Source organism: Streptosporangium fragile (assembly GCF_039534445.1).
Lineage (GTDB): Bacteria > Actinomycetota > Actinomycetes > Streptosporangiales > Streptosporangiaceae > Streptosporangium > Streptosporangium fragile.
Map to the genome: position 1 here is coordinate 240,192 of NZ_BAAAVI010000001.1, position 55,563 is coordinate 295,754.

Below are 55,563 nucleotides of genomic sequence, written 5' to 3' on the forward strand. Positions count from 1 at the left end.
GTCACGGCCGGCTGACGGGCCGCCGCTCCGGGCCGGCGAGCCGGGCGGCCCGGAGCGGCTCCCGCCCGCTACGGGTGCGGGCCGGCCGCGCCGGCCGCGCCGCCCGGGCCCGGACCGCCCGTGGTTCCCGTGCCGCCCCCGTCCGGCCCCAGCACCGTGATGGCGCCCGAGGGGCACAGCCGCTCGGCCTGGCGGACCGCGGCGTGCAGTTCCGGGGGCGGCGTCTCGTCGAGGAGGACGACCGTGCCGTCCTCCTCGCTCTGGTCGAATACCGCGGGCGCGGTGAGCGCGCACATGCCCGCCCCGATGCACACCGAGGTGTCCGTGGTCACCTTCATCGCTTCTCCTACCAGCTGACCGGCAGCGCCCGTACGCCGTAGACGGACATGGTGTCGCGCGTGCGCACCTCCTCGGCCGGTACGGCGAGCCGCAGCCCCGGGAACCGGTCGAAGAGCATCGGGAAGGCGATGCGCATCTCGACGCGGGCGAGCTGCTGCCCGAGGCACTGGTGCACCCCGTGTCCGAAGGTCACATGCCCCGTCGCGGGCCTGGTGATGTCCAGCCGCTCGGGGTCGGCGAAGCGCGAGGGGTCGCGGTTGGCGGCCGGGACGGAGACCGTCACCACCTCGCCGGCCCTGATGAGCTGCCCCTCCAGCTCGACGTCCGCGAGGGCCGCCCGCACCGGGCCGATGTGGATGATGCTGAGGTAGCGCAGCAGCTCCTCGACCGCGTTGTCGATCAGCGAGGGGTCCGCGCGCAGCGCGGCGAGTTGCTCGGGGTGCCGGAGCAGGGCGAACGTGCCGAGCCCGAGCATGTTCGCGGTCGTCTCGTGTCCGGCGGCGAGCAGCAGGAACCCGATGTTGCTCAGCTCCTCGTCGGTCAGCTCGCCGCTCTCGACCAGCCCGCTGAGCAGGTCGTCGGCCGGTTCGGCCCGCTTGCGCGCGATGAGGTCGGCGAAGAAGGCGCCGACGCGGACGATCGCCGCCTGGATGTCCTCGGGGGCGGACTCCAGGTTCACGAGCACCGCCGTGGCCCCCTGGAACTCCGCGCGATCGGCGTAGGAGACGCCCAGCAGCTCACAGATCACCAGCGAGGGGATGGGCAGGGCGAACTCCCGGACCAGGTCCTGCGGCGGCCCGGCCTTCTCCATCGCGGTCAGGCGCTCCTCGGCGATCTCCTGGACCCTCGGTTCGAGCTGTTTCATCCGGCGCACCGTGAACTGGGCGGTGAGCAGCCTGCGGTAACGGGTGTGGTCCGGCGGGTCCATCCGGATGAACATGCCCGGGTCGGCCGGGCGGCGCATCTCCCGCATCATCGGGAAGGGGACCGGGACGTTCAGCAGTTCGCGCCGGGCGCTGAAGCGGGGGTCGGCCAGCACGGACCGGACGGCCGAGTAGCCGGTCACCAGCCAGCCCATCCGGCCGTCCGGGTAGACCATCGGCGCGACGGGCCGCTCTTCGCGCAGCGCGCCCAGGGAAGCGGGCGGGTCGAAGGGCCCGGGACGTCCGGAGGGAAAGGTGACCGCCTCCGGGTGGGACTCTGCCATCTCATGCTCCTATGCATCGAGGCAATCCGTCCCCACCAGAAAACTACATCAAATGCAAAATTACAATAGATGCAGAGTATGGTGTGATGCATTAAGCTACGCGCATGAGCGAGGTTCTGGGCTTGCGTGAACGCAAGAAACTCCGCACCCGGCACGCCCTCATCGCCGCGGCACTGCAGCTCTTCCTGGAGAAGGGCTACGAGGAGACGACCGTCTCGGAGATCGCCACCGCGGCCGACGTCTCGACGCGCACCTTCTTCAGCTACTTCGCCAGCAAGGAGGACGTGGTCTTCCACAACTCGCGCGAGGGTCTCGACCGCGGGCTGGAGGTGATCGCCGGCCGCCGGCCCGGCGAGCGGGCGATCGACCTGTTGGGCCGCGCCGTCACCGCCAGTTTCGCCACGCTCGCCGCCGACGACGAGTTCAGGCACGAGATGGCCCCGATCAACCATCTCGTCATGACCGTCCCCTCACTGCGGGCGCGCGGCCTGCTGCTCCTGTTCGACAGCCAGCAGGAGCTCGCCGAGGCCCTGCACCGGGCGTGCCCCGACGAGCTGACCCTCGTCGAGGCGTCGGCGGCCGTCGGCGCGGTGATCGGCGGGGCCAAGCTCGCCGCCTTCGTCAGCCTGAACGGCGGTGCCTCGCCCGACGAGATACTGGAGGCCAGCCGCCAGGCCACCGAGTTCGTCCTGGCCGGTCTCCGGGCCGCCTCCCCGGCGTCCCCCTGAATCTCCTTCCCGGGCCTGCGGGTTCGCGTTTCCCGGACCATCGCGGGTTCACGTTCCCCGGACCTGCGGGTTCGCGTTCTCCGGGCCCGCGCGGGCGATCAGCTCTCGAAGACCGTCGGCAGGCGGGCCGGGCCACGCATGATCAAAGACGGTTTGAACACGACCTCGTCGCGACGGACGGCCAGTGTCATCTTCGGGAAGCGTTCCAGCGCCCTGCCGATCGCGATCTTCGCCTCCAGGCGGGCCAACTGCGCCCCGACGCAGCGGTGAATCCCGTGCCCGAACGCCAGATGGCGCTTGTCCTCCCGCAACACGTCGAAACTGTCGGGGGACGGGTACTGGGCGGGGTCCCGATGTGCCGATCCGACCAGGAACAGGATCGGCTCACGTGCCGGTACCCTGACCCCCGCGATCTCCGCGTCCGCGGTGGGGAACCGCCACATGGTCGCCGTCGTGGGGCCGTCGTACCTGAGCACCTCCTCGACCGCGGCGTCGACGAGCGTGACGTCCCGGCGTAGCAGCGCCTGCTGTCCGGGGTGGTCCAGCAGGGCCAGGAAAGCGCCTCCGATCAGGCGGATGGACGTTTCGTACCCGGCCACGATGATCCCGAAGACAGTGGTGAGAAGCTCGTCCTCGGTGAGCATGCCGGGGGTCCGGCTCGCCCGTATCAGTTCCGACAGGAGGTCGTTGCTCAGATCGTTCTTCTTCCGGACGATGAGGTCACCCATGTACGCGAGCATGGACTCTATGGCTCCGTGCGACAGGTGACGCTCGGCCGGGTCGGCCGTGAACATCAGGTCCCCCCACTCCCGGAGGTCGGCGCGGTCGCCCGGGGGAGCGCCCACGATGTCGCAGATCATCTCCACCGCGAGCGGAGTGGCGATGCTCTCCATGACGTCCACGGGCTCGTTCACGGGCACGGTGTCGAGAACGGAATCTGTTATCGCCTGAATGGTCGTCCCCCACTGCGCGACCCGTCGCCCGGTGAAGGCCGCGGCGGCCAGTTTCCGCAGCCGCGTATGGTCCGGCGGGTCCAGGTTGACCATGGAGCGTTCGGCCGGCGTTCCGGCACCGAACGCCAGCGAGGCTTCGGTGAAATCAGGGGAGGCGGTTCTGTAGTCGTTGCTGAGGCGGGCGTCCAGAAACCCGTCCCGGACATCCTCGTATCTGCTCACCAGCCACACACCGACATCGGTGGACGGAATGGTCGTCCGGTAGACGGGATGATTCTCCCGGAGCCACTCGTAGGTGGGGTACGGGTTCTGGAAGAATTCCGGAGTGAAAACGGGGCGTATGTTCATCGTGCCGGGCCTCGCTGCGTGATCGCGTGACGTGGAACGTGCGGGAGAGTGAACGCACGGTTGAGAACCGGGCCACCGTGCCGGTCCGCCCGGCATGGTCGGCGGCGTCCTGAGTGGATGCGAAACGCCTCGGCCGGTCGGCCGGAAGGTGTGCTTCCGGTCCTATCCGGCGGCTGCCTCGAAGGTCGGCGACGGGTCCGCGTCGAGAACGGAGGACCACGTCTTCCGGGGGGTTTTGTCGCTACGGCCGGAACGCGGGTGGACACCGCCGGCGATCGTGTTCGTATCCGGTGAACGCTTCTTGCGCGGACGGAGTCGTGTCGCCTTTTCGCTGATTCGATCCCGGGGTCATGCCTCGGTTCGGCATATGTGCCGAATGCCCTCCCCTGTTTCACCGAAATTTCGGGATAAATATCCCTTCTTCCTGGTCCAGCCTACTTCCCGGTGCCTTTTCGGCACCCTTCTTGGAAGGGGGGGAGATCCTGCACGGCAGCAATTCTCGGCGGGGTCGTCGACATCTGTCTCTTCTCCGCAGCCGGGCGCCCGGCGTCGACAGGAGCGGATCCGCGTCCGGCCCACGTTTCCGCCGGGAGCCGCGGACGTCGGGTGTTCCGGGCCGGGCGCTCTGGTGCTCCCCGGCGCCCCCGATGCTCCCCGGCGCCCCGGGAACTGCTTCCGGTGGTTCCCCGGCGGTCGTGGCGTGCGGCCCGGAAGGGCCGGGGTCAGGTCAGGGCCGTGAGGATCTCCCGGGCGTGCGTCCACAGCACCGAGCCCCCGGCCTCGGGCAGCAGGTGGCGGCGCGCGGTGGGGATGCGCCGGGCGAGGGTGGCGCCGTGGTCGGGCGAGTGGACCGTGCTGGTGTCGTGCGCCCCGTACCACAGGTCGACCGGGACCGTGATGCCCGCGACGTCGAAGGGCCAGGGGGACATGGCGAGGACCAGGTCGCGGGTGTAGCCCGCGGCGCCCTGGGAGAAGCCCTCGGCCAGTGCCCGCCGGTAGTGCCCCTCGAACGCCGGGTCGGTGTAGACCGCCCGGTCCAGGTCGGAGCTCATCGACACGATGAGCTGCCACATCCCCTCGGCGTCGGCGTTCTCCGCGAAGGACGCCGCGAACCCCTCGGGGTCGGCGCCGATCGCCTTCAGCATGCCCTCCAGGTGCGGGTCGAGCCGGCCGGAGAAGGCGGGGTCGGTCAGCTCGTCCTGCCCGGCGACCACCGCGGCCGCCCGGACGACCCCGGCCGCCGCGCAGGCCAGGGCGAACGGCGCCCCCTGGGAGAAGCCCACCACCGGCACCTCTCCCAGCCCTCCGGCCCGCAGGAACGCCTCGACGTCGGCCGCCCAGCCGTCCAGGGTCCGTCCCGGGGCGGGGTCGGAGGCGCCGATGCCCGGACGCTCCAGGGAGATCAACCGGATGCCCGGCTCGGTGACCACGTCACCGCCGAACCCCAGCCACCGGCTCATCGCGGCGCCGGAGAAGAACAGCACCGGGACGCCGTCCTCCGGCCCCCACTCGGCCCAGCCCAGCCTTCGCCCGGAGGGCAGCTCCGTCCGCCCGGACCGGTCCGCTTCGACAATTCCGTACTTCATCCTCGCAAAGTACCGACGGGCCCCGGTAACGGACCATTGATTAAACCGGCCCGCGGTCAGTCCTGGCCGAGCCAGAGGTCGGGGCCGAAAACCTCGTAGTGGACGTCGCGGGCGGGCACGCCGCGGCGGAGCAGCTCGGTGCGGACGCCCCGCATGAACGGCAGCGGGCCGCACAGGTAGGCCACCAGGCCCGCGGGCAGGTCGGTCTCCGACAGGTCGGCCCGCCCGATCCGGTGCGCCAGGTCGGCGAAGGACGCGTCCGCCTCCTCGTACCACAGGTGGAGGGACGCGCCGGGCAGCGCGGCGACCAGGCTCGCGAGCTCCTCGCGATGCGCGTGGTCGGCGGGGCTCCGGTCGGCGTGGACGACGACCACCCGGCGGGTGGAGCCGGTGGCCGCGAGGTGGGCGAGCATCGACAGCATCGGGGTGCCCCCGATCCCCGCGGAGGCGAGCAGCAGCGGGGCGTCGCCCTCGGTGAGGGTCATGTCGCCGTACGGCCGCGACACCGTCAGCTCGTCCCCGGCCTCGACGTTGGCGTGCAGCCACCCCGACACCTCGCCCTCGGGCCCGGAGCCGTGGACCCGCTTGACGGTGATCCGCCAGTCACCGCGCCCGGGGGCGCACGACAGGCTGTACTGCCGGATCTGCCGGGCCCCGTCGGGCAGCGGGACCTGGACGCTGATGTACTGCCCGGGGGCGAAGGTCAGCGGGTTCCGCGGCCGGAGGGTCAGGGAGATGGTGTCAGGCGTCTCGGACCGCCGCTCCACCACGGTCGCGCGCAGCCAGTGGTCTTCCCCCTCGGGTCGCAGCCGCGCCTCCATGGCGATCAGCGCACCGGCCATCAGCCAGTAGACCTCGTCCCAGGCCGCCGCGACCTCGGGGGTGACGGCGTCGCCGAGCACGTCGGCGATGGCGGCGAAGAGATATTTCTGCACGACGGTGTACTGGTCGGGGGTGACCCCGAGCGAGGCGTGCTTGTGCGCGATCCGGGAGAGCAGGGCGTCGGGCCGCTCGTCCGGCCGGTTGACCAGCATCGAGGCGAAGGCGGCGATCGAGCCGGCCAGCGCCTGACGCTGCTCGCCGTTGGCCTGGTTGCCCCGGTTGAAAAGGTCCTTCAGGAGGTCGGGGTTGTCGGCGAACATCGTCGCGTAGAAACGCGTCGTGATCTCGCCGAGCGACTGGCCGACGGCGGGCAGGGTGGCCTGGACGATCGCTGCGGACCCGGAGGAAAGCATGTCTTCTCCAAATTGGTAAATGATCTTCGTATTAAAGGGCGTGCGGAGGTGATCGGAGGGCGTCGAAGGGCATGGAGGCGCGATCGGCGGATCGCGAAGGGGGTGGGGTGGTGGCTCAGGGGGTCCGGGAGGGGGTGTCGGAAGGCCGGCGGGGAGGCCGGGAAAGGGTGATCAGTGCCGGTCCGGTCGGCGAGGTGACCAGGTCGTTCACGGTGAGCGGGTCGAGTGACGCGTAGAACGCCTGCTGGGCCCTGCGCAGCGCGCCGCGCAGGCTGCAGGCCGCCCGTAGCGGACACGGTGTGTCGCCCTCACAGGTGACCACCTCTTCCTCGCCTTCCAGTTCGCGGACCAGCCACCCCAGTGACGCGCCACGGCCGAAGCCGGTCAGCTCCAGCCCGCCGCCGCGCCCCCGGCGGGCGTCCACCACGCCCAGGTGCTGCAGGCGCGAGATGGCCTTGGCCGTGTGGGTGTAGGGGATGGCCATGGCCTCGGCCACCTCCTTGGTCGTCAGGACCGTCCCGGGTGCCGTGACCGCCAGCCGCATGGTCACCCGGAGTGCCAGGTCCGTGAACTTCGTCAACCGCACGGGACGACTCTAACAAATACGCATATCACTTACCAATTTGGGGTCAAGGGAGCATGTGCGGCCCTTGGTCGCAGTGGCCGGGCTGCGCGGTCGCGCGGACGGTCCGACCGGGCCGGGGCCCGCCGCGCTCGCGCCCGACGGGGCCAGGGCGATCTGCGCGCCGGTGTGTCGGGCGTGCCCCGGCATGTCGGGCGTGTCGCCGCAGCGCGTGCGCCGTTTTCCCGCGCCCGCGCGGGTTCTCTGCCGCATCCGACAGATTGTTACATTGACTGTATAAATACATCCGGTGTATTTATGGCGGACATGAAGAACGAACCGCGTACCTACGTCGTCACAGGCGCCGCCTCCGGCATCGGCGCCGCCACCGCCGATCTCCTCGCCGCGGGGGGCGACCGGGTGATCCGCTGCGACCTGCGCGACGCCGACGTGAACGCCGACCTGGGCACGCGGGAAGGCCGGGACCGGCTGGCCGAAGGCGTCGCCGCCGCCTCCGGCGGCACCGTGCACGGGCTGGTGGCCGTGGCCGGGGTCGGCGACCTGAGCCCGGCCCCCGTACGGGTGAACTTCTTCGGCACCCTCGCCACGCTCGACGCGGTGCGGCCGCTCCTGGCCCGCTCCGACCGGCCCCGCGCCGTCGTCGTCTCCTCGCTGAGCGCCATCGTCGCGGCGGACGAGAACCTGGCCGCCGCCTGCCTGTCGCTGGACGAGGAGGCCGCGGCCGAGGCGGCGGCCAAGGTCGTCGCGGCCGGGTACGGCCAGACGGTCTACCCGTCGAGCAAGCTGGCACTCAACCGGTGGCTGCGCCGCGCCGCCGTCGGCCCCGACTGGGCAGGCGCCGGCATCCCGCTCAACGCCGTCGCCCCGGGCGTCGTGGACACCGCGACCGCCAGGAGGTTCGTCCTCGACGACCCGGCCGCCCGGGAGGTGGTGGCGGCCATGATGCCGCAGCCGCTGGGGTTCCCCGGCCCCGTGGAGGCCGTCGCCTCGCTGCTCGCCTGGACGGTGAGTCCCGGCAACGCGTTCATGACCGGGCAGATCCTCTACGCCGACGGCGGCGCCGAGGCCCTGCTGCAGCCCTGAGCCCGGTCGACGACCGTAAGCGATCAGGGACCGGGTGACGGGCCGGCCGGTGACGCGGCCGCGCCGGTTCGCCCGGCCGGTCGCCGAAGGTGACACGCGGTGCGGTGAGAGAAGGGTGTCGAGGTCTTCCGCCCCACATCGATCCCCGACACCCTTCGCCGTACACGCATCCCGGACGACCTGGGAGGTACTCGCCTAGCCGGCGGGGACGGTGTCCACCCAGGTGGTCGAGGCGGAGCGGTAGCCGTTGACCCGGTTCAGGACCTCGGCGGGGGAGACGACCTCGTTCTTGGCGTGGTAGAACCAGTCGACCTGCTGGACGTAGTCACGCGGGGTGGAGCTGCCGACCAGGCCGCCGTTGATGAACCAGAGGTTGAAGTTCACCGACTGGACGGTCTCCGGGTAGTAGACGCCGCCGTGCTCGGTGAAGAGCGCGCCGTCGATGTAGTACCGGATCTGGCCGCCGGAGACCTGCAGGACCAGGTCGTGCCAGCCCGCGTAGCTCTGCCTGACCTCGGTGTGGACGTTCACCGCCTCCCAGGGCTCGTTCCGGTAGGTCTCCCACGACGTGGCGTACATGATGTTGGCGGGCTCGCCCCAGCCGCCGTTGGGCAGGTACTCGAAGTCCTGCTCGCTGTAGTCCGGGTCCATGTCGAAGGCCAGGGGCGTGATCGTGAAGAAGGTCTGCACGACGTGGTCCCCGTCCGGGCCGCTCACCGGCGCGTCGGAGAACTTCACCCGGGCCGCGTAGGTGCCTTCGAGGAACTTGCGCTGGTGCAGGAACTCCGACTGCCGGGTGCCTGCGGCGGTGCCGTCGGTGACGGCCTTGAGCTGCAGGGCCTTGTTCGTGCCGGAGACCGTGGGGAAGGTGACGTTCTGCTTGGGCCAGCTCGCGCCGGGCACGCCGGGCCCGCCGCTGTTGGTGCGCACCGTCCAGTGGTGCGCGGTGATGGTGGGGTCGTCCGCGTCGCTGTAGGCGAAGTCGTCGAAGACCACCCCGCCGCCCCCGGGGGTGGGCGTGATCGTCACGGTGGGCGACGGGGACGGGTCGCCGCCCGTGGGCGCGGTGCCCCAGACCAGGGTGCCGTTGTGGTAGACGGTGACCTTGGCCCAGTCGCCGTACGTCGTGCGGGCCGCGCCGAAGGAGTAGTCGTCGCTCTGGGTCAGCCGCTGCCAGTCGGCGCGGTGGAAGCGCAGCTGCAGGTCACCGGTCTGCGCCCCGGGTGCCAGGCTGCCAGAGGTGAAGCCCACCTCCAGGTAGCGGTCGGCGGTGGCCGTACCGGGGGAGATCGTGCCGAAGGCCCCGGTGACCGTGGAGCAGGAGACCACCGCCCAGGAGCAGGCGAAGCGGTACTGCGTCGCCCCGGTGTCGGCCTTGAAGTAGTAGCGGATCTTCACGCCGCTCAGCGACACGGCCGAGCCGCCGTCGTTGACGAGGGTGAACCACGGCTCGGCCTGGTCGGCGGTCGCCCCGGTGGCACTCGTCTTGTACTGCAGCCGCAGCGGCTGCGCGGCGTCGGCCGGGGCCGCGACCGCGCCGATCAGCACGAGCAGCATGGCGGACACGAGCCCGCCGAGTAACAGCTTGGTGCGCACTCTCTTTCCTTTCCTGGTTGCTCCCCGAGACCTGGTCGCTGTCCGGGGCCTGCCGCTCTTCGGAGTCGGGTTCTTTCCGGGCCTGCCGCTCTTCGGGGCCGGGTTCTTTCCGGGCCTGCCGCTCTTCGGGGCCCGGTCGCCGCCCGGGAGCTGCGAGACCTGCGGGACATGCGGGATGCGGGACTTACGGGATGAGGGGACCGGTCCGTACGCCCAGCGCGCTCAGCCGGGCGAGGTGCGGGCGGAGCCGGCGGAGGAAGTCGGGGTAGTCGCCGGACGAGCCCCAGGCCACCTCGGCGAAGGCGCACATCCGGGGCAGGGCCATGAACTCCACCCGCTCCGGAGTGGGCATGTACTCGGTCCACAGCTGGCACTGCACGCCCCGCGCCGCCGGATCGGGCGCGAACGCGTAGGTGTCGGCCAGGGTGAGGACGCGGTCCCGGACGGTCGTGCCGTCCGGGTCGGCCGGGGGCCGGTCGCCGAAGGGCCCGGCCGAGGGGCGGTAGTCGAAGTAGGTCCGGGTGTGCGGGGCCAGGATGATCTCATTGTCCCCGCGGTCGGCCCACTCGTCCCGCCAGATCATGACGGTCGTGCCGGGTGTGGGCTCGCGGTCGGGCTCGTCCCAGCAGACCAGCTTGCGCGAGTGCTTCTCCAGGTGGGCGGCCATCCGGCCGATGAACCACGCGCACGCGTCCTGCGGCCCGCGCAGCCCGAGCTCCGCCAGCCGCCGCCGCGCGCGGGGGCTGCGCTCCCACTCGGTGACGGGGCACTCGTCGCCGCCGACGTGCACGTACGGGCCCGGGAAGAGCTCGACGACCTCGTCCAGCACGTCCTGGCAGAACCGGATCGTGGACTCCTCCAGGTTGAGCACGTGCTCGCTGATCCCCCACTCCGACCAGACCGGGATCTCCCGGGAGGGGTCGTTGCCGAGGTGCGGGTAGGCGGCGATGGCGGCCTGGGCGTGGCCGGGCATCTCGATCTCGGGCACCACGGTGACGAAGCGCTCCGCCGCGTGGGCGACGATCTCGCGGATGTCCTCCCGCGTGTAGAACCCGCCGCGCCGCGCGCCGACCTCGGTGAGCCGGGGGTGGCGCCTGATCTCCAGCCGCCAGCCCTGGTCGTCGGTCAGGTGCAGGTGCAGCACGTTGAGCTTGTGCTCGGCGAGCACGTCGATGAGGCGCAGCACGAACGCCTTGGGCATGAAATGCCGGGCGACGTCCAGCATCACCCCCCGCCAGGCGAAGCGCGGCCGGTCCTCGATCGTCCCGTACGGCACCGCCGGGCCGAGTTGGGCGAGGGTCCGCGTGCCGTAGAAACGGCCCGCCGGGCCCCCGGCGGTGAGCTCGATCCCGGCGGGGGAGACGTCGATGCGGTAGCCCTCCTCGTGGAGGGACGGGTCGTCGGGCATCAGCCGCAGCAGGTCCTGCCGGAACGCGACGGAACCCCCGAGGACGGCCACCCGGCGTGGCCGTGGAATGATCACGTTGGTCTTCCCTTCCCGGCGCCCGCCGAGGGGCGCCCGTGGACGGACAGGTGCGGTGCGGAGTGCGGTACGGGACGTTCGGGGCTCCGGCGCCGTTCAGCCCTTGACGGCGCCGGCGATGATTCCCGAGGTCACCCGGCGTTGCAGGACGAGGAAGACGAGCAGGACCGGGAGCATGAACAGCGTGGCGGCGGCCATGGTGGCGCCCCAGTCGGTGCCGAAGACGTTGCTGAAGGACGAGAGCCAGACGGGCAGGGTCCGGTCGTCCTGGTTCTTGATGATCAGCGCGTTGGCGAAGGCGAACTCGTTCCACGCGGTGATGAAGCCGAACAGGGAGGTCGACATCAGGCCGGGGGCCAGCAGCGGCAGCACCACCCGGCGGAAGGCGGCCGCGCGGCCGCACCCGTCCATCAGCGCGGCCTCCTCCAGTTCGGCGGGGATCGCGGCGAGGAACCCGCGCAGTGTCACGATCGTGAACGGCAGGGTCGTCATGAAGTAGATCAGGGTGAGCATCGACAGCCTGTCGAGCATGCCGGTGTCGCGGGCGATGATGAACATCGGCACCAGCAGCGCTTCCCAGGGCGCCATCTGGGCGACGAAGACCATCAGGATGAACGCCTTCCGCCCCCGCCAGCGCATCCGCGCGACCGCGAACGCGGCCAGCAGCGCGACCAGGAGAGCCGCCAGCACCGCGCCGGCGGTGACGGTGAGGCTGTTGCGCCAGAACGTCCAGAAGCCGTCGGCGCGCACCGCGGTGGCGAAGTGCTCCAGGGTGGGGTGGGCGGGCCAGAAGCTCGGGGTCGACGACTGGATGTCCCGGGTGGGGGTGAACGCGGTCACCACCATCCAGTAGACCGGGAAGACGGAGACGGCCAGCACGGCCAGCGCGGCGAGGTTCAGCGGGACGCGGCGCAGCGGGCGCCGCAGACGCCCGGGGGCGGTCACGACTGTTCTCCTTCCTGCCTGAGCATCCGCCGCAGGTGGGTGACCAGCAGCGCGACGAGGATCAGCACGGTGAGCGTGGAGATCGCCGAGCCGAGGTCGTACTTGTGGAGCGACTGCGCCACCTGGAACGCGTGGACGGGCAGGGTGGTGGTGGCCTCGCCCGGCCCGCCCCGGCTGATCGCCCAGATCTGGGCGAAGCACTTGAACACCCAGATCACCTCCAGTGAGGTGACCAGGCCGAACAGCGGCCGCAGGATCGGGAAGGTGACGGTGGCGAATACCTGCCGCCCGGTCGCGCCGTCGATCCGCGCCGCCTCGTACAGTTCGGCGGGGATCGTGGTCAGGCCCGCGTACAGGGTGAGCGCGGCGAACGGCACCGACTGCCAGACCACCAGGGCGACCAGGATGGCGAAGGTGGAGGTGCCGTCGGCGAACCAGGTGTAGTCCCGGAACGACTCGAACCCCAGACCGGTCAGGAGCCAGTTGACCACTCCCAGCCGCGACTGGAAGAGCCACTGGAAGATCGTGGTGGCGGCGAGGACGGGGGTCGCCCAGGTGAGCACCAGGCCGCCCAGCACGGCCAGTCGCATCCTGCGGCCCAGCCGGGCGATCATCAGCGCGACCGCCGTGGCGATCACCATGATCAGCACCACGTTGACGGCGGTCCACACCAGGGTCCGGCGCACCACGGCCCAGAACTCCGCGCCGCCGAGCACCTCCAGGTAGTTCTCCAGGCCGACGAACTCCGCGCCGCCGCGGATCAGCTCGCCGGTCCTGAAGTGCTGGAAGGAGATGACGATGCTGCGGACCAGCGGGTACAGCAGCAGGTAGGCGGTGCCCGCCAGGGTGGGCGCGACGAGCAGGTACGGCCAGAGGCCGGCGAGCCGGGACGGCCCCGGGCGGGACCGCCGGGTGGGCGGAGCCGGCGGCCCGGACGCGGGGGCGTCCGGGCCGCGGTCGCGCCGCCGGGTCGGTGCCTGGGAGGCGGCGGTCATGGCACTCCTCGGGGAGCGGGCGGTACGGGGGAGCGCGGGTCTTTCCGGGGATCGCGCACGCGCGGGTCTCGCCGGGCCGGTGCCCGCAGGACGGCGGCCGGCACGCGCCGGGGAGGCCGGGCGGGGGTCAGGACCGGGTGTTGAGGATCTCGGCGATGCTCCGGTCCACCGCGGCGGCCTCGGCCGCGGCGTCGCCTCCGGTGAGCACCCTGGTCATGTATTCCTTGATCACGTTCTTGGCCTCGACCGCCGCCCAGTTCGGGGAGTTGGGGGTGGCGTGCCCGTTCGCGGCGCCCGCCGCCATCGCGGCCGTCGCCTCGTCGTCCTTCAGCACGCCCGCGAGGGAGATCCGGTTGGGCACGTAGCTCATCTCCTTGGCCATGTCGGTCTGGAACTTCTCGCCCGCCAGGGCCTTGACCACCTCGTAGGCGGCCTCGTGGTTCTTCGAGGCCTCGGGGATGATCAGGTCGGAGCCGCCGGTGAAGACCGCACCCGGCCGGTCGGCGGTCTTGCCGGGGATCGGGAAGAAGCCGAGTTTGCCCTTCAGGTCCGGGTTGGCCTTCTCGATGGCCACCGCGCCGCCGGGCGCGGAGATGAGCTGGGCGACGTCGCCCTTGGCGAAGACGTCGGCCTGCGGCGGCCTGGCCTCGTCGGAGTCCTTGGGGCCCTTGCCCAGCGCCTGCAGCGTCCGGTAGAACTCCATGCCGGCCAGGGCCTGCGGGGTGCCGAACGTGCCCTTCCAGCTCCCGCCCTGGTTGACCGCGAGGTCGCCGCCCTCGTCCCAGATGAACCCGGCGAGGGTGTACCAGTTCTGTCCCGGCAGGTAGATGCCCTGGTTCCCGCCCCTGTTGAGCTTGGCGGTGATCTCCAGCCACTCGTCCCTGGTCCTGGGCGGGGCGGTGACGCCCGCCTTGGCGAAGAGGTCCGTGTTGTAGATGACCACCCGGTTGGCGGCGTACCACGGGATGCCGTACTGGCGCCCGTCGATCTTCCCCGGGCCGGCCAGGCCGGGCAGCCAGTCGGCGCCGCCCAGTTCGGCGACCTTGTCGGTGAGGTCCTTCACCCCGCCGCTGGCGGCGTACTCGGCGACCTGGGTGTTCCCGACCTCGATGACGTCCGGGGCGTCGTTGCTGGCCAGGGCGCTGGTCACCTTCTGGCCGATGCCGTCCCACTCCTGGATCTGGATGTCGAGGGTGACGCCGGGGTGGGCCGCCTGGTAGTCGGCGCGGAAGCGGTCGAGCAGGGCGTCGGAGAAGCTGTCGCGCATCACCCACACGGTCAGGTCCGTGGTGCCCTTCCCGGTTCCGGCCGAGCCGGGCGAGTCGGCGGTGGGGGTCGGCTCGGCGGAGCCGCATGCGGTCAGGCCTGCGGCGAGCGTCAGCGCTGCCGCGGTGGCGCGGAGGCGGTACCCCATAGGTGCTCCTAGAGGTCAGTTATTGGTAATAAATTGGCCTGCTCCGCATAGGGTGGCTCTCGCCGGTCGCCCCGTCAAGGCCCGTTCGTTCGCGATTAACTGGTAATAAATAGGTAAGGCATTGATAAGCTGGGCGAGTGACTCTGAACATGAGGGCCGGGCTCAAACGCGACCGGGTGCGCGACGTCCTGCTCGACGTCATCGCCGACATGAAGCCGGGCGCGGCGATCCCCTCGGAGCGGGACCTCTGCAAGGAGCTCGGCGTCTCCCGGCCCACCGTGCGAGCGGCGATCGACGATCTGGTCAGGTCGGGGCTGCTGGTCCGCGAGCACGGGCGCGGCACGTTCACCGGGCCGCACCGGGTCACCCAGGCGCTGTCCTCCACCACCGGCAGCTCGTTCTACGCGCCCCCGGCCGAGGGCAACTGGCTCAGCCGCGTCCTGGAGTTCGGCGCCGCCCCCGCGGGCGCCCGCCTCGCCGCCCGTCTGCAGCTCTCGCCCGCCGACCCGGTCCTGCGGGTCGTACGGCTGCGCGTGGTCGACGACGAGCCCATGGCGATCGAGCGCATCCACCTGCCGTACGCCCTGGTGAGCGCGCTGGTCCCGGCCGACATGGAGTCGGGCTCGTTCTACCGCCTGCTCCGGGAACGTTTCGGCGTCGACGTCCGCACCGCCGTGCAGACGATAGAGCCCACGGTCACCGACGAGACGGAGGCCGAGCTGCTCCACGTCCCCCAGTACGCCCCGGCGCTGCTCTTCGAGCGCACCACCCGCGACGTCGGCGGCCGGATCGTCGAGTTCACCCGCTCGATCTACCGGGGCGACCGCTACCGCGTCACGTCCGAGCTGTCGTTCAACGCCGACTCCGGCTGACCACGCCCGGCCGGCCGTACGCGCCTCCCACGACCGGCCTGCGGCGTCGCGGGGATCGCCGGTCAGCGCGTACCCGCAGCGGAGCAGGGTGTCCGCCTGCTCGGCCACGAAGTCGTCGCACCCCGGTTCGTCGTCCGGTTGTCGCCCCTTCTCGGTTGTCCCGACCTGGACGGCGAAGGGGCCGAAAGTGGTGCATCCGCCGCGCGAGGCGCGCTCCGGGGGCTTCCGGGCGAGGGCGGGCGAGGACGCCCGGGTGGAATGTTGAAGATCGCCATAATTGTGTGATCTTCTTCGGTTACCGTGAGGCGGTTCCCCTGTGGCGGGTGCCGCCCCGGGCACCGGCGCGAGAGCCCGTGACGGGGACGGCGGGAGGAGGCGGAGACGACCGTGTCGGAGACCGGAGCGCGTTTCCCCGACGGGAGCTTCCTGGCGTACTGGTCCGCGCTCGGGGTGTCGCAGTTCGGGACCGCCGTGAGCATGATGGCGATCCCCCTGATCGCGGCGGTGACCATCGGTGTCACGCCGGGCCAGATGACCTGGCTGGTGGCCATGGAGCTGGCACCGGCGCTGCTGGTCAGGATCCCGGCCGCCGCGTGGTCGGACCGGCTGCGCCGGCGGCTGCCACTCATGATCGCCTGCAACCTGGCCGAGGCGGTCATCATGGGGGCGATCCCGCTGCTGTGGTGGCGCGGACAGCTGAGCTTCCTCACGCTGCTGCCGCTGGTCGCGGCCGCCTCACTGGTCGCGGGCGTCCACTCGTCGCTGTCCAGCCCGGTCCTGGTGCAGATCGTGCCCCGGGAGCACCTGGTCGACGCCAACGGCAAGACCAGCGCCACCCGCAGCGTGGCGGACATCAGCGGCCCGGCGGCCGGCGGGGCGCTGATGGCGGTGCTCTCCGCGCCGCTCGTCGTCCTGGTCGACGCGGCCTCGTTCCTGGCCTCGGCGCTGCTGCTCACCAGGGTCCGGGTGCCGGAGGCGGCCGGGCCCGCAGGGGAGCGGGCGGCGCGGGGCACGGTCCGCCACGTCGTCCGGCTGGCCGCCGTCCTCGCCCGGCGCTCGGGCGTCCAGGCGATGGTCGCGCTCTCCTGCGTCCAGGGGGTGATGCAGCCGATCCTCACCCTGTTCATGGTGCGCGAGCTGGAGCTGGGCCCGACCGCGATCGGCCTGCTGCTGAGCCTGGGCGCCGTCGGCGGGATCGGCGGCGGCCTCCTGGCGGGCAGGGTGATGGGCCGGTACGGCCCCGGGCGGACGCTGGCGCTGGGCGCCCTGGTCTCCGCCTGCTCACCGGCGGCGCTGCCGTTCTGCGGCCCCGGGCTCTCCGGGGCGGCGGGCGTGGTCCTCTTCGAGCTCGCGAGCAGCTTCGGCGGCACGATCCTGATCGCCACGGCCTTCGGGGCCCTCCAGGGCGCGGCCCCGGAGGGCAAGGTGGCTACGGTCATGGCCCTGGCGGGCACGTCCCTGCAGGTCGGCGCCCTGGCCGGGGTTCTCGCCGGTGGCGCGCTGGGCACGGTCGCCGGTCTGCGCGCCACCGTCGCGATCGCCGCGGCCCTCATGATCCTGGCCCTGATTCCCCAGATCGTCCGCTGGTACGCGGCCCGCTGGGAGGTCGACACCGTCCCGGTCGGGTGAGCCCCGGGTGAGGTGGGGGCCGGGACGGGCGGGACCGGCCGGGGTCTACGCCACCGCGTGGTCGACGAGCTCCTGGACCCGCTCCGGGGTGTAGATCCCGTCCACGAGGAGCTGCGCGAGGCCGAGGATGCCCGCGTGCGGGTCGAGGTCGCTGCGGACGATCTGCAGGTTGCGGGTGGCCAGGGGCAGGGACCGCCGGTAGACGATCTCCCGGATGCCGGCGAAGAGCTGCTCGTCGGTGTGGGCCAGCTGGCCGCCGATCGCGATGACCCGGGGGTTGAACAGGTTCACCGTGTCGGCGATGGCACCGCCGAGGATGCGGGCCGCGCGCCGGGCGAGCCGTACCGCGACGAGGTCGCCGCCGCGGATCAGGCGCACGGCGTCGTCCACGGTGGCGACGTCGCGGCCGGCCTCCCGGAGGTCGCGCACCAGCGCCCAGCCGCCGGCGTACGCCTCCACGCAGCCGGCGTTGCCGCACCGGCAGACGGGCGGCTCGGCCACGTCGTCGACGGTGACTTGGATGTGGCCGACGTCGCCGGCCGCGCCGTCGGCGCCGCGGTGCACCTGCCCGCTGGCGATGAGGCCGGTCCCGACCCCCGTGCCGATCTTGACCATGAGCAGGTGGGGGACGTCCGGGTAGCGCAGGCGCTGCTCGCCGAAGGCCATCGCGTTGACGTCCTTGTCGACCAGGACCGGGCAGTCGTAGCGGGAGGCGAACCACCCGGGGATGTCGAAGCGGTCCCAGCCGGTCATGATCGGCGGGCTGACCACCCGCCCGGTCGCGAAGTCGACGGGGCCGGGGACGTCGATGCCCACGCCGAGCACCGAGCCCGTGTCGTACCGGCCGTCCTTGAGGATCCGGCTGAACAGTTCGTCGACGGCGGACAGGATCGCCTCCGGGCCCGTCGTCACGTCCGCCCGGATCTCGTGCTCGGCGCGCACCTGGCCGCCCAGGTCGCACAGGGCGGTGCGCAGGCCGGTGGCGCCGATGTCGGCCACGAGCAGCACCCCGCGGTCGCGGTTGACGACGAACCGGCCGGCGGGGCGGCCCCGGGTGCGCGCGTCCTCCGGCGCCGGGATCAGCAGCCCGGCGGCCAGCAGCCCGTCGAGGCGCTGGTTGACCGTGGTGCGTGACAGCCCGGTCCGGTGCATGACCTCGGCTTTCGTGAGGCCGTCGGAGGCGTCGCGGAACAGGCTGAGGATCTCACCCGCGCTGACCCCCATCCGCGCGGCGACGACGCTCGAAGTGTGCATCCGACCACTCTAGCTACGAACGGGGGTTGTGCATAAGTCATGGATGTTTCGTCTTAAAAAGTCGAAAGAAGTCTTGTCAGACTTCGGAAGTGGAGATTACGGTCGTCCCACCAACGCCGAAAGGGGCAACCGATGCACGTGAACACCAGGGGCCGTCGCGCGGCGGCAATCGGCGCGGCCGCCGCCGCCGGCGCGCTCGTGCTGGGAGCCTGCGGCTCCGGCGGGTCCGCCGGGCCGGGCGGGTCGAGCACCGCGGTCGACGCGGCCGCCGCCGCCGACGCGGCCGCCCAGCCGAAGATCGCCGCCGTGATCAAGGGCCTGGACAACCCGTTCTTCCAGACGATGAAGCAGGGCATGGACGACCAGGCCAGGACGGCCGGGGTACCCGTCACCGTCCAGGCGGCCAACTCCATCACCGACACGACCGGCCAGGCGGACAAGCTCAACGGCCTCGCCGGGCAGGACTTCTCCTGCTACATCGTCAACCCGATCTCCGGCACCAACCTCATCCAGGGCCTCGCCAGGCTCTCGGCGCTGAACAAGAGCATCGTCAACATCGACAGCCCGGTCGACACCGCGGCGGCCAAGAGCGCCAACGTCAAGCTGGCCACCTACATCGGCACCGACAACGTCGAGGCGGGCAGGATGGCCGGCGAGCGGATGGCCGAACTGCTGCCCGAGGGCGGTGACGTCGCGGTCGTCGGCGGCATCGCCGGAGACGTCACCAGCGGCGCCCGCGTCGAGGGGTTCCAGCAGGGCGTCGGCGGCAAGCTCAAGGTCGTGCAGACCGTCGCCGCCAACTGGGAGCGCCAGATGGCGCTCACCGCCGCGACCGACGTCATGCGGGCCAACCCGAACCTGGTGGGCTTCTTCGTCGCCAACGACGACATGGGCCTGGGGGTGGCGCGGGCCATCGCCAATGCCGGCAAGGCGGGCAAGGTCAAGGTCATCAGCGTCGACGGCATCAAGGACGCGCTGGAGGCGGTCAAGGCCGGCACGCTGGACGGCACCGTCGCCCAGTACCCGTACGCGATCGGCCTGATGGGCGTCGAGGCGTGCCAGGCCGCCGCGAGCGGCAAGACCCTGCCGGCCAACGTCAAGGCGCCGGTCGAGATGGTCACCAAGGAGAACGCCGAGCAGGCGCTCGCCAACACGCCCAGGCCGTTCGGCACCTACGACGACCCGTTCAAGGCACTTCTCCAGTAGCAGCTGACACCGTCGCGGCGAGCCGCCGGCATGCCCGGCGGGCCCGTCGCACCGGGCCGTCGGGCCCCGCCGCGACGAGGGGAAACATCCATGGCAAACGCAACGCTCGTCTCACCCGAACGCGAGGCCTGGTCGGCGAAGCTGAAGGACGTCGGCTTCTGGGCCGAGTGGGCCGCCCTGGTGGGGCTCGTCGTCCTCGTCGTCGTCTTCCAGGCGCTGAACCCGACGTTCCTCAGCCCGGGGAACATCGCGTCGATGCTGGTCGCCGCGGCGATCCTCATCATCCTGTCGGTGGGCCAGACCTTCGTCATCGCCACCGCGGGCATCGACCTGTCGGTCGCCTCCACCATGACCCTGGGGGCGGTCGCCTTCGGCCAGGCCTACGCGGCCGGGTGGGGGCTGGCCGCGTCCTGCGTGCTGGCGCTCGTCGCCGCGGGGCTGGTCGGCGTGGTCAACGGGGTGATCATCGCCCGGGGCAGGATCGCGGACTTCATCGTCACGCTCGGCACCCTGTCGGCGGCCTCCGGCCTGGCGCTGATCCTGGCCGACGGCAAGCCCGTCACGATCATCGACCCGGCCCTGCTGAGCCTGTCCACCGGCGGCATCGGGATCTTCGGCTGGTCGTTCCTCATCGCGGTGGCCGTCGCCGCGCTGGCGCACGTGGTGCTCTTCCACACCCGGTTCGGCACCCACCTGCTGGCCACCGGCGGGGCCCCGGAGTCCGCGACCGCCATGGGCATCAGCACCCGGCGCGTCAAGGTCGCCGTCTACGCGACCAGCGGCGTGCTCGCCGGACTCGGCGCGATCCTGCTGGTCGCCCGCATCGGCGCGGCCGAGCCCGCGTCCAACACCTCCTTCCTGCTCAACTCCGTCGCGGCGGTCGTGCTGGGCGGGGTCAGCCTCTTCGGCGGGCGCGGCACGATCATCGGCCCGTTCGTCGGCGCCCTGCTGCTGGTCGCCCTGGTCAACGGGCTGACCCTGCTCGGCGTCTCGCAGTTCTACCAGCCCCTGGCCGTCGGCATCGTCGTGGTGCTGGCCGCACTCCTGACGAGGTTCCAACGATGACCACCCAGCCCACGTCCGGTGCCCCCGAGGGTGCCCCCGGCGGTTCCGCCGGAGGCGACACGCTGCTCCGGTGCGAGGGCGTCTCGCTGTCCTTCGGCAGCGTCCGCGCCCTCGTCGACGTCTCGCTGACGCTGCGCCGCGGCGAGATCACCGCCCTCGTCGGCGACAACGGCGCCGGCAAGTCCACGCTCGTGCGCTGCATCTCCGGGATCCACCGGCCGCAGAGCGGGCGCATCGTCTTCGACGGCGAGGAGATCGACTTCCACTCGCCCGAGGACGCCCGCGAGGCGGGCATCGAGACCGTCCACCAGAACCTCGCGCTCGTCGAGGACCTCACGGTGTGGCAGAACCTCTTCCTCAACCGCGAGATCGTCCGCCGGTTCGGCCCGGTCGCCCTGCTCGACCGGCGCGCCATGCAGGTCCGCGCCAGAGAGATGGTCTCCACGCTCGCGGTCAACGTGCCCGCGGTGCGGTCACGGGTCCGGCGGCTCTCCGGCGGGCAGCGCCAGGCCGTCGCCATCTGCCGCGCGGCGGGCTTCAGCTCCAAGCTCGTCATCATGGACGAGCCCACCGCGGCCCTCGGCGTCCAGGAGACCGCGCGAGTGGAGGAGCTCATCCTGCGGCTGCGTGACGAGGGGCACTCCGTCCTGCTCATCAGCCACAACTTCGCGCAGGTCATGCGGCTCAGCGACCAGGTGTGGGCGATGCGCGCCGGGCGCCGCGTCGGCGGGCGCCGCACGGCCGAGACGACCGGCGAGGAGATCGTCGCCCTCATCACCGGCGCCGCGAGCCGGTGACCCCGTGCGCCCGCTGTCATCGGCCGCCGGGGTCGCGTCTCCGGCGGCGCGAGCCGGGGGCGCCGTACCGCCGGTCCCGCGAGCCGGGGCGCCGTACCGCCGGCTCCGCGAGCCGGGGCGCCGTACCGCCGGTCCCGCGAGCCGGGGCGTCGCACCGCCGGTCCCGCCGGTCGCCCGGGCATCCCGTCCACCGGCCCCGCAGACCGGTGGCACGTTCCACTCACCATGAGAAAGCACCTGTCTGATATGACCACTGAAACCAAGAGCAACCCGATCGGCGTGCACGCCCTCGTGTGGGTCGGCGACACCAGCCCGTCCTCGCTGGAGTACGCCATCACCAAGACCAAGGCCACCGGGTTCGACCTGCTCGAAATCTCCCTGCACGACTCCACCAACCTCGACGTCGCCGCCGCGCGCGACACCCTGCGGGCGGCCGGGCTGGGCGTGGCCTGCTCGCGCGGCCTCGCCTTCGACGCCGACGTCTCCAGCGACGACCCGGCCGTGGTGGAGCGCGGCGAGAAACTGCTCCACGACTCGCTCGCGATCACCGACGCGCTCGGCGGCACCCACTTCACCGGCGCCCTCTACAGCGCGCTGGGCAAGTACGGCCGCCCGCTCACCGAGACCGGGCGCCGCAACGTGGTGTCGGTGCTGCGCCGGCTGGCCCAGGAGGCCGCGCGGCGCGGCATGACGCTCGGCCTGGAGATCTGCAACCGCTACGAGACCAACGTCGTCAACACCGCGCACGACGCGCTCGTCCTCGCCGATGACATCGGTGAGGACAACGTGCTCATCCACCTCGACACCTACCACATGAACATCGAGGAGGACGATCTCGTACGGCCCGTGCATGAAGTCGGAGACCGTCTCGGCTACGTTCATATAGGTGAGAACCACCGCGGTTACCTCGGCTCCGGGCACCTGGACTTCACGTCGTTCTTCCACGCCCTGGGAGACATCGGCTACCGGGGGCCGATCACCTTCGAGTCCTTCTCCTCGGCGGTCGTGATGGAGGGCCTCTCCAACGACCTGGCCATCTGGCGCAACCTCTGGTCCGACGGCGAGGACCTCGCGCGCCACGCCCGCGCCTTCATCGGCAACCAGCTCCACACGAGCCGCTCCCGATGACGACCCTCGACGACCTGGCACGCCGGGCCCGCGCCCTCGTCCGGGACGGGCACCGCGCGCTCCTGGGCATCGCCGGGGAGCCCGGCGCGGGCAAGAGCACGCTCGCCGAGGCACTCCTCCGCACGCTGCGACCGACTCCTCCGGCGGGCCTGCCGCCGGAGGAGTGGGTGGCGCACGTGCCGATGGACGGCTTCCACCTCGCCGACGTCGAACTCGACCGGCTCGGCCGGCGTGACCGCAAGGGCGCTCCGGACACCTTCGACGCCGCCGGGTACGCGGCCCTGCTCCGCCGCCTGCGCGAGGACGAGGACGACGTGATCTACGCCCCCGCGTTCGAGCGTGACCTGGAGCAGCCGATCGCGGGAAGCATCCCGGTTCCCCGCGTCGCCCGGCTCGTCATCACCGAGGGCAACTACCTGCTGCTCGACCAGGGCGACTGGGCCCACGTGCGTCCCCACCTCCACGAGGTCTGGTACTGCGACCTCGGCTCCGACGAGCGCGTGCGCCGCCTCGTCGCCCGCCACGAGCGGTTCGGCAAGGAGCGCGACGCGGCCGTGGCCTGGGTGCTGGGCACCGACCAGCGCAACGCCGACCTCATCGCCACCACCCGCCCGAGGGCCGACCTCGTCGTCCCCGACGAGGTCCTGCAGTCCATCGGCACCCCCGGCCAGGCTCCCGAGGAGGCGATCGAGGAGGCGATGGCCGACTGACGCGCGGAGAGCCCACCCCGGCGGAGGCCTCCCCGGAGGCCGGCACGCGCGGGTGGCGTGGGCACGGCCCGTGCCCGGGTGGCCGCGCCGAACCGCGCGGCCACCCGGGCCGGGACTACCGGTTGCCCTCCGCGGAGGAGATGTCGGCCAGGGCCGAGCCGGAGTCGCGCTCGATGGCGAGGTCTCCGATGCTCACGATGCCGACGGGCCGGTTGTTCTCGACCACCGGCACCCGCCTGATCGCCCTGGACCGCATGAGCTGCACGACCTGCTCGATGCTGGTGTCGGGCCCGACCGTCTCGACGTCGCCGCTGTACGCCTCCCGGACAGGCGTGTCGGGGCCTTTGTCCTCGGCGACCACCCGGATGGCGATGTCGCGGTCGGTCACGATGCCGCGCATCCTGCCGTCCTCGGTGACGATCACCGCTCCGGCGTCCTCGCTTTTCATGAGCCGAGCCGCCGCGGATACGGGCTGATCCACGTCGAGAGTCGCCGGGTTGGCCGTCATCACGTCCGCAACTGTCTTGGCCATGGGGTCCTCCTTCGTCTCTGCTCGTATCAGTTGCCGTACCCCCTCGTAGCAGGGCAAACGGACGGTCCGCGCCGCCGGGGGCGCCCGGCGGCGCGGACCCGGACCCGGCACGCCGGGAGGGGCGCGCATGGGGTCACGGCCCGGGCGTGGAGGTACCTTGGGGGCATGGAGCACGCTGAAGTGCGGCGGAACGCGTCCAGGGAGGTATAAGACGCCTGCCGGAGGGCAGCGGAGCGTCCCGGCGGCTTATCGGATCCTCGCAAGGGCTGGCCGGGTTCGCCTGCCCACATACGGAGGGGCGAAATGGTTCCCATGCGTGCCGACTCTTCCTCCGGGGAGGTCGCGGGCCTGTATGTCCCCGCCGCCTCGCCGGAGCCGGCGGGTCGCCCCCACCCGCCCGTCATGCCCCTGCGGGTGGGCGTGGAAGAGGAGTTCTTCCTGGTCGACATGGAGACGGGGAGGGCCGTCTCACGGGCGGCGGCGGTCCTGGCCGCGGTCAAGTCCCGGTTCGGCGAGCTCGTGCACAAGGAGTTCCTGACCTCGCAGGTCGAGGCGGTCTCGTCCCCGCACACCGACCTGGGGTCGCTCCGCCGGGAGCTGGAGGAACTGCGGGCCGGCCTGTCCTGCGCGGCGCGGAGCATGGGCTGCGAGCTCATCGCCTCCGGGTCCGCCCTGCTGGAACAGCGCTCGGACGAGGAGATCCTCACCGACGATCCGCGCTACATGCGGATGGCCAGCGAGTACGGGGCCGTGGCGCGCGGGGAGAACTGCTGCGGCTGCCACATCCACGTCGAGGTGCCCGACCGCGAGGACGCCATCCAGGTCTGCAACCACCTGCGGCCCTGGCTTCCCGTGCTGCAGGCGCTCACGGCCAACTCCCCGTTCACCAACGGCATCGACAGCGGGTACGGGAGCTGGCGGGCGATGGCGTTCGCGCGGTGGCCGAGCGCCGGGATGCCGCCCTTCTTCGCGTCCGCCGCCGACTACGACGCCACTGTCCGCTCTTTGATCCACTCCGGGCTCCTCCTCGACGAGGGGATGGTCTACTGGCTGGTGCGCCCCTCGCACCACCTGCCCACGGTCGAGGTCCGCGCGGCGGACGTGTGCGCCACCGCGGGCGAGGCCGTCCTGCTCGCCGGCGTCGTCCGCGGGTTGGTGGCGACCGCGCTGCGCGACATCCGGGCCGGTGCGCCCGCGCCCCGCCCGCCCGACGCCCTCCTGCAGGCCGCCTACTGGCGGGCCGCCCGCGACGGCCTGGAGGGCGAGGGCCTCGACTCCGTCTCGGACACCCTGCTGCCCGCCTGGGACCTGGTCGATCGGCTCGTCGACCGCGTCCACCCCGCCTTGTCGGGGGCCGGTGACCTGGAGACGGTCCTCGACCGGCTCGCCTGGCTGCGCCGGGTGGGCTCGGGGGCGGCGCGCCAGCGGGCGGCGTACGCCAGGCGCCGCAGCCTGTGCGACGTGATCCTCATGCTCCGGGACCAGACCGTCCCGCACCCGGTGTGACCGCGGTCAGGTCGCCGAGCCCGGCTCCGTCAGCCGGCGGTTCGCCGCTGCCTTGGACGTCTCCGGGGCGAGCCTGGCGGCGCCGGTCATCAGCTTGTTGGCGAGCGACCCGGCCACGACGTGGTCCTTGCCGGCCATGAGCGCCTCGAAGCCGTCGCGTGCCACCTCGGCCGGATCGTCCTTCTTGCCGGTGGCCACCTTGGTGTCCAGCATCCCCGCCCGTTCGAAGAACCGCGTGTCCGTCGGCCCCGGCAGCAGCGCGGTCACGGTCACCCCGGTGTCCTTGAGCTCCTCGCGGAGCGCTTCGGAGAAGGAGTACAGGAACGCCTTCGAGGCCGAGTAGACGGCCTGGAACGGGCCGGGCATCGTGGCGGCGACGGAGGAGGTGAACAGGATCCGGCCCCGTCCCCGCTCCACCATGTCCCGGGCCACCCGCTTGGCGAGATGGACGGCGGAGGTGATGTTCAGGTCGATGAGCTTCAGCTCGGCGCGCAGGTCGGTGTCGCGGGCGAAGTCGCCGCCGACGCCCACGCCCGCGTTGATCGCGACCGCGTCCGCGGGGCGGCCGGTCGCCCTCAACACGCCGTACAGCCTCTCGACGCCGTCGTACTCGGCCAGGTCCACCCGCACGCTCTCGACCGTGGCGCCCAGGTCCCGCAGGGCGGCGGCGGCCGCGCTGATCCCCTCGTCCTCGGCGGCGACGACCAGGTCGAAGCCGTTGCGGGCGAACTCCGCCGCGAGCGCGTGGCCGATGCCGCTGGAGGCGCCGGTCACCACGGCCAGCGGCCTGCCGGATGTCGTGTTCATGGATCTCCCCCGATGGGTCGCCGCTCCGAGGCGGAACGTCGTTGACGTGAGAACGGCGAGATGCCCGATCGCCCGGCGTCTACACGGCCCGCGGGACGATCTCCGGCACCCGGCGGATGAGTAGGCCGGGGACAGGCGGGTACGCGACCCTGACCGAGACACGACAGGACGGAGCGGATCCCCGATCCACCGGCGGGCACGCCGGACCCCGGAAGGAGGGGACATGGACAGCACTGCGGGCACTGCCGGGACGGTGGCCGACGCCGTCGTCGAACGGCTGCGCGAATGGGACGTCCGCCGAGTGTTCGGCTACTCGGGGGACGGGATCAACGGCCTCATGTCGGCTCTGCGGCGGGCCGGCGGGGAGCCGCGGTTCGTCCAGGCCCGCCACGAGCAGGCGGCGGCGTTCATGGCGACGGCCCACGCCAAATACACCGGCGAGCTCGCGGTGTGCGCGTCCACCCAGGGGCCCGGCGCGGTGAACCTGCTCAACGGTCTCTACGACGCCAAGCTGGACCACACGCCGGTGCTCGCCATCGTCGGCCAGCAGTCGAGGTCCGTGCTGGGCAGCGCCTACCAGCAGGAGATCGACCTGAGAACGCTGTTCCAGGGGGTGGCCGCGGAGTTCTGCCAGACGGTCGAGACACCGGAGCAGGTGCCGATGCTGGTGGACCGCGCCGTCCGGCACGCGCTCGCCACGCGCAGCCCGGCTTGCCTGATCTTCCCGCACGACGTCCAGCAGGCACCGGCCGCGAAGGAACTCCCGCACGAGCACGGGGTGGTCGTCACCAGCGCGGCGCGCCACGCCGACCGCGTCGTCCCCGCCCGGCAGGACCTGCGGGCCGCCGCCGACGTGCTCAACGCCGGGGAACGGACCGCGATCCTGGTGGGGCAGGGAGCCCGCGACGGGGCGGCCGAGGTGGTCCGGGCCGCCGAACTGCTGGGGGCCGGGATCGCCTACGCGCTGCTCGGCAAGCCGGTGGTCGACAACACGTTGCCGTTCGTCACCGGGCCGACCGGGCACCTGGGCTCGACGGCCAGCTACGAGCTGATGACGGGCTGCGACACGCTGCTCATGGTCGGCACCGGCGAGCCGTGGACCGAGTTCCTGCCGGCGCCCGGCCAGGCCCGTGCCGTGCAGATCGACATCGACGGTCGCAACCTCGGCTCCCGCTATCCCACGGAGGTCAACCTGCTCGGCGACGCGGGGGAGACGCTGCGCGCCCTGCTGCCGCTGCTGGCCGGGAAGCGGGACCGGTCATGGCAGGAGCGGGTGATCCGGTACGCGGCCGAGTGGCGGGACCTGCTCCGGAGCCGGGCCGCGGAGCCGGCCGACCCGGTCAACCCGCAGGCGGTCTTCGCCGAGCTCGACCGGCGGCTCCCGGACGACGCCATGCTGGCCGTGGACGTCGGCTCGGTCACCTACTGGTACGCCCGGGACCTGTTCCTGCGCCCCGGCATGCAGGCGTCGCTGTCCAGCACCCTGGCGTGCATGGGTTGCGCCGTGCCGTACGGCGTCGCCGCGAAGCTCGCCCGGCCCGACCGGCCCGTGATCGCGCTGGCCGGCGACGGGGCGATGCAGATGCTCGGGATGGCGGAAATGATCACCTTGGCGCGGTACTGGCGTGAGTGGCCCGATCCGAGGTTCGTCATCCTCGTGCTGCACAACAACGACCTCAACGAGGTCACCTGGGAACAGCGGGAGAAGGAGGGCGACCCGCGCTGGCCGGCCTCGCAGGACCTGCCCGACGTGCCGTACGCCGACTACGCCAGGTTGCTGGGCTTCCACGGGGTCGAGGTGGACAAACCGGACATGCTGGGGGCGGCGTGGGACGAGGTCCTGGCCGCCGACCGCCCGGCCCTGCTCCAGGTGCGCACCGATCCGGCGGTGCCGCTCCTGGCACCGCACCAGCCGATCGAGCAGGCCAGGAACTTCTACGCCGGGCTCGCCCAGGAGGGGGAGGCCGGGCGCGCGGCCCGGCGGATGCTGTTCCGCTACCGGGAGGACGAGGAACGGATCACCGGCGGAGACGGCCCCCCGGGGGAGTGACGCCCGGCGCACCGCCGGGGAAGTGTCCACGACCCTCCGGGCGGGTGCTCGCGAACCCTTCGGACGAGTCTCCGGACGAGTGCTCGCGAGGTCCTCCCGGAGAGCGTTCACGAGGCTCCCGGGCGAGCGGCGAGCTTCCCGGCAGCGCCCCCGGTCCCCCGACAAGCGGCCGTGAGTCTCCGGGCGAGCGGCCTGGGCACCCGAAAGGAGCATCCATGAGCAGCGCACCGATCTCACCTTCCGGTTACGACCGGATCGCGATCGTCACCGGGGCGGACTCCGGCATCGGCCGGGCGACCGCCGTTGCCCTGGCCGAGCAGGGCTTCGACGTGGGGATCACCTTCCACTCCGACCGGGCGGGAGCGGAGGGGACCGCGCGGGAGGTCCGCGGCCACGGCCGCGCGGCCGCCGTGCGGCAGCACGACCTGACCGATCCGGAGAAGGCCGCCGCCGTGGTGGACGAGCTGGCCGAGGAACTGGGCGGGGTCGGCGTCCTGGTCAACAACGCCGGCACCGGCAGTGGCGAGCCGCTGCTGGAGATGGGCTTCGACCGGTGGCGGTCGGTGCTCGCGGTCGACCTCGACGGCGCGTTCCTGTGCGCCCAGCGGGCGGCCCGCCGCATGATCGACGCCGGCCGCGGCGGGCGCATCGTCAACGTGACCAGCGTCCACGAGGAGTACCCACGCGTGGGCGCCGGGCCGTACTGCGCGGCCAAGGGCGGCCTGCGCATGCTGAGCCGGGTGCTCGCCCTGGAGCTGTCGCCGTACGGGATCACGGTGAACACCGTCGCCCCGGGCGAGATCGCCACCCCGATGACCGGCCAGGAGAACGAGCCTCCGCAGCCCGGCAGCCGGCCCGGCTACCCGATCGCCCGCCCCGGCGACGCCCGTGAGGTGGCCGCCGCCGTCGCCTTCCTCGCCGCCCCCGCCGCGTCGTACATCACGGGGGCCTCGCTCTTCGTGGACGGCGGCCTGACCCTCATGGGACCGCAGGCGGCCGGTGCCCTCCCCTCCGGCGACTGGCGCCAGGGCTGACCCGGCGCTTCACGGCAGGACGCGCCCATGACCGATCTCCGCATCGGCGCCGTCGTCATCACCTGGAACCGCAGGCGGGAGGCGCTCGCCTCGGTCGGCAGGCTCCTCGCCCTGCCCGAGCGTCCGCACGTGGTGCTGGTGGACAACGGCTCCACCGACGGTACGGCCGAAGCGGTGCGGCAGGCTCACCCCGCGGCCGAGGTGGTCGCCCTGGAGACGAACCTGGGCGCCGCCGGCCGCAACATCGGCGTCCGGCGCCTGCGCGCGCCCTACGTCGCCTTCTGCGACGACGACACCTGGTGGGAGCCGGGGACGCTCACCCGGGCGGCCGACGCGCTGGACGCCCATCCCCGTCTCGCGGTCGTCACGGCCCGCATCCTGGTGGAGCCCGGCGGCCGGGAGGACCCCATCGTGCCCGAGATGCGGGACTCCCCGGTGCCCACCCCCGGCTGGCTCCCCGGCCCGGCCCTGGGAAGCTTCCTGGCCGGGGCGTCCGTGCTGCGCCGTGACGCCTTCCTGGCCTGCGGCGGCTTCGACCGCCGGCTGTGGCTGGGCGGGGAGGAGGAACTCCTGGCGGCCGATCTCGCGGCCGCGGGCTGGGAGCTGTGCTACCTGGAGGAGCTCACGGTCCACCACCGGGCGTCCCCGCTCCGGGACGCCCACGCCCGGCGCCGCGTGGGGCTGCGCAACACGCTGTGGTTCGTCTGGCTGCGCCGCCCGGTGCGCCCGGCGCTGCGGCGGACGCTGCATCTGATCCGGACGGTGCCCCATGACCGCGTCTCCGCGCTGGCGGTTCTGGACGCGCTGCGCGGCCTGCCGTGGGTCCTGGCGGAGCGGCGACCGCTCCCGCCGCACGCGGAGGCCCGCATCGCCAGCCTGGAGGAGGCCCAGGCCCGGTCGGTCGCCCGCCGCTACGTCAGTTAGCGCCGTCCGCCGCGGCCTCTGGAGGGGGCCGCCCGTTACAACCGCGACTCGACGGGCACGGGGCGATGGAGCCGGACAACCAGGGGGAAGAGACGATGAAAGAGCACACGCCGCGGCACGACCCGCACTCACGCTTCGAGGACGAGGGGATTCCGGACCTGCAGGACGGGACCCCGCAGCAGCAGTGGGCGGTCGACCCGCAGGAGGCGCCGCTGCCCGGAGACCGTCCCGTCGGGGTCGACGAGTTCGGCACCACGGTCGACGAGCAGATCCAGGGGGAGTCCCTGGACAGCCGCCTGGACCGCGAGATCCCCGAGGAGCAGCCGATGTTCGGGGCCGACGCCGAGGCCGACGCCAGGCCCGCCGGTGCCGGTGCCGACGCCGGTGCGGGCGGTGACCTGGACCCGGAGGTCCCGAGCGGGCTCACTCCGGGAACCGGCGCGGAGAGCGGCCTGGGGGTGGGCTCCGACCTCGACACGGACTACCAGCCGGACGACGGCGTCGATCCCGAGTGGTCCGCGCAGCCGGAGGAGCCCTCCGGCGCGGTGTGGGACGAACCCCGCCGGGCCGGCCGCCTGGTCGATCCCGACGAGGGAGCACGGCCGGACACCGAGCCCGACCTGGTCGCCGAGGAGGTCGGGCCGGACGCGGGCGGATACTCCGCCGAGGAGGCCGCCATGCGGGTGGAGCCCGAGTGAGACCCGGCAGCGGGGAGGCGGTGAGCCCGGGCACGAGACCGCGGAGGGCGCCGGGAGGACGTCAGGAGCGAGACCCCGGGAGGGGAAAGATGAGCGAGGAAGAACGCGACAGGGCGGCGGAGCGCGAGAAGGAGGCGGAGCGCGAGAAGGCCCGGGAGATGTACAAGGGGACCACCTTCGACCCCGAACTGCACAACATGGGCGGCGATATCGGCCCCGCATCGATCCGCGGCTCCGGCGTCAGCCCGGGAGGCCGTCCCGGCGACGACGCCGAACCCAAGGGGGGCTGGTCGACGTCCACCGGATACGTCGCCGGGCGCGACGACGAGTGGCCGGCGACGGCGGGTTCCGACGAGAAGGCCGTGGGGGCGCGGACCGACGAGGTCGACGACCGCGTCGAGGCGGCGGGCGTCAGCCCCCGGGCGGTGCCCGAAGGGCTCGAAGGCCCCCGTGACAACCCCGATGCCGCCCGCCGGGCGCGGGGACCCGTGGAGGACACCCCCGACGACGACAACGGCGGACCGGAGCCGCGCCGGGTGGTCCCGCCCGCGGGCGGGCACGTGGGCGCGGACCTGGACTGGATCCCCTCCGACGAGGACGACCCCGACGGCGGGTCCGGGCGGACGGAGGAAGGCGACGGCGGCTACCTGCCCGGCGAGGGCACGGGCCGCCCGATCACCTGACCGGCGGGTCGCCGTGCACGGAAACACCGGGCGCCGTTCCCGCGGGACCCGGTGCCGTCCACGCGAGAGCTCGCGGAAACCCGGGAGCCGCTCCCGGGGAAGTGCCCGCGGCACTCGCGGAAACCCCGGGCCGCGCCCACCGAAGATCCGGTGGCCGCACGCGGAATTCCCGGCGGTGCTCAGGGGAGGTCCACGCGCCGCTCACGAAAGGACTCCGGCCGCCGGACGAGCCCGGTTGCCGTGGGGCACCCGCTCAGCGCGTCCGGCGGCCGAGGGTCACTTCTCCACCGGCTCGTCGACCGGAACCTCGACCCTGCTCTCCGACGCGTGCTCGCCGGTGGCGCGGAGTTCCGCGCGCAAGCGCTCAAGGTCGATGTCGTGGGTGCTGTACTTGAGCTGACGAGCCACCTTCGTCTGCTTCGCCTTGGCCCGACCCCGCCCCATCTGCTGTACTCCCTCATGCAGGCCGTGCTCGGCCTATTGTCGATCTCGCATCGCAGACCGGCGCAGCGTGACCCGCGGTCCTCGCCCGCCGGCAGCCGTACCCGGTGGCACCCCGCCCCGTTCCGATCGGGTCCCGGGCGGGACGCGAGCCGGTTCGAGGTGACGCCCGGGGACGGGCCGCTGCCGTCATCTTACCGATAATCCTTACGATTTGAATAATTATGCAATTTGCCACATCATGAGGCCGCGTCCCCACCGGTGGGGAGGGTGACAAGGCCGAATCTGATCGACGGAAGCGGGGGCATGAGCGAGTTCGAGGCGGAGCTGCGGATGCGCGTGAACGAGGTCGACTCCCAGCTACGGCTCATGCGGCAGGCTCATGACGACCACGCGGTCGAGGTCCTGTCCGGGCGGCTGGAGAACCTGCTGCGCATCGCCGACCGGCACGGCATCGACGTGCGGCACGCCGCCGATGCCCCGGACGGCGGGACGGAGTGACCATGCCGGTGCCGCTCTACCAGGCCAAGGCCGATCTCTTCCGGACCCTCGGGCATCCGGTGCGCATCCGCGTGCTCGAACTGCTCCAGGACGGCCCCCTTCCCGTACGCGACCTGCTGGCCACGATCGACATCGAGGCGTCCAGCCTGTCGCAGCAGCTCGCGGTGCTGCGGCGGGCCGGGATCGTGACCGCCACCCGCGAGGGTCCCACCGTCGTCTACGCCCTGTCCACCGCCGATGTGGCCGATCTGATGGCCGCCGCCCGGAGCATCCTGACCGAGGTGCTGGCCGGCCAGGGGGAGCTCCTGGCCGAACTGCGCGCGGCTGAGCGTGGCTGAGCACGACTGAGCGCGGCGCGCAACCGTCCGCGGTGCGGGCACGCCGATCTCCGCGGTATGGGCACGCCGGCTTCTGTGGCGTGGGTGTGGCGATCTTCGTGGTGCGGGCACGGCGATTTCCGCGGCGTGGGTGCGGCGATCACCTGCGGGAGGCCCTCTCGTTCACTCCGTCTCCGCTCCCCGCAGTTCGGCCAGGAGCTCCCCCTGCTCGGCGAGCACGTCGGTCAGGATCCGCCGGGCCGCCTGGAGCAACCCGGCCACGTCCGCGCTGCTCAGCGCGTACACCACGGTCGATCCCTCGCGGGTGGCGGTCACGATTCCGGCCCGCCGCAGCACCGCGAGCTGCTGCGACAGGCTGGACGCCTCCACCCCGATGCTGGCCAGCAGGTCGCGTACGGGAAGGGGGCCGTCCTGGAGCAGTTCGAGCACGCGGATGCGCACCGGATGTCCGAGGGTCCGGAAGAAATCGGCCTTGGCCTGGTACAGCGGAACCGGCATGCTCTCCCTCCCGTAGCGGACCGAGCTGGGATCGACGTCACGGTCCGCGGCCGGCCGCAGGGGAACGTCAAGATCCACGGTATGCGCCCGGCCTGCGGTGCGCGTCCGGGCCGCGCTTTCGCCGCCTGCCCTCCCCGGCGGCCCGCGTGTTTTTCACGCGCTTTCCGGATCTGCGCCGGAGGACCCCGCGAAGCCGGTCACCGGCGCTTCCCGTTGGACACCGAAGGACCCGTCGCACACATGGTGTAGCAAATTGCAGAATTCTTCAACTGTGCGGAAGGCGGCCTCCGGTGGGCGCTCACGTGCCCGGGTTTCATGCGAGCACCCCGGAGGGCCGTGGGGCGGGGAGCGGCCCTCCCGGCGGGCACGTGCTCGCGGGATGCCCGCGCCTCCTCGCGGAGACCGTCCGTGCCGACGTCGGAACCGGGCGGGGATGGTCTACGCGCCGATGGCTGATCGGTCACAAGCGTGACAAAATTCCCCATATGGCAGCATGTGTCACTACGATTCCCGCCTGTGAGCGACAGGCAACACCCCACTGGCACCGCTGTCTTCGTCGATCAGAGCGGTAAGCGCAGGCAGTTCCTCAAGATCGTCGGAGTCGCCGTCGGCACGTTGGCGCTCGTCTCGCTGGCGGCCATGGTCGGCGGCTTGTTCACCGGAACGCCGCTATCGGTGGTCGGCTGGCCCGGAGACGGTCCCACCCGGCCGGCGCCCGTCGTCACCACGTCCAAAGCCGCACCCACGAGATCGCCCACGCCGAGCACGAGGGTCACCGGGGCCCCCGTCGCGGACGCCCCGACGCCGACGCCCCGGCGTACGCCTCAGGCCACGACGTCCTCCCGGCCCCGCGTGACGCCCTCGCCCACCCGCCCGGAGGCGTCGAGCACGCCGACCGCCGAGCTCCCCTCCGCCACGCCGGCGCCGTCCGACGATCCGGTGACGCCCGAGCCGTCTCCTGAGGAGACCGGGCCGCCGGGCCTGACCAAGACCCCGCCCGGTCACGACCCGGACAAGAACACGGGGCCGAAGAAGTGAACCCGCAGGAACCCCCGGTGACCCGGGTGTGGCCGCCGGAGGACCCGGCCGAGGTGAAGCGGCCCGGCACCTTCCCCCCTGTGACCCGGGTGGGTCCGGTGTCCGCCGGTGTTCCTCATGGGGATCCGGCGACCGTTCCCTTCGTCCAGGCGGGCCCGGTGTCCGCCGGTGTTCCTCATGGGGATCCGGCGACCGTTCCCTTCGTCCAGGCGGGCCCGGTGTCCGCCGGTGCTCCCCACGCCGACCTGGCGACCGCTCCCGTCACCCGCGTGGATCCGGTGCCGCCCCTTCCCGAGCCGCCCGCGGGCAAGGACGGGCGTGCCGTCCCCCGGCGCCGCCGGAGCCAGACCGACCCTCGGGGGCACTGGTTCCTGGTCGCGGTCGGCCTCGTGCTGATGACCGGCGCGCTGGTGCTCAACGGCTACGCCACCAACGTGGTGGGCGAGACGCACGCGGTTCCGCCCGTGGCCGATCCGCCCTCCGCCGAGCTCGACCGGGCACGGCGGAGCGGGCCGGTGCTCAATCTGACCGGGAACCAGCCGGACAGCGTCCGGCTCCCGGCCCGCACGGTGGCGCTCACCTTCGACGACGGCCCCGACCCGCGCTGGACTCCGCAGCTGCTTGACGTGCTCAAGCGGCATGGGGCCAAGGCCACGTTCTTCACGGTCGGTGCCCGGATCGCCGAGAACCCCGAGCTGACCCGGCGGATTCTCGCCGAGGGGCACGAGATCGGCAACCACACCTACGCTCACGCGGACCTCGCCGCAGTGCCGGACTGGCGGCTACGGATGGAGCTGTCGCTGACCCAGAAGGCGCTGGCCGGTGCGACGGGCATGAACACCCGCCTGATGCGCCCGCCGTACTCCTCCTCGCCCTCGGCCATCACCGGCCCGCAGTGGACGTCGCTGCGGGCCATAGGCGCCGAGGGGTATCTGGTGGTGCTCACCGACCTGGACACCAAGGACTGGTCCAGGCCCGGCACCGAGCAACTCGTCCGCGCCGGCCTCCCCCGCGGGGGCAGAGGCGCCGTGATCATGATGCACGACTCGGGAGGGGACCGCAGCCAGACGGTCGCCGCGGTGGACCGGCTGCTCACCCGGCTCGCCGAGCAGAAGTACCGGGCGACGACGGTCACCTCCGCGCTCGGCATGCCCTCGGCCCACACCCCTGCCGGGGACCTGGACCGCTTCGTCGGCACCGGGCTGAGCGTCGCGCAGCGGGGGGCGGCCGGCTTCACCGCGGTGATGTCGTGGGTCCTGGCCGCCGCCGGGGTGCTCACCCTGCTGCGGCTGCTGTTCTTCCTGGTCCTGGCCTGGGTGCACGCCCAGCGCGCGCGGGGCGGCAAGCGGCGCGTGGGCCGCGCCCCGGCCTGGCCCGTGCCGCCCGCGGTGACCGTGATCGTCCCGGCCTACAACGAGGAGGCCGGCATCGAGGCCACCGTACGCTCGCTGGTGGCCACCGACTACCCGGGCGCGCTGGAAGTGATCGTCGTGGACGACGGCTCCTCCGACGACACCGCGGCCATCGCCGAATCCCTCAACCTGCCCGGGGTGCGGGTGATCCGCCAGGAGAACGGCGGCAAGCCCGCAGCGCTCAACACCGGCATCGCGCACGCCTCGCACGACATCCTCGTCATGGTGGACGGTGACACCGTCTTCGAGCCCGCCACCATCGGTCATCTGGTCAGGCCGCTCGCCGACCCGGCCGTGGGCGCGGTCAGCGGCAACACCAAGGTCGGCAACCGGCGCGGCATGATCGGCCGCTGGCAGCACATCGAGTACGTCATCGGGTTCAACCTCGATCGCCGCGCCTTCGACCTGCTGGGCTGCATGCCGACGGTCCCCGGCGCCATCGGCGCCTTCCGCCGCTCCGCGCTGCGGGAGATCGGCGGCGTCAGCGTCGACACCCTCGCCGAGGACACCGACCTGACCATGGCGATGTGCCGGGGCGGCTGGCGGGTGGTCTACGAGGAGAACGCCCTGGCCTGGACCGAGGCGCCGACCTCGCTCGGGCAGCTGTGGCGCCAGCGCTACCGGTGGTGCTACGGCACGCTCCAGGCGATGTGGAAGCACCGCCGCGCGATCGTCGAGCCGGGCACCTTCGGCCGCCGCTGCCTGGGCTATCTGACCCTTTTCCAGGTGGTATTGCCGCTGCTCGCCCCGGTCGTGGACATCATGGCGATCTACAGTGTGGCCGTGGGGGACCCGCTGCCGGTGGTGGCCGTCTGGGCGGGATTCGTGCTCGTGCAGGCGTTGAGCGGCTGGTACGCACTGCGGCTGGACCGCGAGCGGGCCGGGGTGCTGTGGGTGCTGCCGCTGCAGCAGTTCGTGTACCGGCAGTTGATGTACCTGGTGGTGATCCAGTCGGTGGCGACCGCCGTGCTCGGGGTGCGCCTGCGCTGGCAGACGATCCGCAGGGAGGGAACCTTCGCGGCCTGAGCCGGCACCGGCAGGCCCGTGCCGGACGGGCGCTCATGAGGGGCTCCGGAAAGGACCGGGGCCCCGGAGACCGGGAGAATCTGGTGCTCTGCGCCGGAAATACGCCGACGCTGTCGAACTGGGCATCCGAGGATCTTCTCTGCGATCTTCTTCCCCGTGATCTGAAGGCGTGGAACGAGAACGGCACGCTGATCTATGACGACCAACGAACCGGCTCGACGACCACGGCCGTTGCCTGCGGCCGTGCAGGGCGCCGCCCGCGTCAGCTGCCGCCTCCGGCAAGACCCATGGGCCTCGGCCGATCCGGAAGAGGCTCGCGGGCGACCGGCTGGGGCCGCTCCCTCCGCGGAACGGTTGATCAGGCGTAGCAGCGGTACACCCCCGATGAGCCCAGGTGCGGTGGAGGCCGGATGCCACCCATCTTGGTCGGCGCGCCGCCACACTCGCCCACCTCTGGTGTGCCTTCGGCACACGGGACCGGCGCGCATCGCCGCTGATACCAAGATTTCCGGAGCTCCTACCGGCATCATCTCGACGGCGATCCCGCCCTGCCGTCGTGCGCCACCCTCAACGGGCGGTACGGCACCGCCGGGGATCGCGATTGTCGGCGATACCGCCGCGACGCCTGCCGCCTGAGATTTCTTGAAGTAACTGCAAAACACTTGAACTACGCCAGACCGTGCCGCGTTCAGGTGAGCATTCCATACGAACGTGCCGAGGGGTCTCTGGAACCCTCCGCGGAGAATCTGTCTCACATCCTGGGCGGCCGTCCGGACTTGGCGGCGGCAACGCCGCACGTCAGCCGCGTGATCTGGGCCGACGGAGAAATAAGGGTCCAGCCTCTTCGAATCCGCTGCATTCCATCACAAGCGGTCTCCAAGGGGGAGCGGCCAGTCTGAAGCCGGGCTGCTCGGTTCCACGCTCTCGACGGATTCGCTCGCAACGTCGATGGCGGGAGAACCATGGCGGCTCTCGGCACAAAGGCGGCGTCGTTCAGGAGAGCCGCATGGATTTTACACACAAGTACTTCCAGCTGAACGCGGGAACGGGACGGGCGGAGAGCGATGGCCGTGGCAGGTAAAGTGTTCCAGGCGAATCCGACGATGGCGGAGCAGGCCACGGCGGAGGGGTATCTCGCGCAGGTATCCCAGCACTCGGTGATACGGGCGGTGCGCGCTTCGGCTGTGGACCTGCTGTCCGTGGCCCCCGGCAGCAGGGTGCTGGACGTGGGATGCGGGCTCGGTGAGATGTCGAGGGCCTTCGCCGGCATGGTGGGGCCGGACGGGTCGGTGACCGCCGTCGACCTGAATCCCGCGATGGTGACTGCGGCCCAGGACAGGCACCTCCCATCACCGCAGGACGGGATGGTGAGATACCAGGTCGGAGACGTGGCCTCCCTCGACCTCGGCGACGACTTCGACGTGGTGTGGTGCGAGCGGGTCCTGCAGCACGTTCCCGATCCGGAGACGGCGGTCGGCTCCCTGGCGCGGTCGCTGTCTCCCGGAGGACGCGTCTGCGTGATCGACGTCGACTGGGGGGCCCTGGTCGTCGACGGTGTCGACGAGGCCCTGACGAGGCGGGTGCTGGACGCCTTCCAGCTGAAGGTGCGCCAGCCGACCGTCGGCCGCACGCTGCGCCGTCGGCTCGTGCAGGCAGGTCTGAGCGACCCCGCGGTGCGCTCGGTTCACGCGGTGTCCACCAGCCTGGCGGACACCGCGTCCGCCGTTCCCGTCCTCGACAGGGGGCGGGCCGACCTGGTCGCGGAGGGCGATCGGGCCGCTTGGTTCGACGCCCTGGAACTGGCCGATGCGCGAGGCCATTTCATGATGGCCATGCCCGTCTACATCGCTGTCGCGACGAAACCTCGTCAGGCCCAGTGCGCCTCACGGTTGCCCGCCTGAGCCTCGATTGACCAACCACCGCGGCAGACCGAGACGTTCACCGTGCAGCGGGATATCCGCACTCGTGTGAAACCACCGGCACGAGACCCCGCCGTCCCCCCCGCACACCCCATACCCGTTCTCCGTCCGCGCGCCTACGAGGCCAGTGCGGTCATGGCGGCATCCTCAGGCGATCCGACCTCACCATACGGAATTCACGACCCATCGGGAGAGACACCTCATGCGGAACGACGACGCCACGGCCCGCGTGCATGATCAGCAGGGATCGCAGAGCACGGACGCGTCGCCGGAGACGGTACGCCTCGAGATCCGGCCGCCCTCCCCGCGCGGCACATCCTTCGGGGTTGAGCCGTGGCAGTGCGAAATCAGGTCGTTCCGCGGTGAAGTCATCTACGAGAACGGTCGCTTTCCGCACTTCCGTCGAGAAGACGGCGAGTTCGACGATGCCGACGAGCATGACGGGCGTGCTTACCATGTCCTGGCGCGGTTGCGCGCGACAGGACAGTTGATCGCGTCGGCGCGGATCGCCCCGGCCGAGTCGCTGGCTCCGAGCAAGGTGATGGCGCTGGACCAGTCGGCCGCGACGCGCCTGCTGAGGTCGGAGCAGCTGCGCCAGTCCGATGTCTTGGAGGGCGCACGGTGGGTCGTCCACCCACGCCATCGCGGCCAGAGCATCGGGCGGCTACTGGTCGTGGCCAGCAACGTACTGGCGCGACAGTTGCAGCGGAAGCTGATCTGGGTGCTCGCCGGCACAGCCGCCGGGCAGGACGCTCTCCTCCGCCACTTCGGTTTTTGGGAGGCGTCGCCGGACCGGCATTCGATGCCGGAGGTGGGTGACGCGGTCAAACTGCTGGCATGTCGGCCCGAGCAGCTGCTTCACCGTCATGCCGAGCTTGCCATGCAGGTTGCTCCGGCGGTAAATGACGAGCTCGCCCGGATTTACCCCGGCCGCCAGAGCTCGCCGGTTGACCACGGCGATCACAACGAGCCGGAGACATGGAGAACCGGCCGCCGCAGGCCTGCGTGAGCGAGGCGATCCGGGCACAGTTTCCCGCATCCGTGTCGGCGGCATCCAACGACCTTTCGGCCGGGAACGGCTTGAGAGCCTCCCCGAGAAGGACCCGGGCCCCGGAAATCGGGAAGGGCTTCGGGCTCTGGAAAACGGTTGCCTAGAAAAGGGCCGGGGCGGTGGCCGGGTCCGTCCGGCCCGGCTCACCGGGTCCGAGGAGCCGGATCACCCCGTACTCACCGTCGTACCCGGCCTCCCGGATCACCTCGCCGCGGCGCAGCCGGTCGACGGCCTCGGCGAGCGGGGGCGAGTAGGCCGCGATGTCGTCGACCGGGACCTCCTCCAGGATCGCCAGCTCCGGCCCCAGCGCGGCGGTGAGCTCGTCCATCTCCCTGAGCACCTTCTTGCTCGCTGGCCCCACGCCGAGGACCTCGCCCACGATCTCCGGGAGTGGGACGAGGCTGCGGAAACCCGCGGCGCCGTCCGGCCGTACGCCCTCCTCGCGGTCGGCCAGATCCTCGACGCGGCTCAGCACGCCGACCGTGAGCCGTCTGCCGCACACCGGGCAGATCCCGCCGAGTTTCCGTGTCTCCTCCGGGTCGAGCCGGACGCCGCACTTGCGGTGCCCGTCCAGGTGGTACCTGCCCTCCTCGGGGAAGAACTCGACGGTCCCCTCGTACCCGGTGCCGGTCCGCAGGGCGCGCAGGATCGCGAAGTAGTCCAGGTCGACGTCGAACACCGTAGTCTCGCGGCCGACCCTGGGCGGCGAGTGCGCGTCGGAGTAGCTCACCATCCGGTAGCGGTCCAGGCCGGAGACCCGCCAGTTCATCGCGGGGTCGCTGGACAGCCCGGTCTCCAGTGCGAAGATGTGGCCGGTCAGGTCGCCGTAGCACTCCTCGACGGTGTCGAACCCGGACTTGGAGCCGAACACGCCGAACCACGGCGTCCAGACGTGCGCCGGCACCAGGTAGGCGCCGTCGCCGCTGCCCAGGGTGGCCTCCAGCAACTCACGGGAGTCCAGGCCCAGCACGGGCCGGCCGTCCGAGCCCAGGTCGCCGGCCGGCGCCAGCGCGCGGTTGAACGCCTCGGCCGCGTCGAAGCCCGGCATGTACACCAGATGGTGGATCTTGCGGGTCCGCCCGCCGCGCCGGTAGACCGTGGAGACCTCCACCGACAGCATGAACCGCACCTGGGCGGAGGCCACACCGGGCGGCAGCGTGCGGGCGATCTCCCGGTCCAGGTCCTCGCGCAGCCGGAACAGCCCCGGCTCGGCCGGTACGAGACTCTCCCGCAGGTGAGCGAACCAGGCCGGATGTGTGAAGTCGCCGGTGCCCATCACGGTGACGCCCTTGCGCCGCGCCCACCGGGTCAAGTGCGTGAGGTCGCTGTCCTTGCTGCAGGCCCTGGAGTATTTCGAGTGGATGTGCAGGTCGGCATGGAAACGCACCTATGACATTCTGCCACGGGCCGGAGGAGGGGTGCCGGAAACCGCCGGGCGGGTGACGAGAGACGCCGGATTCATCAGTAAAGATCACAAATCCTATGAGTTCCTCATATCATCTCCCGCAGGCGAGGAAGGGCAAGGGGATGACCGAGCACAGCGCTGTCCCGGCGGGCATCGATCCGAACACGCCGAGCGTCGCTCGGATGTACGACTACTACCTCGGCGGCAAGGACAACTTCGCCTCCGACCGCGCGGCCGCGGAACAGTTCATGCGGGTGCTGCCCGGCATCCGGGAGATGGCCCGGGACAACCGGGCGTTCCTGACGCGAGTCGTCGAGCTCCTCGCCCGCGAGGGCGTGCGGCAGTTCCTCGACATCGGGTCGGGGCTGCCGACCCAGGACAACGTGCACCAGGTCGCCCATCGCGTCGCGCCCGAGGCCCGGGTCGTCTACGTCGACAACGATCCCATCGTCCTGGTGCACGGCCGCGCGCTCCTGGAGGACAACCCCTTCACCTCGGTCGTCCAGGCCGACATGCGGGAACCCGAGGAACTCCTGGCCCACCCGGAGGTCGAGGGCGTCATCGACTTCACCCGGCCCGTCGCCGTGCTGCTGATCTCGATGCTGCACTTCATCCCGGACGAGGCCCTGGTCACCCGCGTCACGACCGCGATCCGCGAACGGCTCGCCCCGGGCAGCTACCTGGTCATCACGCACGCCTTCGAGGGCGACGTCAGCGCCGAGGTGCAGGAGGCGGGGCAGAAGGTCTACCGCTCGACCAGCGCGGGGGCGCTCACCTCGCGCGGCCCGGAACGGCTGGCCGAGCTGATGTCGGGGCTGGACCTGCTGGAGCCGGGCGTCGTCCCGGTCGGAGCATGGCGGCCCGAGCGCGGAGAGTACGACGAGGAGATCGTCGTCGACCTCACCAAGCCCAACATTCTCGGCGTCGTCGGGCGCCGCTGACCGGCTCCGCCGGATCGGCCGGCGAGCCGTTCACCTCCGTGGCCGACCAGATCCGCCGCAGAGAGCGGCGACCCGTCCGCCGTCGAGAACTCTTATTTTCATACGCATCAACAACATATGATCATCCGGATCGCTCCGAGACCGCGAGGAAGGAATCCCCTGTGGCCGACAAGCGGGATGAGTGGAAGAGCACCATCGACACGACCAGGCCCAGCATCGCCCGGGCCTACGACGTCGTCCTCAACGGCAAGGACAACTTCGAGGTCGACCGCGCCTTCGTCGCCGAGATCGTGAAGGTCGTTCCCGAGATCTACGACGTGGCGACCTACAACCGGCAGATCCTCGGCCGGGGGGTGCGGTTCCTGTCCAGCCAGGGCATCACCCAGTTCATCGACCTCGGCTCGGGGCTGCCCACCGTGGAGAACACCCACCAGGTCGCGCAGCGCGCGAACCCGGAGTCGAGGGTCGTCTACGTCGACAACGACCCGATGGTGCTGGCCCACGGCCGGGCGCTGCTGGCGGAGAACGACCGTACCGCGGTCGTCACCTCCGACCTGCGCGACCCGGCGGCGATCCTCGCCGACCCGGCCGTCAAGGAGCTCATCGACTTCGACCGGCCGGTGGGCGTGATGCTGGTCGGCATCCTGCACCACCTCCACGACGACGAGAACCCCCGGGGGATCGTCGAGGCGTACATGGCGGCGGTCCCGCCGGGCAGCTACCTCTTCATCACCCACTTCTGCGCCTCCACCCAGGACTCGCGCGACGCCGAGAAGAAGTTCCTCGCGCTCCTCGGCACCGGCCGGTTCCGGACGGCGGAGGAGATCACCGCCTTCTTCGACGGGTTCGAACTGCTCGAACCGGGCGTCGTCCCGCTGCCCCTGTGGCGGCCCGACGAGCCCGTCCCCGCGGAGCTGACCGCGGGCCAGCAGCTCATGTACGGCGGGATCGCCCGCAAGAACTAGCGCCCTCCGCGGCCCGCGAAGCCGATTCCCGGCCCTGGGCGGGGTTGATTTCCGGCCCCGGGCGAAACCCGGTCGCCCCGGGCGCCGGAGCCGGATGCGCGGGAGAGCCGGGCGCCCACCCCGGTCGTCGGTCGTCTCAGGGCAGGCGTCCGACGTGGGCGAGGGCCTGCTTCAGCAGAACGCCCTGCCCACCGGCCATCTCCTGCTGCACCATCGGGGAGGCCGCCTCCTCCGGTGTGAACCAGACGAGGTCGAGAGCGTCCTGGCGGGGGCGGCAGTCACCGGCGACCGGGACGATGTAGGCGAGGGAGACGGCGTGCTGGCGCGGATCGTGGTACGGCGTGACGCCCGGCGTCGGGAAGTACTCGGCGACGGTGAACGGCTGTGGGGAGGCCGGGACATGGGGTAGCGCCACGGGGCCGAGATCCTTCTCCAGGTGGCGCAGCAGCGCGTCCCGGATCCGCTCGTGGTGGAGGACCCGCCCGGAGACCAGTGCCCGGCTGACCGTCCCGTCCGGCGCGATGCGCAGCAGCAGGCCGACGTGGGTCACCACGCCGGTGTCGTCGACCCGCACCGGCACGGCGTCGATGTACAGGATCGGCATCCGCTCCCGCGCCAGTTCCAACTCTTCCGGCGCAAGCCACCCGGGCACGGTTTCGGTCTTTTCCGTCATCCGCTGATCGTACTTCCCGGTCTCATTCGGGCGATGCGGTGGTCCGCCCGACACGCACGCGTCCTACGGTCGTCCGGGGTTGCGCGGTGTGCTTTTCCCCTGCCTGATCAGGGGATGCGTCCAGGCGCAAGTGACCCCCAAGAGGGGACGTTCATCCTACGAGCATGCATGCTCGCGAGATCTCTCGTTCCGGCTGCGATTCGGCCACCTCCTTGCGCAAGGCGGCCGACCGGGCCGCGGCTTCGGACCGGTCAGCGCGTCCGGCGGCCCCGGCCCGGCTGCGCGACGTCTCGTGCTCGCCCCCGAGTGTCCCGGTGATCTGAGCGACCGGTCGTGCCGGTGATCGGATCCACGCCACGGCGTCGGCCCGAAACCCGCCGGGTGCGTGAACGCCCTCCGGCGAGTCCGCCGGTGTGTGAACGTCCCCCGGTGAGTTCGCCGGTGCGTGAACGTCCCCCGGTGAGGACGCCTCTCCCCGCACCACTCGCGCTCCGGGTTTCACGGCGCCCATGCCCACTGAGGAAGACTCACCTCATCATGAAAGGAACGTCAGCAGATGAAAGCGATGTCAGTCCGTCATCCTGCGCATGCCGCAGCCTCTCTCCACGGCCTGGCCGTCGGTGACGCCTTCGGTTCCCAGTTCTTCGTCCTGGCCAATTACCGGGGTTTCCTCGAACGCGTGCCTCCAGCCGGTCCATGGCAGTGGACCGACGACACCCAGATGGCGTGCTCCGTCTATCGCGTCCTGGCCGACCACGGCGTCATCGACCAGGACAGGCTCGCTGCGAGCTTCGCGACCCGTTACGACCTGTACCGCGGGTACGGCGCGGCCATGAACCATATGCTCCACCTCGTCCGTGAAGGCGGTGACTGGCGGACGCTTTCGGCGGGGCTGTTCGACGGCAAGGGCTCGTGGGGTAACGGCGCCGCGATGCGGGTGGCACCACTCGGCGCCTGGTTCGCCGGCGATCTCGCCCAGGTCGTCCGGCAGGCCACCCTGTCGGCGCAGGTCACCCACACCCACCCCGAGGCGGTGGCCGGCACCATAGCCGTGGCCGTGGCCGCGGCGACGGCCGTCACGGAACCCGGTCTCTCTCCGGAGTCGTTCCTCGACAGGGTCGGAGAACACGTGCCCGCGGGCCTGGTCCGCGACGGCATCGCCGAGGCCCGGCGGCTTCTCACCGCCGACGAGCCCGGAGCTGTCGCCGAGGTGCTGGGGAACGGGTCCCAGATCGGTGCGCACGACACGGTTCCCTTCAGTCTCTGGGTCGCCGCTCGTTACCGTCATGACTTCGAAGCGGCCATGTGGACCACCGCGGCGGTCGGCGGCGACATCGACACCACCTGCGCGATCGTCGGCGGCATCGTCGGGGCTTCGGGGGGCGTCGCCCGCCCGCCCCTGGAGTGGAGAAGGAGATGCGAGCCGCTGCCGGACTGGGCGGGCGTCCCACCGCTCGACTCCGAACCGGACGCCTCGGGCGGTTCTCGGCCGTGGCACTGAGGCTCGGTGGTGCCGAGGCCCCGGCGGCTTCGGCCCCGATTACCAGCTCCTCTCGCTCTCGGGAGAAGGACACACCGCACCGCCGATATCGGAGACACGGGCGATGGAGTGTTGTTGTTCGTGCAGGACGGTGACCTGTCTTGTCTGGAGTTCTACACGCCGGGTGACGCGCCCGCCCGTCTTCCCCGGCCTGGGCGTCTCAGCGTGCGTTCGCCCTTGACACCTTGACCTTCATCCGGGTTGATCCGATTATCGTTTGGTGATTCTTCCTCGTGTTAAGCCGGAGCATGCTCCTTATCGCCTGGGGGATTCCCGTGTCCGGATAGGCGGAAGTGTCTATGGCATCGCAGCGGAGATCGAGGATCCCGAAGGGCTGGCCTGGGCGGCGCTGAACCTTATGGACGGCACCCGTACGCCGGCTGAGGTCACCGAGGAAATCGCAGCCCGGTACCCGGAACTGTCGGTGGCGACGGCGACGAAAGTCGTGAATGCTCTCGTGGAGTCGGGATATATCGAAGACTCCGCCCCGCCGGTTACCGATGAGCTGACTGCCCGGGAGCGAGAGCGCTACCGTCGGAACAGGGAGTTCTTCCGGTGGGTCGATCTCAGGCCGCCGGGGCACTCCTGGGAGTCCCAGATTCGGCTGAAGGACGCGCGAGTGGTGGTCCTCGGCCTCGGAGGGACCGGCAGTCATGCTGCGTGGTCTCTGGCGGCCGCCGGTATCGGGCACATTCACTGCGTCGATCCGGATACCGTGGAGCTGTCCAATCTGAACAGGCAGATTCTCTACACCGAAACAGATCTGGGTTTACCGAAGGCGGATGTCGCGGTTCGGCGGCTGAAGGCCGTGAATTCCGATATCACGGTCACCGGTGACCGTCGCCGAATCGATATTCGGGAGGCGATGGCCTCGCTGTTGGCCGACTGCGACGTCCTGGCGCTGTGCGCAGACGAGCCACGAGGGGCAGACGGGCTCCGGCATTGGGCCAACCGGGCCTGCATGGCTGCGGGAATTCCCTGGGTGGGCGGTGGCTACAGTGGACCTCTGGTCACTGTCTGTACCGTGGCGCCCGGTGGCCCGTGCTTCGAGTGCCTTCAGGCCGCCGCGTCGGAAGAGCAGAGGCGACAAGGGCGGGAGACTCCCGTGGAGCTCGGCTGGCCTGGCGTGCTGGCCACCACGGCGGCTCTCTCCGGCCAGCTCACAGCGCAGGCGGTGATTTCGCTGATCACCGGGATTCCCGGCATCGCCCCCGGGTTCCTGGCGGGGCTCAATGTTATTGCTCCCGACCACCACGTTTTCGCAAGATATCGTCGGAGAGAAGACTGTTCCGTGTGTGCGAATTGACGGTACCGGGACAATTCGTTGACAGGGAGAGTTTTGCGGTGGGAGCATCATCTCGCGTGATGTCAACCATTGAGGAGCGTCATGGACGTTGACGACGGCACCAGAGAAAACGACCGGGACGAGACGACTCCGCTGCCGATCGAGATCCGCAGGCTGGACAAAATCGAGACGACGGGCTTCCCGGCGAGCAGCGGAAACTCGAATTAGTCGTCGATGGTGCGTCCGGGCAGGCCGACAGCCCTGTCCGGACATCCTTGCACGGCATGGGGGATTATTGGTGAAAGATATATTCGACCGCGTCAGGAGCGCTCCGGGTGAGACCTTGTCCGCCAAGGACTATCGTGTCGACTTCGTCACCGAATTCGAGATGAAGACTGGAGTCATCTGGAAGCTGGAGCGTGCGCAGCACTTCGACGAGAGGGGCCTGCCCAGCTGGGAGGCGTTCGCCCGTGGCGACTGGGATCGCTCCCTTGCTCTGATAGAGGACATGCGTCGGGAGTTTGCCGCCGACCATCCGGAACGTATTGACTTCCGCCGGATACGCGTGGTCGAGGAACCGGTGTCACCCTACGTTCACTGGGAGCTTGCCGTGCTCAGGGTCCGCGCGCAGGAGGGTGAGCACAGCAGGGTCATTCCGGCGTCGGCCGTGGCCGACTTCGAGACCGGTCATCCCATGCCGGAGCTTGTGGCGTTCGGCCCGTCTCTCATGTACGAGGTGCTTTACGATCGCGAGGGCATTCATACCGGTGGGCGTCGCATCACCGACTCGGGCGTGATCGAGCCCTGCCTTCCCGTACTCGCGTCGCTGTATGAGCAGGCTGAAGACCTCGTGGAGTACTTCGATCGCGTCGTTGCGCCGCTGTCCCCTCCGCGGCTCGTGTCTTGAGCGCAGTCAGGTTCCACACCTTCGGAACCCGCCGGGACGGGAACGAGTGGATCATCGGCCGGCTCGGCTCAGGCCAGTTCATGGTCATCCCCCGAGAGGGGCTGCGAGCGATCGAGCTGCTCCAGGAGGGGCTGTCCCTGCGGAACGCCCAGGAGCGGCTCCAGGCCGAGACGGGCAGGCTGCTTGATGTCGAATCCTTCGTGGCCGAGCTGGCCGAGTCGGGACTGGTAGCGGAGATCGGGGGTCATCCCATCGAATCACTCTTGCCCGAGCCGACGTTTCCCCGTCTCCGTCCGCATCACGTCCGCTGGACCCTGCATCCGATCACGCATGTCGCCGTCGCCGTCGTGATAGCCGCGGGCTTGTCCGCCGTCCTGCTCCGTCCGAGCATCCTGCCTGATTGGCGAGCGATGATATGGAGTGAGCACGGCTCGCTCGTGATCCTCGGGCAGACAGCACTCGCGTGGGTTGTCGTTCTGTTTCACGAACTGGCGCATCTGGCCACTGCTCGTGCCGCCGGTGTCCCGGGCACGATCAGCCTGAGCACGCGTTTGCAATTCCTCGTGGCGCACACCGACGTGTCCGGTATCTGGTTGGCGCCCCTCCGTGTTCGGGTCACCGTCTATCTGGCCGGCATGGCACAGGATGCCGCGATCTGCGGCGCCGCACTGGTACTGATTTTCTTTCACGGCCCCCATCCTCTGTTGTCGGTTCTTGTGCTCACCGGGTTCGGCTGTCTGGTCGCCCAGTTCCTGCTGTTCATGCGTACCGACCTTTACTTTCTGCTCCAGGACCTCACCGGTTGCCGGAACCTGTACGGCGACAGCGCTGCTTATCTGCGATACCTGATAACCATGCGTAAACGTCCTGACCCGCTCGCCCGGCTGCCCGGGCGAGAACGCGTGAGCGTACGCGGTTACGCGGTACTGCTCGTCGTGGGGACGGGTGCCTGTCTCGCCTTCGCCGTGATGGTGACCTTGCCGATCGCGATCTCGCTGGTTTCCCGGGCGGTGCACACCCTCGTGACCGGATCCGGGCTGGTTTCGTTCCTTGACGCAACACTGGTGCTGGGCCTCGTGGCCGCGGTCGAACTGATGTGGGTCACCGCGTGGTGGCGCCGCCATGGTCACCGCGTACGTACTTTTCTTTCGGGCAGATCTCATCCTGCGACTCACCATCGTCAGAGTCGAGCGGGTGCATGACGACCCCGGACAGGAACGGCCGCGCGTGGACTCGATCACCAGCGCCGTTCAGAAGAGGCCGGGCGACCGTGACGAGCGGGGGCGACGTCTCGGCCGCGGTCCTGAACGTCGTCGTGGGTGGTCCCTGCCGCGGTACGACAGGGGAGACGCACGTCACATTCGTTCCTGTCACATCTTGCCGAGCTGTTCCGTCAAAGAGGTGTACTCACCAACAACGGCAAGGAGTGCACCATGGATGCTCGCTTGAACCTCCTCGGTAACCCGGTCGCCGCCAAGTTCCTGAGGCACATCGTCTCGGCAGGCAAGGTGATCTCGGACTCGACGCTGCCGGCCGCGACGCAGGAGCTGGTGAAGATCCGCGCCAGTCAGATCAACGGCTGCGGTTTCTGCACCGACATGCACACCAAAGAGGCCGCGCACGCCGGGGAAACGTCGGTGCGCCTCAACCTGATCGCGGCCTGGCGGGAGGCCAAGGTGTTCACCGACGCCGAGCGCGCTGCCCTGGAGCTGACGGAGCAGGGCACCCGCATCGCCGACGCGGCCGGCGGTGTCACGGACGAGGCCTGGGCGAATGCCGCCAAGCACTACGACGAGGACCAGCTCGCCGCCCTGGTGTCTCTCATCGCCCTCATCAACGCCTTCAACCGTGCGAACGTCATCGTCCGGCAGCCCGCCGGCGACTACCAGCCCGGCCAGTTCGGATAACGAGGAGCACCTGGCCGGGACCGCCGGTGCCGTCTCGCACCGGCGGCAGCGCACACCCCGGGCTCCCCTCGTCGGGGCCCGGGGCGTTGTTCTGGTCCGCCCGGTGGTCCGGCTGATCCAAGCGAGTCGGCCTGGGAGCGCCGAGCACCAGGTGAGATCGGAGATCCGCGGCGAGCTGTGCGCGTCCACCGGGGATTGACATCACCGCCGCTCATGGTTGGAGACCAGCCATGCTGGAAGGCCGGAGGCTGACCCGGGCCTTGCTGTAGTGTCGGCGCCACGTGATTGTGATCGTTCCATGCCTGGTGCGCATAGCCTGCAAAGACGCGCGCCAACCGTGCGTGGCGTGCGAGGACGCAGATCACAGTGCTGATCGCGTTCCCCGGAACTCGGGGTCCTCCCCTTCGTTCTCCGCCCTGTCGGGCACGTGCCGGGCTTCGTCGGCGGGGTAGTCGGCCGAGCGGCTCACGTCGGCCCACTTGTCGGTCTCGGCGGCGCGGACGTCGGCGGCTTTCCGGGCGAGGGTGACGGCGTCGCTGCCGAGGAGGAGCCGTCGGGGCGGGTCGTCGGTGCCGACCACGTCGATGATGATCTTGGCGGCGCGGGCCGGATCGCCGGGCTGGGTGCCGTCGGTCTCTCGCCGGTAGCGGTTGATGGCGCCCACCGTCTCCTCGTAGTCGGGGCCGACGGGGTGGATCTCCATCGAGGAGCCCTGCCAGTCGGTGCGGAACGCGCCCGGCTCGACGATGACGACCTTCACGCCGAACGGTGCGACCTCGTTGGCGAGCACCTCGGAGAAGCCTTCGACGGCGAACTTCGCGCTCTGGTAGGCGCCCATCCCGGGTGTGCCGCCGACGCGTCCGCCGATGGAGGAGAACTGCACGAAGACTCCCGACCGCCGGGCGCGCAGGACGGGCAGCGCGGCGCGGGTGACGTTCACGACGCCGAAGAAATTGGTCTCGATCTGGGCGCGGAAGTCGTCGTCCGCCATCTCCTCGATCGGCGCGCTGTTGGCGTAGCCGGCGTTGTTGACGACCACGTCGAGCCCGCCGAAGGCGTCGGTGGCCGCCTGCACCGCGCGGGAGGCCGCGGCGGCGTCGGCGACGTCCAGCGCGACAGCCAGAACCTGCTTGCCGTGGCGGGCGACCAGGTCGGCCAAGTGCTCCGGACGGCGTGCGGTGGCGACGACCTGGTCGCCCGTCTCCAGAACGGCCTCGGTGAGATGGCGCCCGAAGCCGCGCGACGCCCCTGTGATCAACCATGTCCTGGTCATCGGTTGTTCCTCCGTCTGATGTTCTCACCGTCGGCGGGAGCGTCTCCGTCGCTACGCCGGGCGGTCAGGTTCACCTTCTAAATGTCTCATTACAGTAGCATTTGTATCGTCTTGATTCACATATATGTGTCACTAGTCACTCTGTGTGGCATAGGGGTGGGCATGTTGGACAGGTGATGGCCTCGATGGCACCTCAGGTCGCGTACGGCGGTGCGAAGAGCGTCCATGGCCGTCCGCGAGAGGATCGGGGCACGTCGGTCACTTGACGGTGAGGCGCGGCGAGCGCCCGCCGCGGCACCGGTCGGTTCCAGCCGCGGCACCGGTCACGTGGTCGATCGGGGGACGGGGGCCCGGTATTCACCGCTCTCCGAAGAACCATGTGGCAGGCGGGGTCTGGAAAACCCGGATCGGGCGCTCAGGTCCGTGGAACCGGCCGGTTCGCGGCGAACGCGGGCCGTCTCGCCACGGGCCTTTCCGCTGTTCGGCACCGTCGCGGCAGGTGGCGATGCGTCCTCGCGATATGCGTCACGCATGTGACACTTAGCTCTGCATACTTCCTTGTGAAGTGTCATGATTATCTCTATATGACACATTGCCGAGTATCTTGGAGAGGTGAGAGCAGACGCGACACGCAACCTCGAACGTGTCTTGAGCACGGGCGCTCGCCTGCTCGCCGACGATCCCTCGGTGAGCATCGCCGCCATCGCCGCTGCGGCGGGAGTGGACCGCCGCACGGTCTACCGGCGCTTCGCCTCCCGCGAAGAACTGCTGGCCGCCGTGTACCAAGCACGGTATGACGCGGTCGAGAAGGCCATCGAAGCCGCCAGACTGCGCGAGGCCCCGGTCGCGGTCGCGTTGCACCTCTACGTCGAGGGGATCATCGCGGTCAACCGCAGATGGCCGGTGGAAACGAGCCGCATGCTCACCGAGGAGACGATCCGCGAGCGCCGCCGACGTTTGATCGACGAGGTCGACCTCTTCCTGCGGCGCGCCACCGACGAGGGCCTGCTGCGGTCCGACCTGCCACCCGGCTGGGTGGCCAAACTACTGCCGTCACTGATGCTGTACGCCGCCGAGGAACTGTCCGCGCTGAGCGCCGCACAGGCCGCCGACGTGGTCGTCGACACACTGCTGCGGGGCGTCGGCGTTCCGTAGGCCGGCTCACCACGCCCTCCGGCGCATACGCGTTGTCAACGTTGTATACGCAGGCGGTGCCTATGGTCGTGCGCCATGTCGAGTAACCCGATATCCCCCGAACCACCGCAGACACCGCCACTTCCGGATGACCACTCCCCCGTGCCGCAGGAGGACGAAGGCGGTGTCCTGGAACTGCTCGAACGCATCGGATCCGTCGTGGTGCCGATCGCGGTGGCGCTCTACGCGGTCCTCTACATCGGCATCGAGCAGATGTACGCCGTCTTCGGCGTCAACCCGCAGCAGGTGGGCGTCGACCAGGCGGTTCTGCTCGGCCGCATGATGAGCACCCTGGTCCTTCTCCTGCTGATCGCGGCCCCGACGCTCGGCGTCGTCGTCGGCCTCGGCTGGCTGGTCGACAAGATCACTCGGGGTGCGGCCCACAGGTTCGTGCGGAGGATCAGGGCGCGGCCCTGGATCGCCGCGGCACTGGCGGCACTGTGGTGCGGGGCGACGTACTGGGGCACTCTTCTCCTCTTCGGTGAGCTGGAGCTGTTCGTCATGGTCGTCGTGGCGGTGGGGCTGAGTGTGCTGGCCTTCCTGGTTCCGTTCCGGCTGCTGCGCCGTAAACCGGTCGGACGCGCCGGCGCGAAAGTGATCGTCGGCGGCATGACCGGGATCGGCCTGGGCTTCCTGCTCATCCTGGGACTCGTCGAAGGCGCGGTCGAGGTCCAGGAGAGCGGCCAGGCCAACGAGCTGTTGAACGCCGTCGGTTTCCAGGACCAGTGGGCGGTGCTCAAGAGCGCCGAGGACGACAAACCGCTTTACGACGGCCGCTGGATGATGCTGCTGGGCGAGAGCGACGGCACATACGTCCTGTACGACTGCGACAAGATGGAGACCTTCCGCAGGCCCATGGAGACCACCAACCTCGGCCAGATCGAGCTCGGCCCCGAGCGCGAGGCCGGCTTCACCTGCGGAGGCCTCGCACAACAGAGCAGCCCGTGACATCGATCGGCGAGCTGGTCGACGGCCTGTGGGGCGAGCAGGCGCCGGCCACTGGCGAAGCCGTCATCCGGACCTATGTCTCCCGGATCCGGCGGCTGCTGGCCGCGCACGGACTGGACTCGGCGATCAGCTCCCAGTCCGGGGGTTACATGCTCGACCCGTCGCTGTTCGCGCTGGATGCCACCGAGTTCGCCGATCTGCTCGAAACCGCCCGGCAGGAGCGCGTGAACGGCGACCTCCCAGCGGCCGTAAAGCTTCTGGAACAGGCGCTCGGCCTCTGGACGGGCACGGCACTGTCCGGGGTCCGGTACATCTCGTCGGCGGGCGAGGAGGATGTGCGGTCGGTCGGGGCGACTCCCGCCGACCACGACGAGCTCGTCACCATGGCCCGCGAGATCCACGGCGAGTTCACGGCCGCGTCCGTCCGATTCTGGCTGGACCGTCAGCCACGAGCGTTCTCCCTGCTCCGGTGCCGCAGGAGCAACCGCCTGCGGGCCTTCATGAGCTGGCTGACCCTGCGGACGCCGGATCGGGAGGAACTGGAGGCCGACCCTGTCGTGGGGGACGTCTGGTACGACGTGAGCCGGCGCATGGCGATGCCTCCCGGGGCGCACGTCGCGGTCGCGCGACATCTGATCTGCCCGGCCTTCGAGGCCGGGCCCTCTCCCGTCATGGACGTGTTCCAGGCGCGGATGATGCGCGGCTGGTTGCACGAACCGAGCTTGGCGGCCTCGTACCTGGTCGTCGCGAACGGGCAGTTGTGGCGGCCGTTGATGGAGTATCTGGGCCACTACGAGCTGGAGTACGGGCAGGCGGAGCATCCGCACGCGATCTTCGGCCATGACTGGCTGGCCGACCCGCCGGAGGAATGGCGAGACCACCACCTGGACGAGGAGCTGTGGGCGGGCCGGGGCCTGGATCTGTTCCTCCGCCGGGACACGTCCGGTGCGGACGCCCACCGGGCGTGGGAGAAGGAGGACCGGGATCAAAATCCATGCGCTGGATTTTGACGCGGTACAGGTGATCCGCGGTCGACTCTTCGGCCGGTGTTCCGATCACACGGTGCGGTCCGGCGGTGAACCCCACCCGCCGGAGTACTCCCGCTCGCGTGCCAGGAACGGTCTCAGCGTCTCGGCGAGCTCACCGACGCGTTCGAAGATCGAGAAGTGATGCCCGTCGTGGCGCACGACCGTGCACTCCCGCTGCGTGCAGTGCGCCCAGCCCGCACCCGCGTCCGGGGCTACGAGCGGGTCCTCCCGTCCCTGGACCACCAGCAACGGAGCGGAGATCCGGCGCGGTGGCGAGCCGGGGTCGTAGGAGACGGTGTTGCGCAGGTCGGCACGGATCAGCGGCATGAAGAGCGTGGCGGCGATCGACGGGCTGAGCCCGGCCGGCACGCCACCCACGGTCCGGAGCGTCTCGAACAGCTCCAGGTCGGTCAGCTCCAGGGCGTCATCCCCCCAGTTCGCCCTCGTCTGCGGCGGGTTGCGGCCGGAGACGACCACCAGGCGTGGTCCGTCGCCCGCCGAATCCTCGATGATCGCGGCCATCTCGTAGGCGATGAGGCTGCCCATGCTGTGCCCGAACAGGATGTACGGCCGGCCCGCCGCTCTCTCCCGCACGCTACGGGCGAGATCCATGGCGGCCGCACGCACCGAGGGCGCGACCGGTTCGGCGGAGCGGGTGCCGCGGCCCGTGAGCTCCAGCGGGACGACCTCGGCGTCGTCGGCGAACCACTTCTGCCAGCCACGGTAGACCCGGGCTGAGCTGCCGGCGTAGGGCACGCAGAAGAGCAGTGTCATTTGTGGAAGTCCTCAGAGTCGGCGGCGACGATCCGGATGGCTCGGGGGCGTTCGGCGGGCAGGAGCAGGGAGTTGAGTTCCGACCGGAGCCTCGCCTCGGTGTCCGGCCGCGGGTCGGTGACCGTGATCTCCAGGTCGAGGGAGTTCTCGCCGGCCGCGTCCTCGGCCAGCCGCGGTACGCAGCGCACGACTCCGGCGACGGCGTTGACCGTCTGCCGCAGGCCGCTGAGCGAGACCTTCTCGCCGCGGATGATCGCGAAGTCCGACATCCGGCCGCGGAAGTAGTGGTAGCCGTCCTCGTCGATGGCGAAGACGTCGCCGGTGGCGATCCGGTTCGGGGCGATCAGGGTGCGCCCGGCCGCCGAGCCGCCGATCTTCCTTTCCAGCACGGTGTCGGACTCCACCAGAAGCTCACCGGTCTCCGGTCGCAGGGACGTCCGTACCCCCGGCAGGGGCAGGCCGACGGAGGCGTGCCGGTGGGCCGGTTCGGCGTGCGCGGCGAGGGTCAGGACACGCGGGCCCGCCTCGGTGAGGCCGTAGGTGAGGTACAGCTCGCCGTCCGGCCTGGCCGACAGCAGCCGGGCGACCTGAGCCGGGTGGAGCTGGTCCCCGCCGATGGTCATGACCCGGGGACCCGGCGACGGCGGGGTGCCGTGGGCCAGGAGTCTGCGGGCCAGCTCCGGGGTGATGGAGGAGTGGGTGACGCCGTGGGCCGCGATGGCCGACGCGTAACCGGCCGGGGTGAAGGGCGGGCCGGTGACGATGATCCGGGCGCCCGTGACGTAGGCGGCCAGCACCTGGGCGACCATCGCGTACGAGTAGTACAGCGGCAGGTTGACCAGCACGGTGTCGCCGGCCGTCATGCCGACCGCCGCGGCGTGGCGGCGGGCGTTGCGCAGCAGCGCGTCGACGCGGTGCAGGCAGGCGCTGAAGGCTCCGGAGGTGCCGGAGGTCGACATGAGCACCTGTCCGGCCCGGTACGGCGGGGCGGTGCCGGCCTCGGCTCGCGCCCGCCCGCCCCGGCCCGCCGGCGTGTCGCCGCCGAGCAGCACCGCCTCGACCCCGCCCATGGCCTGGCTGGTGGCTGCGCCGTACCTGTCCGGGTCCGG

At 70.9% G+C, this 55,563-nt stretch carries 53 protein-coding genes (1 of these 53 cut by a window edge); 32 read left to right on the plus strand and 21 right to left on the minus strand.

The window, feature by feature from the left end:
* Positions 1–68 precede the first annotated feature (68 nt).
* Entirely contained in the window at positions 69–338 is a 270-nt protein-coding gene (locus tag ABD841_RS01135) for a ferredoxin (RefSeq protein WP_344966800.1), read from the minus strand.
* Between the two features lie 8 nt (positions 339–346).
* Positions 347–1,546 (minus strand): cytochrome P450, encoded by a 1,200-nt coding sequence (locus tag ABD841_RS01140; protein WP_344966802.1) that lies wholly within the window; start codon positions 1,544–1,546, stop codon positions 347–349.
* Positions 1,547–1,650: 104 nt separating this feature from the next.
* Here ABD841_RS01140 and ABD841_RS01145 point away from each other — a divergent pair, with 104 nt between their 5' ends.
* Positions 1,651–2,274 (plus strand): TetR/AcrR family transcriptional regulator, encoded by a 624-nt coding sequence (locus ABD841_RS01145; RefSeq protein WP_344966804.1) that lies wholly within the window; start codon positions 1,651–1,653, stop codon positions 2,272–2,274.
* A gap of 98 nt (positions 2,275–2,372) precedes the next feature.
* Here the strand turns inward: ABD841_RS01145 and ABD841_RS01150 are convergent, their stop codons facing one another.
* The 4 genes from ABD841_RS01150 to ABD841_RS01165 all read right to left on the minus strand — a co-directional run bounded on the left by ABD841_RS01150 (position 2,373) and on the right by ABD841_RS01165 (position 6,982).
* Positions 2,373–3,575 carry a cytochrome P450 family protein gene (locus ABD841_RS01150; RefSeq protein WP_344966806.1) on the minus strand — a complete coding sequence of 401 codons (1,203 nt, stop codon included), beginning with the start codon at positions 3,573–3,575 and terminating at the stop codon, positions 2,373–2,375.
* A gap of 722 nt (positions 3,576–4,297) precedes the next feature.
* Positions 4,298–5,161: an alpha/beta fold hydrolase gene (locus ABD841_RS01155; RefSeq protein WP_344966808.1), complete on the minus strand. Its 864-nt coding sequence runs from the start codon at positions 5,159–5,161 to the stop codon at positions 4,298–4,300.
* A 56-nt stretch (positions 5,162–5,217) separates the two neighbouring features.
* Entirely contained in the window at positions 5,218–6,396 is a 1,179-nt protein-coding gene (locus ABD841_RS01160) for a globin domain-containing protein (RefSeq protein ID WP_344966810.1), read from the minus strand.
* Between the two features lie 115 nt (positions 6,397–6,511).
* The gene (locus ABD841_RS01165; protein WP_344966812.1) at positions 6,512–6,982 is read right to left on the minus strand and encodes an RrF2 family transcriptional regulator; all 471 of its coding nucleotides are present in this window, start codon (positions 6,980–6,982) and stop codon (positions 6,512–6,514) included.
* 303 nt (positions 6,983–7,285) lie between these two features.
* Between ABD841_RS01165 and ABD841_RS01170 the strand changes: the two genes are divergently transcribed.
* Positions 7,286–8,062, plus strand: a complete 777-nt coding sequence (locus ABD841_RS01170; protein ID WP_344966814.1) for an SDR family oxidoreductase — start codon at positions 7,286–7,288, stop codon at positions 8,060–8,062.
* 195 nt (positions 8,063–8,257) lie between these two features.
* Here the strand turns inward: ABD841_RS01170 and ABD841_RS01175 are convergent, their stop codons facing one another.
* From ABD841_RS01175 to ABD841_RS01195, 5 genes are all read right to left on the minus strand, one after another.
* On the minus strand, positions 8,258–9,658 hold the full coding sequence (locus ABD841_RS01175) for a cellulose binding domain-containing protein (RefSeq protein WP_344966816.1): 1,401 nt from the start codon (positions 9,656–9,658) through the stop codon (positions 8,258–8,260).
* A gap of 184 nt (positions 9,659–9,842) precedes the next feature.
* Positions 9,843–11,141, minus strand: coding sequence for a beta-N-acetylhexosaminidase (locus ABD841_RS01180; RefSeq protein WP_344966818.1), 1,299 nt, complete (start codon positions 11,139–11,141; stop codon positions 9,843–9,845).
* A gap of 96 nt (positions 11,142–11,237) precedes the next feature.
* Positions 11,238–12,086, minus strand: coding sequence for a carbohydrate ABC transporter permease (locus ABD841_RS01185; protein WP_344966820.1), 849 nt, complete (start codon positions 12,084–12,086; stop codon positions 11,238–11,240).
* Positions 12,083–13,081 carry a carbohydrate ABC transporter permease gene (locus ABD841_RS01190; protein WP_344966822.1) on the minus strand — a complete coding sequence of 333 codons (999 nt, stop codon included), beginning with the start codon at positions 13,079–13,081 and terminating at the stop codon, positions 12,083–12,085. The genes ABD841_RS01185 and ABD841_RS01190 overlap by 4 nt, the downstream gene beginning before the upstream one ends.
* Positions 13,082–13,208: 127 nt before the next feature.
* A complete protein-coding gene (locus ABD841_RS01195; RefSeq protein WP_344966824.1) occupies positions 13,209–14,495 on the minus strand; it encodes an extracellular solute-binding protein in 1,287 nt (428 codons plus the stop codon).
* 137 nt (positions 14,496–14,632) lie between these two features.
* On the opposite strand from ABD841_RS01195, the gene ABD841_RS01200 reads away from it, so the two are divergent.
* Positions 14,633–15,367 carry a GntR family transcriptional regulator gene (locus ABD841_RS01200; protein ID WP_344966826.1) on the plus strand — a complete coding sequence of 245 codons (735 nt, stop codon included), beginning with the start codon at positions 14,633–14,635 and terminating at the stop codon, positions 15,365–15,367.
* Between the two features lie 387 nt (positions 15,368–15,754).
* Positions 15,755–16,996, plus strand: a complete 1,242-nt coding sequence (locus tag ABD841_RS01205) for an MFS transporter (RefSeq protein ID WP_344966828.1) — start codon at positions 15,755–15,757, stop codon at positions 16,994–16,996.
* Between the two features lie 45 nt (positions 16,997–17,041).
* Here ABD841_RS01205 and ABD841_RS01210 read toward each other — a convergent pair whose 3' ends face one another.
* Positions 17,042–18,250, minus strand: coding sequence for an ROK family protein (locus tag ABD841_RS01210; RefSeq protein ID WP_344966830.1), 1,209 nt, complete (start codon positions 18,248–18,250; stop codon positions 17,042–17,044).
* A 132-nt stretch (positions 18,251–18,382) separates the two neighbouring features.
* Here ABD841_RS01210 and ABD841_RS01215 point away from each other — a divergent pair, with 132 nt between their 5' ends.
* From ABD841_RS01215 to ABD841_RS01235, 5 genes are all read left to right on the plus strand, one after another.
* Entirely contained in the window at positions 18,383–19,456 is a 1,074-nt protein-coding gene (locus tag ABD841_RS01215; protein ID WP_344966832.1) for a sugar ABC transporter substrate-binding protein, read from the plus strand.
* 90 nt (positions 19,457–19,546) lie between these two features.
* On the plus strand, positions 19,547–20,521 hold the full coding sequence (locus ABD841_RS01220) for an ABC transporter permease (protein WP_344966834.1): 975 nt from the start codon (positions 19,547–19,549) through the stop codon (positions 20,519–20,521).
* On the plus strand, positions 20,518–21,318 hold the full coding sequence (locus ABD841_RS01225; RefSeq protein WP_344966836.1) for an ATP-binding cassette domain-containing protein: 801 nt from the start codon (positions 20,518–20,520) through the stop codon (positions 21,316–21,318). The genes ABD841_RS01220 and ABD841_RS01225 overlap by 4 nt, the downstream gene beginning before the upstream one ends.
* A gap of 246 nt (positions 21,319–21,564) precedes the next feature.
* A complete protein-coding gene (locus ABD841_RS01230) occupies positions 21,565–22,446 on the plus strand; it encodes a sugar phosphate isomerase/epimerase family protein (RefSeq protein ID WP_344966838.1) in 882 nt (293 codons plus the stop codon).
* The gene (locus ABD841_RS01235) at positions 22,443–23,156 is read left to right on the plus strand and encodes a nucleoside/nucleotide kinase family protein (RefSeq protein WP_344966840.1); all 714 of its coding nucleotides are present in this window, start codon (positions 22,443–22,445) and stop codon (positions 23,154–23,156) included. Before ABD841_RS01230 ends, ABD841_RS01235 begins: the two co-directional genes overlap by 4 nt.
* A 115-nt stretch (positions 23,157–23,271) precedes the next feature.
* Here the strand turns inward: ABD841_RS01235 and ABD841_RS01240 are convergent, their stop codons facing one another.
* Positions 23,272–23,688, minus strand: coding sequence for a CBS domain-containing protein (locus tag ABD841_RS01240; RefSeq protein ID WP_344966842.1), 417 nt, complete (start codon positions 23,686–23,688; stop codon positions 23,272–23,274).
* 312 nt (positions 23,689–24,000) lie between these two features.
* On the opposite strand from ABD841_RS01240, the gene ABD841_RS01245 reads away from it, so the two are divergent.
* Positions 24,001–25,194, plus strand: coding sequence for a carboxylate-amine ligase (locus ABD841_RS01245; RefSeq protein ID WP_344966844.1), 1,194 nt, complete (start codon positions 24,001–24,003; stop codon positions 25,192–25,194).
* Positions 25,195–25,200: 6 nt separating this feature from the next.
* Here the strand turns inward: ABD841_RS01245 and ABD841_RS01250 are convergent, their stop codons facing one another.
* Entirely contained in the window at positions 25,201–26,001 is an 801-nt protein-coding gene (locus tag ABD841_RS01250) for an SDR family NAD(P)-dependent oxidoreductase (RefSeq protein ID WP_344966846.1), read from the minus strand.
* Positions 26,002–26,224: 223 nt separating this feature from the next.
* On the opposite strand from ABD841_RS01250, the gene ABD841_RS01255 reads away from it, so the two are divergent.
* The 5 genes from ABD841_RS01255 (at position 26,225) to ABD841_RS01275 (ending at position 31,390) form a co-directional block, all read left to right on the plus strand.
* The gene (locus tag ABD841_RS01255; RefSeq protein ID WP_344966848.1) at positions 26,225–28,051 is read left to right on the plus strand and encodes a thiamine pyrophosphate-requiring protein; all 1,827 of its coding nucleotides are present in this window, start codon (positions 26,225–26,227) and stop codon (positions 28,049–28,051) included.
* Between the two features lie 215 nt (positions 28,052–28,266).
* Positions 28,267–29,085, plus strand: coding sequence for an SDR family oxidoreductase (locus ABD841_RS01260; RefSeq protein WP_344966850.1), 819 nt, complete (start codon positions 28,267–28,269; stop codon positions 29,083–29,085).
* 27 nt (positions 29,086–29,112) lie between these two features.
* Entirely contained in the window at positions 29,113–30,009 is an 897-nt protein-coding gene (locus ABD841_RS01265; RefSeq protein ID WP_344966852.1) for a glycosyltransferase family 2 protein, read from the plus strand.
* 95 nt (positions 30,010–30,104) lie between these two features.
* Positions 30,105–30,707, plus strand: coding sequence for a DUF5709 domain-containing protein (locus tag ABD841_RS01270; RefSeq protein WP_344966854.1), 603 nt, complete (start codon positions 30,105–30,107; stop codon positions 30,705–30,707).
* Between the two features lie 89 nt (positions 30,708–30,796).
* The gene (locus ABD841_RS01275) at positions 30,797–31,390 is read left to right on the plus strand and encodes a hypothetical protein (RefSeq protein WP_344966856.1); all 594 of its coding nucleotides are present in this window, start codon (positions 30,797–30,799) and stop codon (positions 31,388–31,390) included.
* Positions 31,391–31,666: 276 nt separating this feature from the next.
* Here the strand turns inward: ABD841_RS01275 and ABD841_RS01280 are convergent, their stop codons facing one another.
* Complete coding sequence (locus tag ABD841_RS01280; protein WP_344966858.1) at positions 31,667–31,834, minus strand: DUF3073 domain-containing protein; 168 nt, start codon at positions 31,832–31,834, stop codon at positions 31,667–31,669.
* Positions 31,835–32,137: 303 nt separating this feature from the next.
* Between ABD841_RS01280 and ABD841_RS01285 the strand changes: the two genes are divergently transcribed.
* Positions 32,138–32,332 (plus strand): hypothetical protein, encoded by a 195-nt coding sequence (locus ABD841_RS01285; RefSeq protein WP_344966860.1) that lies wholly within the window; start codon positions 32,138–32,140, stop codon positions 32,330–32,332.
* Positions 32,333–32,334: 2 nt separating this feature from the next.
* Positions 32,335–32,670, plus strand: coding sequence for an ArsR/SmtB family transcription factor (locus ABD841_RS01290; protein ID WP_344966862.1), 336 nt, complete (start codon positions 32,335–32,337; stop codon positions 32,668–32,670).
* Between the two features lie 162 nt (positions 32,671–32,832).
* Here ABD841_RS01290 and ABD841_RS01295 read toward each other — a convergent pair whose 3' ends face one another.
* Positions 32,833–33,168: an ArsR/SmtB family transcription factor gene (locus ABD841_RS01295; RefSeq protein WP_344966864.1), complete on the minus strand. Its 336-nt coding sequence runs from the start codon at positions 33,166–33,168 to the stop codon at positions 32,833–32,835.
* Positions 33,169–33,684: 516 nt separating this feature from the next.
* On the opposite strand from ABD841_RS01295, the gene ABD841_RS01300 reads away from it, so the two are divergent.
* The 4 genes from ABD841_RS01300 to ABD841_RS01315 all read left to right on the plus strand — a co-directional run bounded on the left by ABD841_RS01300 (position 33,685) and on the right by ABD841_RS01315 (position 39,572).
* Positions 33,685–34,206 (plus strand): hypothetical protein, encoded by a 522-nt coding sequence (locus tag ABD841_RS01300; RefSeq protein WP_344966866.1) that lies wholly within the window; start codon positions 33,685–33,687, stop codon positions 34,204–34,206.
* A 218-nt stretch (positions 34,207–34,424) separates the two neighbouring features.
* A complete protein-coding gene (locus tag ABD841_RS01305; protein ID WP_344966868.1) occupies positions 34,425–36,644 on the plus strand; it encodes a bifunctional polysaccharide deacetylase/glycosyltransferase family 2 protein in 2,220 nt (739 codons plus the stop codon).
* A gap of 1,070 nt (positions 36,645–37,714) precedes the next feature.
* Positions 37,715–38,545, plus strand: a complete 831-nt coding sequence (locus ABD841_RS01310; protein WP_344966870.1) for a methyltransferase domain-containing protein — start codon at positions 37,715–37,717, stop codon at positions 38,543–38,545.
* A 220-nt stretch (positions 38,546–38,765) separates the two neighbouring features.
* Positions 38,766–39,572 (plus strand): GNAT family N-acetyltransferase, encoded by an 807-nt coding sequence (locus tag ABD841_RS01315; RefSeq protein ID WP_344966872.1) that lies wholly within the window; start codon positions 38,766–38,768, stop codon positions 39,570–39,572.
* Between the two features lie 142 nt (positions 39,573–39,714).
* Here ABD841_RS01315 and ABD841_RS01320 read toward each other — a convergent pair whose 3' ends face one another.
* Entirely contained in the window at positions 39,715–41,001 is a 1,287-nt protein-coding gene (locus ABD841_RS01320; RefSeq protein WP_344966874.1) for an endonuclease Q family protein, read from the minus strand.
* 95 nt (positions 41,002–41,096) lie between these two features.
* On the opposite strand from ABD841_RS01320, the gene ABD841_RS01325 reads away from it, so the two are divergent.
* The gene (locus ABD841_RS01325) at positions 41,097–41,960 is read left to right on the plus strand and encodes an SAM-dependent methyltransferase (RefSeq protein WP_344966876.1); all 864 of its coding nucleotides are present in this window, start codon (positions 41,097–41,099) and stop codon (positions 41,958–41,960) included.
* 161 nt (positions 41,961–42,121) lie between these two features.
* A complete protein-coding gene (locus tag ABD841_RS01330; protein WP_344966878.1) occupies positions 42,122–42,925 on the plus strand; it encodes an SAM-dependent methyltransferase in 804 nt (267 codons plus the stop codon).
* A gap of 136 nt (positions 42,926–43,061) precedes the next feature.
* On the opposite strand, the gene ABD841_RS01335 is transcribed toward ABD841_RS01330, so the two are convergent.
* Complete coding sequence (locus ABD841_RS01335) at positions 43,062–43,598, minus strand: NUDIX hydrolase family protein (protein WP_344966880.1); 537 nt, start codon at positions 43,596–43,598, stop codon at positions 43,062–43,064.
* Between the two features lie 556 nt (positions 43,599–44,154).
* Between ABD841_RS01335 and ABD841_RS01340 the strand changes: the two genes are divergently transcribed.
* From ABD841_RS01340 to ABD841_RS01365, 6 genes are all read left to right on the plus strand, one after another.
* Positions 44,155–45,099 carry an ADP-ribosylglycohydrolase family protein gene (locus ABD841_RS01340; protein WP_344966882.1) on the plus strand — a complete coding sequence of 315 codons (945 nt, stop codon included), beginning with the start codon at positions 44,155–44,157 and terminating at the stop codon, positions 45,097–45,099.
* A gap of 259 nt (positions 45,100–45,358) precedes the next feature.
* Positions 45,359–46,444 carry a HesA/MoeB/ThiF family protein gene (locus tag ABD841_RS01345; protein ID WP_344966884.1) on the plus strand — a complete coding sequence of 362 codons (1,086 nt, stop codon included), beginning with the start codon at positions 45,359–45,361 and terminating at the stop codon, positions 46,442–46,444.
* A gap of 81 nt (positions 46,445–46,525) precedes the next feature.
* Entirely contained in the window at positions 46,526–46,651 is a 126-nt protein-coding gene (locus tag ABD841_RS01350; RefSeq protein ID WP_344966886.1) for a hypothetical protein, read from the plus strand.
* Positions 46,652–46,766: 115 nt separating this feature from the next.
* The gene (locus tag ABD841_RS01355; protein ID WP_344966888.1) at positions 46,767–47,330 is read left to right on the plus strand and encodes a DUF6879 family protein; all 564 of its coding nucleotides are present in this window, start codon (positions 46,767–46,769) and stop codon (positions 47,328–47,330) included.
* Positions 47,327–48,532 (plus strand): hypothetical protein, encoded by a 1,206-nt coding sequence (locus ABD841_RS01360; RefSeq protein ID WP_344966890.1) that lies wholly within the window; start codon positions 47,327–47,329, stop codon positions 48,530–48,532. Before ABD841_RS01355 ends, ABD841_RS01360 begins: the two co-directional genes overlap by 4 nt.
* A gap of 231 nt (positions 48,533–48,763) precedes the next feature.
* Positions 48,764–49,237, plus strand: a complete 474-nt coding sequence (locus ABD841_RS01365) for a carboxymuconolactone decarboxylase family protein (RefSeq protein WP_344966892.1) — start codon at positions 48,764–48,766, stop codon at positions 49,235–49,237.
* A gap of 361 nt (positions 49,238–49,598) precedes the next feature.
* Here ABD841_RS01365 and ABD841_RS01370 read toward each other — a convergent pair whose 3' ends face one another.
* On the minus strand, positions 49,599–50,510 hold the full coding sequence (locus tag ABD841_RS01370) for an oxidoreductase (RefSeq protein ID WP_344966894.1): 912 nt from the start codon (positions 50,508–50,510) through the stop codon (positions 49,599–49,601).
* A 612-nt stretch (positions 50,511–51,122) separates the two neighbouring features.
* Here ABD841_RS01370 and ABD841_RS01375 point away from each other — a divergent pair.
* The 3 genes from ABD841_RS01375 to ABD841_RS01385 all read left to right on the plus strand — a co-directional run bounded on the left by ABD841_RS01375 (position 51,123) and on the right by ABD841_RS01385 (position 53,662).
* Complete coding sequence (locus ABD841_RS01375; RefSeq protein WP_344966896.1) at positions 51,123–51,665, plus strand: TetR/AcrR family transcriptional regulator; 543 nt, start codon at positions 51,123–51,125, stop codon at positions 51,663–51,665.
* A 141-nt stretch (positions 51,666–51,806) separates the two neighbouring features.
* Complete coding sequence (locus ABD841_RS01380) at positions 51,807–52,652, plus strand: hypothetical protein (protein ID WP_344966898.1); 846 nt, start codon at positions 51,807–51,809, stop codon at positions 52,650–52,652.
* Complete coding sequence (locus tag ABD841_RS01385; protein ID WP_344966900.1) at positions 52,649–53,662, plus strand: AfsR/SARP family transcriptional regulator; 1,014 nt, start codon at positions 52,649–52,651, stop codon at positions 53,660–53,662. Before ABD841_RS01380 ends, ABD841_RS01385 begins: the two co-directional genes overlap by 4 nt.
* Positions 53,663–53,707: 45 nt before the next feature.
* Here the strand turns inward: ABD841_RS01385 and ABD841_RS01390 are convergent, their stop codons facing one another.
* Positions 53,708–54,454 (minus strand): thioesterase II family protein, encoded by a 747-nt coding sequence (locus tag ABD841_RS01390; RefSeq protein ID WP_344966902.1) that lies wholly within the window; start codon positions 54,452–54,454, stop codon positions 53,708–53,710.
* Positions 54,451–55,563, minus strand: the 3' portion of a protein-coding gene (locus tag ABD841_RS01395; RefSeq protein WP_344966904.1) for a class I adenylate-forming enzyme family protein. 312 nt of this gene lie beyond the right edge of the window; the window shows 1,113 of its 1,425 coding nt (coding positions 313–1,425); its start codon lies beyond the right edge, outside the window; the stop codon is at positions 54,451–54,453. The genes ABD841_RS01390 and ABD841_RS01395 overlap by 4 nt, the downstream gene beginning before the upstream one ends.

What these genes read in the sequence shown, in the direction of transcription:
- ABD841_RS01135 (WP_344966800.1), bottom strand. Translation starts at nt 338, where the DNA reads ATGAAGGTGACCACGGACACCTCGGTGTGCATCGGGGCGGGCATGTGC.
- ABD841_RS01140 (WP_344966802.1), bottom strand. Translation starts at nt 1,546, where the DNA reads ATGGCAGAGTCCCACCCGGAGGCGGTCACCTTTCCCTCCGGACGTCCC.
- ABD841_RS01145 (WP_344966804.1), top strand. Translation starts at nt 1,651, where the DNA reads ATGAGCGAGGTTCTGGGCTTGCGTGAACGCAAGAAACTCCGCACCCGG.
- ABD841_RS01150 (WP_344966806.1), bottom strand. Translation starts at nt 3,575, where the DNA reads ATGAACATACGCCCCGTTTTCACTCCGGAATTCTTCCAGAACCCGTAC.
- ABD841_RS01155 (WP_344966808.1), bottom strand. Translation starts at nt 5,161, where the DNA reads ATGAAGTACGGAATTGTCGAAGCGGACCGGTCCGGGCGGACGGAGCTG.
- ABD841_RS01160 (WP_344966810.1), bottom strand. Translation starts at nt 6,396, where the DNA reads ATGCTTTCCTCCGGGTCCGCAGCGATCGTCCAGGCCACCCTGCCCGCC.
- ABD841_RS01170 (WP_344966814.1), top strand. Translation starts at nt 7,286, where the DNA reads ATGAAGAACGAACCGCGTACCTACGTCGTCACAGGCGCCGCCTCCGGC.
- ABD841_RS01190 (WP_344966822.1), bottom strand. Translation starts at nt 13,081, where the DNA reads ATGACCGCCGCCTCCCAGGCACCGACCCGGCGGCGCGACCGCGGCCCG.
- ABD841_RS01195 (WP_344966824.1), bottom strand. Translation starts at nt 14,495, where the DNA reads ATGGGGTACCGCCTCCGCGCCACCGCGGCAGCGCTGACGCTCGCCGCA.
- ABD841_RS01210 (WP_344966830.1), bottom strand. Translation starts at nt 18,250, where the DNA reads ATGCACACTTCGAGCGTCGTCGCCGCGCGGATGGGGGTCAGCGCGGGT.
- ABD841_RS01215 (WP_344966832.1), top strand. Translation starts at nt 18,383, where the DNA reads ATGCACGTGAACACCAGGGGCCGTCGCGCGGCGGCAATCGGCGCGGCC.
- ABD841_RS01220 (WP_344966834.1), top strand. Translation starts at nt 19,547, where the DNA reads ATGGCAAACGCAACGCTCGTCTCACCCGAACGCGAGGCCTGGTCGGCG.
- ABD841_RS01225 (WP_344966836.1), top strand. Translation starts at nt 20,518, where the DNA reads ATGACCACCCAGCCCACGTCCGGTGCCCCCGAGGGTGCCCCCGGCGGT.
- ABD841_RS01230 (WP_344966838.1), top strand. Translation starts at nt 21,565, where the DNA reads ATGACCACTGAAACCAAGAGCAACCCGATCGGCGTGCACGCCCTCGTG.
- ABD841_RS01235 (WP_344966840.1), top strand. Translation starts at nt 22,443, where the DNA reads ATGACGACCCTCGACGACCTGGCACGCCGGGCCCGCGCCCTCGTCCGG.
- ABD841_RS01240 (WP_344966842.1), bottom strand. Translation starts at nt 23,688, where the DNA reads ATGGCCAAGACAGTTGCGGACGTGATGACGGCCAACCCGGCGACTCTC.
- ABD841_RS01245 (WP_344966844.1), top strand. Translation starts at nt 24,001, where the DNA reads ATGCGTGCCGACTCTTCCTCCGGGGAGGTCGCGGGCCTGTATGTCCCC.
- ABD841_RS01250 (WP_344966846.1), bottom strand. Translation starts at nt 26,001, where the DNA reads ATGAACACGACATCCGGCAGGCCGCTGGCCGTGGTGACCGGCGCCTCC.
- ABD841_RS01255 (WP_344966848.1), top strand. Translation starts at nt 26,225, where the DNA reads ATGGACAGCACTGCGGGCACTGCCGGGACGGTGGCCGACGCCGTCGTC.
- ABD841_RS01260 (WP_344966850.1), top strand. Translation starts at nt 28,267, where the DNA reads ATGAGCAGCGCACCGATCTCACCTTCCGGTTACGACCGGATCGCGATC.
- ABD841_RS01265 (WP_344966852.1), top strand. Translation starts at nt 29,113, where the DNA reads ATGACCGATCTCCGCATCGGCGCCGTCGTCATCACCTGGAACCGCAGG.
- ABD841_RS01270 (WP_344966854.1), top strand. Translation starts at nt 30,105, where the DNA reads ATGAAAGAGCACACGCCGCGGCACGACCCGCACTCACGCTTCGAGGAC.
- ABD841_RS01275 (WP_344966856.1), top strand. Translation starts at nt 30,797, where the DNA reads ATGAGCGAGGAAGAACGCGACAGGGCGGCGGAGCGCGAGAAGGAGGCG.
- ABD841_RS01280 (WP_344966858.1), bottom strand. Translation starts at nt 31,834, where the DNA reads ATGGGGCGGGGTCGGGCCAAGGCGAAGCAGACGAAGGTGGCTCGTCAG.
- ABD841_RS01285 (WP_344966860.1), top strand. Translation starts at nt 32,138, where the DNA reads ATGAGCGAGTTCGAGGCGGAGCTGCGGATGCGCGTGAACGAGGTCGAC.
- ABD841_RS01290 (WP_344966862.1), top strand. Translation starts at nt 32,335, where the DNA reads ATGCCGGTGCCGCTCTACCAGGCCAAGGCCGATCTCTTCCGGACCCTC.
- ABD841_RS01295 (WP_344966864.1), bottom strand. Translation starts at nt 33,168, where the DNA reads ATGCCGGTTCCGCTGTACCAGGCCAAGGCCGATTTCTTCCGGACCCTC.
- ABD841_RS01315 (WP_344966872.1), top strand. Translation starts at nt 38,766, where the DNA reads ATGCGGAACGACGACGCCACGGCCCGCGTGCATGATCAGCAGGGATCG.
- ABD841_RS01325 (WP_344966876.1), top strand. Translation starts at nt 41,097, where the DNA reads ATGAGTTCCTCATATCATCTCCCGCAGGCGAGGAAGGGCAAGGGGATG.
- ABD841_RS01335 (WP_344966880.1), bottom strand. Translation starts at nt 43,598, where the DNA reads ATGACGGAAAAGACCGAAACCGTGCCCGGGTGGCTTGCGCCGGAAGAG.
- ABD841_RS01340 (WP_344966882.1), top strand. Translation starts at nt 44,155, where the DNA reads ATGAAAGCGATGTCAGTCCGTCATCCTGCGCATGCCGCAGCCTCTCTC.
- ABD841_RS01350 (WP_344966886.1), top strand. Translation starts at nt 46,526, where the DNA reads ATGGACGTTGACGACGGCACCAGAGAAAACGACCGGGACGAGACGACT.
- ABD841_RS01365 (WP_344966892.1), top strand. Translation starts at nt 48,764, where the DNA reads ATGGATGCTCGCTTGAACCTCCTCGGTAACCCGGTCGCCGCCAAGTTC.
- ABD841_RS01370 (WP_344966894.1), bottom strand. Translation starts at nt 50,510, where the DNA reads ATGACCAGGACATGGTTGATCACAGGGGCGTCGCGCGGCTTCGGGCGC.
- ABD841_RS01390 (WP_344966902.1), bottom strand. Translation starts at nt 54,454, where the DNA reads ATGACACTGCTCTTCTGCGTGCCCTACGCCGGCAGCTCAGCCCGGGTC.